The sequence below is a fragment of the Clostridium sp. Marseille-Q2269 genome (assembly GCF_943736985.1).
GTDB lineage: Bacteria > Bacillota > Clostridia > Clostridiales > Clostridiaceae > Clostridium_F.
Genome location: NZ_CALSFS010000003.1, coordinates 1 through 57,671, shown reverse-complemented (window position 1 = coordinate 57,671; position 57,671 = coordinate 1). Strand labels below are relative to the sequence as shown.

58 protein-coding genes and 2 tRNA genes are annotated in these 57,671 nt (G+C 27.9%); 32 read left to right on the top strand and 28 right to left on the bottom strand.

Annotated elements, in window-relative coordinates; all coding sequences use genetic code 11:
* Positions 1-18 precede the first annotated feature (18 nt).
* Positions 19-834, bottom strand: coding sequence for a pur operon repressor (gene purR / locus NGI68_RS06300; RefSeq protein ID WP_251860650.1), 816 nt, complete (start codon positions 832-834; stop codon positions 19-21).
* Positions 835-1,033: 199 nt separating this feature from the next.
* Here purR and murC point away from each other — a divergent pair, with 199 nt between their 5' ends.
* The 6 genes from murC to NGI68_RS06270 all read left to right on the top strand — a co-directional run bounded on the left by murC (position 1,034) and on the right by NGI68_RS06270 (position 5,634).
* The gene (murC, locus tag NGI68_RS06295; RefSeq protein ID WP_251860649.1) at positions 1,034-2,410 is read left to right on the top strand and encodes a UDP-N-acetylmuramate--L-alanine ligase; all 1,377 of its coding nucleotides are present in this window, start codon (positions 1,034-1,036) and stop codon (positions 2,408-2,410) included.
* Between the two features lie 64 nt (positions 2,411-2,474).
* Positions 2,475-2,783 (top strand): hypothetical protein, encoded by a 309-nt coding sequence (locus NGI68_RS06290; protein WP_251860648.1) that lies wholly within the window; start codon positions 2,475-2,477, stop codon positions 2,781-2,783.
* Between the two features lie 75 nt (positions 2,784-2,858).
* Positions 2,859-2,934, top strand: a tRNA-Pro gene (locus tag NGI68_RS06285).
* A gap of 97 nt (positions 2,935-3,031) precedes the next feature.
* Positions 3,032-4,381, top strand: a complete 1,350-nt coding sequence (locus NGI68_RS06280; protein WP_251860647.1) for a [Fe-Fe] hydrogenase large subunit C-terminal domain-containing protein — start codon at positions 3,032-3,034, stop codon at positions 4,379-4,381.
* Positions 4,382-4,456: 75 nt separating this feature from the next.
* On the top strand, positions 4,457-5,101 hold the full coding sequence (locus NGI68_RS06275; protein ID WP_251860646.1) for an HAD family hydrolase: 645 nt from the start codon (positions 4,457-4,459) through the stop codon (positions 5,099-5,101).
* A 134-nt stretch (positions 5,102-5,235) separates the two neighbouring features.
* Positions 5,236-5,634 (top strand): GW dipeptide domain-containing protein, encoded by a 399-nt coding sequence (locus tag NGI68_RS06270; protein WP_251860645.1) that lies wholly within the window; start codon positions 5,236-5,238, stop codon positions 5,632-5,634.
* Positions 5,635-5,690: 56 nt separating this feature from the next.
* On the opposite strand, the gene NGI68_RS06265 is transcribed toward NGI68_RS06270, so the two are convergent.
* The 3 genes from NGI68_RS06265 to NGI68_RS06255 all read right to left on the bottom strand — a co-directional run bounded on the left by NGI68_RS06265 (position 5,691) and on the right by NGI68_RS06255 (position 8,587).
* Positions 5,691-6,410 carry a 2-phosphosulfolactate phosphatase family protein gene (locus NGI68_RS06265; RefSeq protein ID WP_251860644.1) on the bottom strand — a complete coding sequence of 240 codons (720 nt, stop codon included), beginning with the start codon at positions 6,408-6,410 and terminating at the stop codon, positions 5,691-5,693.
* Positions 6,411-6,457: 47 nt separating this feature from the next.
* A complete protein-coding gene (gene mnmL, locus NGI68_RS06260; RefSeq protein ID WP_251860643.1) occupies positions 6,458-7,390 on the bottom strand; it encodes a tRNA modification radical SAM protein MnmL/YtqA in 933 nt (310 codons plus the stop codon).
* A 66-nt stretch (positions 7,391-7,456) separates the two neighbouring features.
* A complete protein-coding gene (locus tag NGI68_RS06255) occupies positions 7,457-8,587 on the bottom strand; it encodes a head-tail adaptor protein (RefSeq protein ID WP_251860642.1) in 1,131 nt (376 codons plus the stop codon).
* A 139-nt stretch (positions 8,588-8,726) separates the two neighbouring features.
* On the opposite strand from NGI68_RS06255, the gene NGI68_RS06250 reads away from it, so the two are divergent.
* Together NGI68_RS06250 and NGI68_RS06245 are read left to right on the top strand one after the other, a co-directional pair.
* Complete coding sequence (locus NGI68_RS06250) at positions 8,727-9,773, top strand: YkvI family membrane protein (protein WP_251860641.1); 1,047 nt, start codon at positions 8,727-8,729, stop codon at positions 9,771-9,773.
* 32 nt (positions 9,774-9,805) lie between these two features.
* On the top strand, positions 9,806-10,702 hold the full coding sequence (locus tag NGI68_RS06245; protein ID WP_251860640.1) for a radical SAM protein: 897 nt from the start codon (positions 9,806-9,808) through the stop codon (positions 10,700-10,702).
* Between the two features lie 243 nt (positions 10,703-10,945).
* Here the strand turns inward: NGI68_RS06245 and NGI68_RS06240 are convergent, their stop codons facing one another.
* The 5 genes from NGI68_RS06240 to murI form a co-directional block, all read right to left on the bottom strand.
* Positions 10,946-12,742 (bottom strand): heme NO-binding domain-containing protein, encoded by a 1,797-nt coding sequence (locus NGI68_RS06240; protein ID WP_251860639.1) that lies wholly within the window; start codon positions 12,740-12,742, stop codon positions 10,946-10,948.
* A gap of 256 nt (positions 12,743-12,998) precedes the next feature.
* Positions 12,999-13,661 (bottom strand): XRE family transcriptional regulator, encoded by a 663-nt coding sequence (locus NGI68_RS06235; protein WP_251860638.1) that lies wholly within the window; start codon positions 13,659-13,661, stop codon positions 12,999-13,001.
* Between the two features lie 13 nt (positions 13,662-13,674).
* Positions 13,675-14,049 carry a DUF3783 domain-containing protein gene (locus tag NGI68_RS06230; RefSeq protein ID WP_251860637.1) on the bottom strand — a complete coding sequence of 125 codons (375 nt, stop codon included), beginning with the start codon at positions 14,047-14,049 and terminating at the stop codon, positions 13,675-13,677.
* Between the two features lie 16 nt (positions 14,050-14,065).
* Entirely contained in the window at positions 14,066-14,584 is a 519-nt protein-coding gene (locus tag NGI68_RS06225; RefSeq protein ID WP_251860636.1) for a peptidylprolyl isomerase, read from the bottom strand.
* Positions 14,585-14,729: 145 nt separating this feature from the next.
* Positions 14,730-15,503 (bottom strand): glutamate racemase, encoded by a 774-nt coding sequence (gene murI, locus NGI68_RS06220; RefSeq protein WP_251860635.1) that lies wholly within the window; start codon positions 15,501-15,503, stop codon positions 14,730-14,732.
* 192 nt (positions 15,504-15,695) lie between these two features.
* Between murI and NGI68_RS06215 the strand changes: the two genes are divergently transcribed.
* Positions 15,696-17,594, top strand: a complete 1,899-nt coding sequence (locus NGI68_RS06215) for a type I glutamate--ammonia ligase (protein WP_251860634.1) — start codon at positions 15,696-15,698, stop codon at positions 17,592-17,594.
* 42 nt (positions 17,595-17,636) lie between these two features.
* Here NGI68_RS06215 and NGI68_RS06210 read toward each other — a convergent pair whose 3' ends face one another.
* Complete coding sequence (locus NGI68_RS06210; protein WP_251860633.1) at positions 17,637-18,185, bottom strand: 2'-5' RNA ligase family protein; 549 nt, start codon at positions 18,183-18,185, stop codon at positions 17,637-17,639.
* 410 nt (positions 18,186-18,595) lie between these two features.
* Between NGI68_RS06210 and murA the strand changes: the two genes are divergently transcribed.
* The 17 genes from murA (at position 18,596) to NGI68_RS06125 (ending at position 36,860) form a co-directional block, all read left to right on the top strand.
* Positions 18,596-19,849: a UDP-N-acetylglucosamine 1-carboxyvinyltransferase gene (murA, locus tag NGI68_RS06205; RefSeq protein WP_251860632.1), complete on the top strand. Its 1,254-nt coding sequence runs from the start codon at positions 18,596-18,598 to the stop codon at positions 19,847-19,849.
* Positions 19,850-19,871: 22 nt separating this feature from the next.
* Positions 19,872-20,657 carry an MBL fold metallo-hydrolase gene (locus NGI68_RS06200; RefSeq protein ID WP_251860631.1) on the top strand — a complete coding sequence of 262 codons (786 nt, stop codon included), beginning with the start codon at positions 19,872-19,874 and terminating at the stop codon, positions 20,655-20,657.
* Between the two features lie 16 nt (positions 20,658-20,673).
* Entirely contained in the window at positions 20,674-21,246 is a 573-nt protein-coding gene (locus tag NGI68_RS06195) for a GerMN domain-containing protein (protein ID WP_251860630.1), read from the top strand.
* A gap of 14 nt (positions 21,247-21,260) precedes the next feature.
* Positions 21,261-21,764, top strand: a complete 504-nt coding sequence (locus tag NGI68_RS06190) for an SEC-C metal-binding domain-containing protein (protein ID WP_286010088.1) — start codon at positions 21,261-21,263, stop codon at positions 21,762-21,764.
* 238 nt (positions 21,765-22,002) lie between these two features.
* The gene (gene rlmH / locus NGI68_RS06185) at positions 22,003-22,482 is read left to right on the top strand and encodes a 23S rRNA (pseudouridine(1915)-N(3))-methyltransferase RlmH (RefSeq protein WP_251860629.1); all 480 of its coding nucleotides are present in this window, start codon (positions 22,003-22,005) and stop codon (positions 22,480-22,482) included.
* A gap of 461 nt (positions 22,483-22,943) precedes the next feature.
* Positions 22,944-24,278 carry a type I glutamate--ammonia ligase gene (glnA, locus tag NGI68_RS06180; protein ID WP_251860628.1) on the top strand — a complete coding sequence of 445 codons (1,335 nt, stop codon included), beginning with the start codon at positions 22,944-22,946 and terminating at the stop codon, positions 24,276-24,278.
* Between the two features lie 25 nt (positions 24,279-24,303).
* Positions 24,304-25,515 carry an ammonium transporter gene (locus NGI68_RS06175; protein WP_251860627.1) on the top strand — a complete coding sequence of 404 codons (1,212 nt, stop codon included), beginning with the start codon at positions 24,304-24,306 and terminating at the stop codon, positions 25,513-25,515.
* A 12-nt stretch (positions 25,516-25,527) separates the two neighbouring features.
* Positions 25,528-25,881 carry a P-II family nitrogen regulator gene (locus NGI68_RS06170; RefSeq protein WP_286010092.1) on the top strand — a complete coding sequence of 118 codons (354 nt, stop codon included), beginning with the start codon at positions 25,528-25,530 and terminating at the stop codon, positions 25,879-25,881.
* 55 nt (positions 25,882-25,936) lie between these two features.
* Positions 25,937-26,506, top strand: coding sequence for an ANTAR domain-containing response regulator (locus NGI68_RS06165; RefSeq protein WP_251860626.1), 570 nt, complete (start codon positions 25,937-25,939; stop codon positions 26,504-26,506).
* A gap of 620 nt (positions 26,507-27,126) precedes the next feature.
* Positions 27,127-28,623, top strand: a complete 1,497-nt coding sequence (locus NGI68_RS06160; RefSeq protein ID WP_251860625.1) for a YjjI family glycine radical enzyme — start codon at positions 27,127-27,129, stop codon at positions 28,621-28,623.
* Positions 28,616-29,452, top strand: coding sequence for a YjjW family glycine radical enzyme activase (locus tag NGI68_RS06155; RefSeq protein ID WP_251860828.1), 837 nt, complete (start codon positions 28,616-28,618; stop codon positions 29,450-29,452). Before NGI68_RS06160 ends, NGI68_RS06155 begins: the two co-directional genes overlap by 8 nt.
* A 350-nt stretch (positions 29,453-29,802) precedes the next feature.
* Positions 29,803-30,054, top strand: a complete 252-nt coding sequence (locus NGI68_RS06150) for a TM1266 family iron-only hydrogenase system putative regulator (protein WP_251860624.1) — start codon at positions 29,803-29,805, stop codon at positions 30,052-30,054.
* Between the two features lie 2 nt (positions 30,055-30,056).
* On the top strand, positions 30,057-31,115 hold the full coding sequence (gene hydE / locus NGI68_RS06145; protein ID WP_251860623.1) for a [FeFe] hydrogenase H-cluster radical SAM maturase HydE: 1,059 nt from the start codon (positions 30,057-30,059) through the stop codon (positions 31,113-31,115).
* Positions 31,116-32,492, top strand: coding sequence for a [FeFe] hydrogenase H-cluster radical SAM maturase HydG (gene hydG / locus NGI68_RS06140; protein WP_251860622.1), 1,377 nt, complete (start codon positions 31,116-31,118; stop codon positions 32,490-32,492).
* An 8-nt stretch (positions 32,493-32,500) separates the two neighbouring features.
* On the top strand, positions 32,501-33,694 hold the full coding sequence (gene hydF, locus NGI68_RS06135; protein WP_251860621.1) for a [FeFe] hydrogenase H-cluster maturation GTPase HydF: 1,194 nt from the start codon (positions 32,501-32,503) through the stop codon (positions 33,692-33,694).
* 247 nt (positions 33,695-33,941) lie between these two features.
* The gene (locus NGI68_RS06130) at positions 33,942-35,315 is read left to right on the top strand and encodes a sodium:solute symporter family protein (RefSeq protein ID WP_251860620.1); all 1,374 of its coding nucleotides are present in this window, start codon (positions 33,942-33,944) and stop codon (positions 35,313-35,315) included.
* A gap of 300 nt (positions 35,316-35,615) precedes the next feature.
* A complete protein-coding gene (locus NGI68_RS06125; protein WP_251860619.1) occupies positions 35,616-36,860 on the top strand; it encodes a glycosyltransferase family 4 protein in 1,245 nt (414 codons plus the stop codon).
* A 169-nt stretch (positions 36,861-37,029) separates the two neighbouring features.
* Here the strand turns inward: NGI68_RS06125 and NGI68_RS06120 are convergent, their stop codons facing one another.
* The gene (locus NGI68_RS06120; RefSeq protein WP_251860618.1) at positions 37,030-37,707 is read right to left on the bottom strand and encodes a PHP-associated domain-containing protein; all 678 of its coding nucleotides are present in this window, start codon (positions 37,705-37,707) and stop codon (positions 37,030-37,032) included.
* A 297-nt stretch (positions 37,708-38,004) separates the two neighbouring features.
* On the opposite strand from NGI68_RS06120, the gene NGI68_RS06115 reads away from it, so the two are divergent.
* The 4 genes from NGI68_RS06115 to NGI68_RS06100 all read left to right on the top strand — a co-directional run bounded on the left by NGI68_RS06115 (position 38,005) and on the right by NGI68_RS06100 (position 41,399).
* Positions 38,005-38,490, top strand: coding sequence for a dUTP diphosphatase (locus NGI68_RS06115; RefSeq protein ID WP_251860617.1), 486 nt, complete (start codon positions 38,005-38,007; stop codon positions 38,488-38,490).
* Positions 38,491-38,596: 106 nt separating this feature from the next.
* A complete protein-coding gene (locus NGI68_RS06110) occupies positions 38,597-39,028 on the top strand; it encodes a DMT family transporter (RefSeq protein ID WP_251860616.1) in 432 nt (143 codons plus the stop codon).
* A 180-nt stretch (positions 39,029-39,208) separates the two neighbouring features.
* Positions 39,209-40,114 (top strand): selenium metabolism-associated LysR family transcriptional regulator, encoded by a 906-nt coding sequence (locus NGI68_RS06105; protein WP_251860615.1) that lies wholly within the window; start codon positions 39,209-39,211, stop codon positions 40,112-40,114.
* Between the two features lie 88 nt (positions 40,115-40,202).
* A complete protein-coding gene (locus NGI68_RS06100; protein WP_251860614.1) occupies positions 40,203-41,399 on the top strand; it encodes a S8 family serine peptidase in 1,197 nt (398 codons plus the stop codon).
* Positions 41,400-41,431: 32 nt separating this feature from the next.
* Here NGI68_RS06100 and NGI68_RS06095 read toward each other — a convergent pair whose 3' ends face one another.
* The 16 genes from NGI68_RS06095 to NGI68_RS06020 all read right to left on the bottom strand — a co-directional run bounded on the left by NGI68_RS06095 (position 41,432) and on the right by NGI68_RS06020 (position 55,352).
* Positions 41,432-42,313 carry a LysR family transcriptional regulator gene (locus NGI68_RS06095; protein ID WP_251860613.1) on the bottom strand — a complete coding sequence of 294 codons (882 nt, stop codon included), beginning with the start codon at positions 42,311-42,313 and terminating at the stop codon, positions 41,432-41,434.
* A gap of 29 nt (positions 42,314-42,342) precedes the next feature.
* The gene (locus NGI68_RS06090) at positions 42,343-43,290 is read right to left on the bottom strand and encodes a phosphoglycerate dehydrogenase (protein WP_251860612.1); all 948 of its coding nucleotides are present in this window, start codon (positions 43,288-43,290) and stop codon (positions 42,343-42,345) included.
* A gap of 109 nt (positions 43,291-43,399) precedes the next feature.
* A complete protein-coding gene (locus NGI68_RS06085) occupies positions 43,400-44,239 on the bottom strand; it encodes an acetyl-CoA carboxylase carboxyltransferase subunit alpha (RefSeq protein WP_251860611.1) in 840 nt (279 codons plus the stop codon).
* A 46-nt stretch (positions 44,240-44,285) separates the two neighbouring features.
* Positions 44,286-45,155: an acetyl-CoA carboxylase, carboxyltransferase subunit beta gene (accD, locus tag NGI68_RS06080; RefSeq protein ID WP_251860610.1), complete on the bottom strand. Its 870-nt coding sequence runs from the start codon at positions 45,153-45,155 to the stop codon at positions 44,286-44,288.
* 19 nt (positions 45,156-45,174) lie between these two features.
* Positions 45,175-46,521 (bottom strand): acetyl-CoA carboxylase biotin carboxylase subunit, encoded by a 1,347-nt coding sequence (locus tag NGI68_RS06075; RefSeq protein ID WP_251860827.1) that lies wholly within the window; start codon positions 46,519-46,521, stop codon positions 45,175-45,177.
* A gap of 31 nt (positions 46,522-46,552) precedes the next feature.
* Positions 46,553-46,987, bottom strand: coding sequence for a 3-hydroxyacyl-ACP dehydratase FabZ (fabZ, locus tag NGI68_RS06070; RefSeq protein ID WP_251860609.1), 435 nt, complete (start codon positions 46,985-46,987; stop codon positions 46,553-46,555).
* A gap of 19 nt (positions 46,988-47,006) precedes the next feature.
* Positions 47,007-47,483, bottom strand: coding sequence for an acetyl-CoA carboxylase biotin carboxyl carrier protein (gene accB, locus NGI68_RS06065; RefSeq protein ID WP_251860608.1), 477 nt, complete (start codon positions 47,481-47,483; stop codon positions 47,007-47,009).
* Between the two features lie 2 nt (positions 47,484-47,485).
* Complete coding sequence (gene fabF / locus NGI68_RS06060) at positions 47,486-48,724, bottom strand: beta-ketoacyl-ACP synthase II (protein ID WP_251860607.1); 1,239 nt, start codon at positions 48,722-48,724, stop codon at positions 47,486-47,488.
* A gap of 18 nt (positions 48,725-48,742) precedes the next feature.
* On the bottom strand, positions 48,743-49,489 hold the full coding sequence (fabG, locus tag NGI68_RS06055; protein ID WP_251860606.1) for a 3-oxoacyl-[acyl-carrier-protein] reductase: 747 nt from the start codon (positions 49,487-49,489) through the stop codon (positions 48,743-48,745).
* A 17-nt stretch (positions 49,490-49,506) separates the two neighbouring features.
* Positions 49,507-50,451: an ACP S-malonyltransferase gene (gene fabD, locus NGI68_RS06050; protein WP_251860605.1), complete on the bottom strand. Its 945-nt coding sequence runs from the start codon at positions 50,449-50,451 to the stop codon at positions 49,507-49,509.
* 20 nt (positions 50,452-50,471) lie between these two features.
* Positions 50,472-51,398: an enoyl-[acyl-carrier-protein] reductase FabK gene (gene fabK, locus NGI68_RS06045; RefSeq protein ID WP_251860604.1), complete on the bottom strand. Its 927-nt coding sequence runs from the start codon at positions 51,396-51,398 to the stop codon at positions 50,472-50,474.
* Between the two features lie 121 nt (positions 51,399-51,519).
* Positions 51,520-51,744 carry an acyl carrier protein gene (gene acpP / locus NGI68_RS06040; RefSeq protein ID WP_251860603.1) on the bottom strand — a complete coding sequence of 75 codons (225 nt, stop codon included), beginning with the start codon at positions 51,742-51,744 and terminating at the stop codon, positions 51,520-51,522.
* A gap of 42 nt (positions 51,745-51,786) precedes the next feature.
* Positions 51,787-52,767, bottom strand: a complete 981-nt coding sequence (locus tag NGI68_RS06035; RefSeq protein ID WP_251860602.1) for a beta-ketoacyl-ACP synthase III — start codon at positions 52,765-52,767, stop codon at positions 51,787-51,789.
* Positions 52,767-53,240 (bottom strand): MarR family winged helix-turn-helix transcriptional regulator, encoded by a 474-nt coding sequence (locus NGI68_RS06030; RefSeq protein ID WP_251860601.1) that lies wholly within the window; start codon positions 53,238-53,240, stop codon positions 52,767-52,769. Before NGI68_RS06030 ends, NGI68_RS06035 begins: the two co-directional genes overlap by 1 nt.
* Positions 53,241-53,259: 19 nt before the next feature.
* Entirely contained in the window at positions 53,260-54,318 is a 1,059-nt protein-coding gene (locus NGI68_RS06025; protein WP_251860600.1) for an NAD(P)H-dependent flavin oxidoreductase, read from the bottom strand.
* A 98-nt stretch (positions 54,319-54,416) separates the two neighbouring features.
* Positions 54,417-55,352: a M23 family metallopeptidase gene (locus tag NGI68_RS06020; protein ID WP_251860599.1), complete on the bottom strand. Its 936-nt coding sequence runs from the start codon at positions 55,350-55,352 to the stop codon at positions 54,417-54,419.
* A gap of 179 nt (positions 55,353-55,531) precedes the next feature.
* Here NGI68_RS06020 and NGI68_RS06015 point away from each other — a divergent pair, with 179 nt between their 5' ends.
* Both NGI68_RS06015 and NGI68_RS06010 read left to right on the top strand, forming a co-directional pair.
* A complete protein-coding gene (locus NGI68_RS06015; protein WP_251860598.1) occupies positions 55,532-56,518 on the top strand; it encodes a DnaD domain protein in 987 nt (328 codons plus the stop codon).
* Positions 56,511-57,488 (top strand): ATP-binding protein, encoded by a 978-nt coding sequence (locus NGI68_RS06010; protein WP_251860597.1) that lies wholly within the window; start codon positions 56,511-56,513, stop codon positions 57,486-57,488. Before NGI68_RS06015 ends, NGI68_RS06010 begins: the two co-directional genes overlap by 8 nt.
* Positions 57,489-57,579: 91 nt before the next feature.
* Here NGI68_RS06010 and NGI68_RS06005 read toward each other — a convergent pair.
* Positions 57,580-57,655: transfer RNA gene (locus NGI68_RS06005), tRNA-Thr, on the bottom strand.
* Positions 57,656-57,671: the final 16 nt, after the last annotated feature.

The window sequence follows — 57,671 nt, the reverse complement described above, 5'->3', positions numbered from 1 at the left end:
AATTTTTTGAAAATTATATTATCTGAATAAATCAGATGGCCTAACTACTATATTCCCATTATCATCAAACCCATTAAAATCTATTATAGAAAAATAATCATTCACTAATTTTTTTGTTATATCTGCATTATCTATCAATACTCCAATTCCCAATAATTCACTTTCAAACTCTTTAAGTAAATTAATTATTCCAAGAGCTGTTCCTCCAGCTTTCATAAAGTCATCAATAAAAATGCATTTACTATTCTTTTTAATTGCATTTTTTGACACGTACATATTTTGTACTCTTCCACTAGAACCTGAAACATAATTTATACTTAAAGTTGATCCTTCTGTAAGCTTATTTTCACGGCGTACAACTATTAGTTTAACCCCTAGTAAATTAGCAACTTCATAGGCTAATGGTATCCCTTTCGTTTCAACAGTAACAACATGATCTACATGTTCACCTGAAAAAAAGGATGAGAGTATATTAGCTGCTTGTTTTATTATTTGAGGATTGCACATTATATCTGTAACATATAAAAAGTTTCCTGGTATTATTCTATCCTTTTTGCTTAGATTTATACATAGATTTTCAGCAAATTGTTTACTTTTATCTTCTGATATACCATTTATAAATTTTACTCCTCCAGCTGCCCCTGATATGGTTTCCACTTTTCCCATACTCATTTTATTTAATATATCTTTTACTACAAATAAATCTTCACTTATGGTAGATTTTGCCGCATTGAAAATTTCAGTAAAATTATTTAAATTTATAATTTTATTTGGATTTTCTATTAATATTTTCATAATAATAGCTATTCGTTGATTTCTTGTAAATTTATCCATATTATCACCTATCTAAAATGTTATTTCACGAATTATTTTTAATTTATTAATCTTATTATTCTCATTTTAAGATAAATATGTAACAATATCAACAGCTTAAATTAAAATTTAAAACAAAACATTCTACTTTGATGTGTTTTTTTGTTTTGTTTTTGTATATAATTATCTAATATAACTAATATTTGAGGAGTTGATTATGGTGTCATTTGATTTTATAAAAGATAAAGATAAACATATACACTTTATAGGTATAGGCGGAATAAGCATGAGCGGATTAGCAGAAATACTTCTATATCATAATTTTACTGTATCCGGTTCAGATATGAATTCCTCTCCTATGACAGAAAAATTAAAAAAACTAGGGGCTAATATATATATTGGTCATAATAAAGAAAATATTAAGGATTCTGATTTAGTAGTATATACTGCTGCTATTAGTTTTGATAATCCAGAAATAATAGCAGCTAAAGAGAAAAATATCAAATTAATAGACAGAGCAGACTTTTTAGGAGATTTAATGAAAGGTCATAAATATAATGTTGCTATATCTGGAACTCATGGTAAAACAACTACAACTTCTATATTATCTCATATAGCATTAAAAGCAGATGTTGATCCAACTATTTTGGTTGGTGGAAATTTAGATATAATAAATGGTAATGTCAGAGTAGGGAAAAGTGAGTTTTTTATAACAGAAGCTTGTGAATATAAATCTTCATTTCTTAAGTTTTTTCCTTACATTGGAGTTATTTTAAATATAGATGCAGATCATCTAGACTATTATAAAGATATAGATGATATAAAAAATGCTTTTTCACAATTTGTTAAATTAATTCCTAAAAATGGGTACTTAGTAGCTTATAATGAGGATAAAAATATACAAGATATTATAAATAATGCTAATTGTAATGTTATAACTTATGGTATAAATTCAGGAGATATACAAGCCCATAATATAGAATACGATGATAAAGCTTGTGGAAGCTTCGATGTAGTTAAAAATAATGTAAAATTATTTTCAATAAAATTAAATGTTCCTGGAGAACACAATATTTTAAATTCTTTAGCTAGTATATGCATTGGATTAGTTTCTAATATTAACAATAAAGATATAATGGAAGGCATTGAAAGCTTCTTTGGAACTCATAGAAGATTTGAATTAAAAGGATGTAAAAATAATATCACTGTAATAGATGATTATGCTCATCATCCTACAGAAATAGCTGCTACATTAAATGCAGCAAAAAAATATCCTCATAATAAAATATTCTGTATTTTCCAACCTCATACTTATTCTAGAACATTAAATTTATTTGATGATTTTACTAAATGCTTTGATAATGCGGATGAAGTTATCTTAGCTGATATTTATGCTGCCAGAGAAAAAGATACTGGAGTCATAAATTCTAACATGCTAGGAGATAAATTAAGAGATAGAGGTTTAAAATGCACTAATTTTCATGATTTTGAAGATATAAAAAATTATATTATAGAAAATGCTAAACCTGGGGATTTAGTATTAACTGTTGGCGCCGGAGATATATACAAAGTAGGAGAAATGTATATTAATTTATAAACATATGCTTAAAACACCTCTCTTTTGGAAATACTATTTTTAAAATCCATGGGAGGTGTTTTTTATGAAGAATTTTTTAATATCTTCTATCGTAAATTTAATATTAATACTAATTGCTTATTTCTTATTTAGAAGTATTATAAGTGGACCTACTCGTCATAAAATATATGAAAAAATTTTCAGCTCTTTTGCTAAATTTATAATATACACTTTTGTTTTTACCGTAGCAATAACTGGAATAACAGCATTAATAGTTTATAAAACACGTTTTGTAATATATTTAAATATAATAGCTCCTGCCTTAGTTTCTATTTTAATAGGATTTTTAATTTCAACTGTACCAACTAAAGGTATGGAGGAAAATAGATATTAATCTATAATATATTTTATCTGTGCTTACTTGATTTATTTTAATTTATACTATATAATTTATATGTTGGAAATTTTTCGGGGTGTGGCGCAGATGGGAGCGCGCGTGGTTTGGGACCATGAGGTCGCAGGTTCGAGCCCTGTCACCCCGACCAAGAACTACTTTAAAAGTAGTTCTTTTTTTTATATTTTTTATAAATAAGGATATCATAAAGAAATAAAAGTATATCTTATTTTTAGGAGTGTGATTATATGAAAAAAGAGCATAGTGAATTATTTAAATCCATAATAAATTCCTATGTTAATGAAACATTAGAATCAGATATAGAGCATATTCTTTTAAAATATAATTATAATAAAGAAAATTTATGTAATATAATTTCTTCTCTATGTGGGGTAGAAGTAGACTCTGGTTCTGATAACTTTATAGAAAGTTTGAATAGTGCAATAAAATCTTATTCTTCACAGCATAAAATAGTAAATAAAATTAAAAATTGCTCCATGGATTGCAATGAAGAAGGGGGCAAAACCCTCTGTCAGGACGCTTGCCCCTTTGATGCTATACTAATAAATAAAAAAACTAATTGTACCTACATAGATACTGAAAAATGCACAGATTGTGGTTTTTGCGTAGAAGCCTGCCCTACTGGAAGCATATTAGACAAAGTAGAGTTTATACCTTTAGTGAATGTTTTAAAAAGTAACAAACCTGTAGTAGCTGCAGTTGCTCCTGCTATAATTGGTCAATTTGGTGAAAATGTTTCAATAAATCAATTAAGAAGTGCATTTAAGAAATTAGGCTTTTCTGACATGATAGAAGTAGCATTCTTTGCTGATATGTTGACATTAAAAGAGGCCATAGAGTTTGATCATCTTGTTAAAAATAAAGAAGATTTAATGATAACCTCTTGTTGTTGTCCTATGTGGGTAGCTATGGTAAAAAGAGTTTATGGCGATCTTGTAAAGTATGTATCTCCTTCAATTTCTCCTATGATTGCAGCTGGAAGAGTATTAAAAACTCTTAATCCTGATTGTAAAGTTGTATTTGTTGGTCCCTGTATAGCTAAAAAAGCTGAAGCTAAAGAAAAAGATTTACAAGGAGATATCGATTTTGTACTTACATTTTCAGAACTTAAGGATATATTTGATTCTTTAAAAATAAATGTATGGGATATGCCTGAAGATTTCTCATCTGAATATGCTTCACGAGGTGGAAGATTATATGCAAGAACTGGTGGCGTTTCAATAGCAGTTGAAGACGTAATAAAAAGACTCTTCCCTGAAAAAGCTAAGTTTTTAAAGGCTATTCAAGGCAATGGTGTTATAGAATGTAAAAAATTGCTTTCTAGTGCACAGGAAGGTAAAGTAGATGCAAATTTTATTGAAGGAATGGGTTGTATAGGTGGCTGTGTTGGTGGTCCTAAAGCAATAATCCCTAAGGAAATTGGTAAAGAAAAAGTAGATGATTTTGCCAATAAGTCTTCCATAAAAGTATCTATAGATAGTTCTTGCATGGATAATATATTAAAGAAACTAAATATAGATTATATAGAAGATTTTAAAAATCCTGAGAAAATAAAAATATTTGAAAGAAAATTTTAAAATATAAATACAAATTTTATTTTATATAACCACCCTGTTATAATTTTATTATTAATATTATAATGGGGTGATTTTTTGAAAAATATAGCCGGAGCAATTTTTGATCTAGATGGAACATTAATAGACTCTATGACAATATGGGACAAAATTGATTATGATTTTTTAAATAAAAGAAACTTAAAAGTTCCTTCAAGCTTAAAAAGTGAAATAGAAACTCTTACATTTGAAGAAGGTGCTAATTATTTCAAGAAAAATTTCAACCTAAAAGAGTCTGTGAAAGAAATTTTAGATGAATGGAATAATATGGCCGTAAATGAATACTCCCACAATATCAAATTAAAAAAAAATGTACGAGATTTTCTTATAAATCTCAAAAGTAAAAGTATAAAATTATCTATTGCTACAAGTAATACTCCTAAACTAACTAGATTAGTATTAAAAAATAATAAAATACTCCATTTATTTGATTCTATAACTACCATTAATGAAGTAAATAGAAATAAAACTTTTCCTGACATTTACCTTTTATGTGCAAAAAAATTGAACCTTAGTCCTGAAAAATGTGCTGTTTTTGAGGATATACTTCCCGCTATTAAAAGCGCCAAAGCTGCTAAAATGAAGACTGTGGGAGTATATGATCATTCATCTAAAGATCAAGAACAAAAAATAAAACAACTAGCAGATTACTATATATATGATTATAATGAATTGAAGCTATAGCTACACTATTAATATAATAACTCGTTTTTTAATTCCAACCTTAATGAGAGTTCTATATTAATTAATATATTCCTAACAATTTTTATACCATATTGAATATACTATAGTATAAAAATTAATAGGAGGATAATCCATTGATAGTTTTTTTATTATTTATACTAGTATTAGGTGCTTCCTCGTACTTTATCTACACTTTTTCTAATAAAATTAATCTTCAACAAAAACAAATAGTTTTATTAAAAAGACAAATAGACAAACTTAAAAATAAGGATAAATCTGACTTTAAAAATATTTATATAAAGTTCATAAATTCTAGTGTAGAAAATGGAACCATAGTCAAAAATTCTTATATTTATTTATACCCTAACAACAGCTCTCCTTATATTTATAAATTATATAACGAAGATACTGTAACTATACATTGCTGTGCAGAAAGTTCTAATGATACTTGGTATGAAGTATCATGTTTCTCTAAAGGTATGACAAATACAAGAGGATGGATAAAAAAAGATTCTATCCATATAAATTTATAAGATTAATCCTAGATTTCACTATGTTTGTATGAAATCTAGGATTAATCTAATCATACTTAAATATTTGATTTTATAATAGCTCCATTTTTATATTGTGGAACAACATTTATTATATCCTTTTGAAAACAATATTCTAGATCCTTTTCTAAATTTAAAGATTTTAATCTATGAAAATGATTTGCTTTTCCCACAAAGCTATTTATATCTTTATTATTTATGTAAATATAATGGGCTGTCTTTGCTATATCGGATAATTCTAAATCTTTCCTTATATTATATAAACAATCTATTAAATAACCACCACATATAAAATCATCCATAGAAAACTGTCCATATGTTCCAGAATTCACTATAATCAAATCCTCATTTAATTTATCTATTACATCCGCTGTAGCTTTAGAATTTATTAATGCAGAAATTAGTATATTCTTTGCATTAAAACTATTATTAATAGCCCTTGTTCCATTAGTAGTACTTAGTATAACAATTTTTTTGTCTACCTTTTCTTTTGTATATTCTAAGGGAGAGTTAGAAAAATTAAATCCATCTATTTTTACAGCATTTCTTTCTCCTCCTAAAATAATATCTTCTTTACTATTTTTAGCTATATCTCTAGCCTCTTCTACAGTTAAAACAGGCACTACTTTGTTACAGCCATTATTTATTGCAGTAACAATTACAGATGTAGCCCTTAGTATATCTATAACTGCTACAGTTTTATTAAGTAATTTCTTCTCATCAATATGATCTGCTGAAATTACTATATCAATCTTCATAAAATCCCCCCATGATATAATATTGGTTCTATAAATTTACATAAGTTTTATTTATTATTAAAATTTAACCCTTGATATAAATTATCATCTTTCATTTTTTTATCTATAGCATTTAAAATTTCCCATTTTTTAAGGCTCCATATAGGCCCTATTAAAAGACTTCTAGGTGCATCTCCTGTAAGCCTATGCACAACCATACTAGGTGGTAGTAAAGTTATAGATTTGCATATTAATTCTACATATTCATCCATACTCAAAAATTGTAGCTTACCGCTGTTATATAAACTAACTAAAGGAGTATCTTTCAAAAGATGTAATAAATGAAACTTAACTCCTTGTATATCTGTTTTAGATATATATTTAACAGTTTCTATCATATCTTCTTTAGTTTCTCCAGGTAGTCCAAATATAGTATGTACAACCACATCTATATTTCTATCTCTTAAATCTTTTACTGCCCTTTCAAAGATATTCAAATTATAACCTCTGTTTATAATTTTAGCTGTTTCATCATTTATAGTTTGAAGTCCTAATTCTACCCATATATATTTTTTCTTACTTAATTCTTCTATAAGATTTAAAACATCTTCATCTAAGCAGTCTGGTCTTGTGGCTATAGCTAAAGCTACTACACCTTCTTCTCTTATGGCCTCTTCATATTTTTGTCTTAAAATATTTATAGGTGCATACGTATTAGTATAAGCTTGAAAATAGGCAATATATTTATCACTATTCCATTTTTCTTTCATTATTTTTTTTACATCTTCAAATTGCTTATGTATTTTAAAATGTCTATCTCCTGCAAAGTCTCCTGATCCTCTCTCACTACAATATATACATCCTCCTGTACTTATTTTACCATCCCTGTTAGGACAAGAAAATCCAGCATCTAATGATATTTTAAAGACTTTACAGGCAAATTTATTTCTTAAAAAATAGTTTAAACTGTGATATTGCTTATCATACCATTTTGTCTCCATAATAAATTCCTCCAAAAAAAGTATCTGTGAATATTATATGCCACAGATACTTTTTTTTCAAAATAACTACATTTTTTTTACATTAAAATCTTTTAAGTCTAATTTCCATTTACCTATAAATTCAGATAAATTTTTATTATTATTGTCTTTACCAGCTACATTAAATATTATAGAATCCGTATCAAAAGAAGATACTGTTACATTTACTTTGTTCAAAGGAAATTTATCTTCCATCTTAAAAGGTATTATTTCAGAGCTATCCGCTCTATACATTCTTATATTCTTAGTTTTATCACTGGTTTCATATTGAACTGCTATAAATTTTTCATCAGGAGAAAATACCATGAAATCTACTTTACTTTCTTTTAATAAATCCAATGAAGATATTTCTTTCCCTATTGGTTTTTCCACAGCATCTTCTACCATATCTGCACCTTGTTCTCCACCGCCACCTTCAGAAGATCCGCCACCACTATCTCCACCGCCTTGTTCATTGCCATCTTCTTGGCCTCCCTGAACAGCTTTTGCTTCGTCTATTGTTATTATTCCAATATAAGAGTCCTTATCATAGGTTGTTATTGTTATAAAATTTTCACTATACGAGAATGTCATAGGTCCTATATGTTTTTTTGGCACCACTAATTTTTCTATATTAGCTTTATCATCTTTTGAATATATATAATCTGGAATAGTTGAAGGATTTATTACTAATTGAGTTTTAACATTATTTTTATTTCTATATCTTATCTTATTTCTCTTGGTAAATGCTTCTTTATCCATGTTTATATTTATTTCATCTATTTTATATTCATTTTCTTCTTTTGAAACTTTTATCTTATACTCTTCCACACAAGTATATGGTTTCTTAACATTTACACTTACTACTTTGGTTATAAACAGTGCTGACTTACCAACTTCATTTACCTCATCAGTAGTATATCCTTTTATTTTAACGTCACTATTTTCTTTTTTTATTGCATCTTTCTTTAATTTTTTAGAATATAATTTTTGAGCTCCCTCCATATTTTCTTCAATCAGACAATTCATATAGGAATCCAATAAATTTGTTGCTATCTTTATGTCAAAATCATTAACTACTTTATCATCTTCTTTATCTTTTTTACATCCTAATAATGAAATAGTAATAGTAAAAATTAAAAACATTATTATTTTTTTTGTAAAATTTCTGTAGTACAATATTTTCTTCCCTCCCTTATTTAATTCACCATTTATTTTTATTTTCTCCCTAAAAAGAAAATTTAATTAAAAATCATTATTTTTATTTTTTTATATATATTTATATAAGGAGATTATATTAATTAAATTAGGAGGATGTATGGTTAAAAATAAATTTTCTTTAATTTTTCAAATGGGTGCGGTTTTTATTGGGACCATTGTTGGAGCGGGTCTTGCATCCGGACAAGAGATGACACAATTTTTTACTACATACGGATATAAAAGCTTTATAGGTCTAACTATATGTTTCTTTATATACATTATTATGGGATCTATAATAATTGATATTAGTATTAAACATAATTTAACTTCCTATAATAGTTTGATTTCTTTAGTAAGTCCTGGTTTTTTAGGTAAAGCTATTGATTTATTTACTGGATTATTTCTTATAAGTAGTTCTGCAATAATTTTAGCTGGAAGTGGCTCTTTATTAAATCAATATTTTGGTATTTCTAAATGGGTGGGTATCTGTATGATGATTGTATCTTCTCTTTTTGTATTGCTAAGAAATACAAAAGGTCTTATTGAAATAAATTCTTTTATTGTTCCTTCTTTAATGATAGTTATTATAACTGTATTTATATTATATTTAGCTTTTTCAAAAAATGTTAGTATAGCTCAAATAAAATCAGTACCTCATTATAGGAAACATTGGTTAGTATCTACACTAATCTACAGTGGATTTAATATATTATGTTGCAGTGGTGTATTAGTACCTCTTAGCACAGAAATAAAAGATAAAACAATATTAAAATCTGGCTTAGTTATTGGTTCTTTAGGGCTTACAGTTTTATCTTTTATAATAAATCTATTACTTTTACTTAATATCCCTTATATTTTTAAATATGAAATACCTCTTTTATATATAGCTAATAGGTTTGGGGTTATAATACAAATAATGCTTTTATGTATAATTTGGCTTGAAATGTTTTCTACTGAAGTGTCTAATATTTTTAGCGTAGGTAAAACCATGGAACAGTCTTTAGGAATACCTTATAATAAATCAATTTTTATAGTTATTCTTTTAGCTATACCTATATCTCAGCTAGGCTTTGTTAATCTAATAAGTGTATTATATCCTAGTTTTGCTGTTGTAAGCTTTATTTTTATGATCCAATGTATTATATTTTATATTAAAGAAAAATAATATAATGCCAAAGAGAAATACGAGGTGTAAAAATGAATACATTGGAAAATTGTACAGTATGTCCTAGAAATTGCGGCATAAATAGAATACAAGGTAATTTAGGCTTTTGCAATGCTAATTCTGAAATAAAAGTTGCAAGAGCATCCCTCCATCATTGGGAGGAACCTTGTATATCAGGAGTTAATGGTTCAGGAACCGTATTTTTTTCAAACTGTAATTTAAAATGTGTTTTCTGCCAAAACTACGAGATAAGTCATTTAGGGAAAGGTAAAGAAATATCTATATATGATTTATCTAATATTTTTATAAATCTTCAAAATAAAAAAGCTCATAATATAAACTTAGTTACTCCTACCCACTATGTTCCTCAAATTATAGAGGCTATAAAAATTTCTAGAGGTAATGGATTAACTATTCCTATATTATATAATTCTAATGGATACGAAAATGTTGAAACTATAAAATCTTTGAATGGTTATATTGATGTATTTTTACCAGATTTAAAATATTTTGATGATAAATATGCACGAAAATATTCTAATTGTAATAATTATTTTAATACTGCCTGTGAATCTATAAAACAAATGTTTAATCAAGTTGGAGAGCCAAAGTTTAATAATAATGGAATTATTGAAAAGGGAGTTATAATAAGGCATCTTATGCTACCTGGACTCCTATTTGATACCAAAAAAATAATAGATTTTATATTTAAACAGTTCAAACATAAAGTTTATATAAGTATAATGAATCAATATACCCCTATGAAAAATATATGTGAATTTAAGGAAATAAACAAAAATATAAATCCTAACCATTATGATGCCATAATTAATTATTGTTTAGAACTAGGTATAAAAAATGCTTTCATACAAGAAAAATCATCTTCATCTAAGGAATTTATACCTGATTTCGATCTAACAGGAATATAATTTATAAAGATTCACTTGCAATCTTTCTTATAATATTTTTATATTAACTTGTTATGCTAGTTAAATTGAGCCTACAAAATCATATTTTGCACATTAAACCAACGCTAAAGATACTTCAACTAGCACAACAGATTAGGTTAAAAGTAAATTATTATAAAAGATATGAAATAACAATACTGTTTTAATCTCATATCTTTTATAATAAATATTTTAAAGTAAAAGTTTTATGTAAAACTCTTTTTACTATATTTTATATCTACTTAAATCTGATTTAAACATTTCTGTTATTTGTTTAAACTCATGAATATTGCTAACCAATTTTTTAATCTCATTAGTATAACTTGAAACATTGGCACTAACTTCTTCTGATGAAGCAGAATTTTCCTCTGCTATAGCTGCTAAAGATTCTATATTATCATATATACTTGATATAGAATCTGCTTCTTTATTAAGTTCCTTTATGGTCTTAATCATTGCAGAAGCTACAGTACCTATAGATGTTGTTGCACCATAACTAATATCTCTAACATCCTCTAGTCTATCTGTTTCTTTCTCTAATATACCATATTGAGATTCTATTCTAATAACTAAATTTTTTATATCCCCTGCAAATTCTATAAGATTATTATTAATTTCTTTAACGGCCTCTTTAGATTGTTCTGCTAGTTTTCTAACCTCTTCTGCTACTACAGCAAATCCTTTACCTTGCTCCCCTGCTCTTGCAGCTTCAATAGATGCATTTAGTGCTAATAAATTAGTTTGTTCTGATATACCTGATACAATAGATACTATATTAGTTATATCCTTAGCCTTAGTTTCCAGTTCTAATCCTTTATCCTTAACCTGTTGGAATTTTTCAAGAGAATCTAAAATATTTTTACTAGTATCATTAACATTATTATAACTATCATTTACTTTTTCTAAAGCCTTTTCTAGTTCTAATTTATTACTATTTTCACTACTAACTATATTTTTTAAATTTTCTATGTTACTATTTAAAACTGTTACCACGTGCTCAGTGTTCTCAGCTTGATGTACAGCACAACTAGCTACTTGTTCAACTACTCCTGATATTTCTGTAGATGTATGACTCATAGCTTCTGATATAACATTTATATTATCCACAAAAGTGTTCATCTCATCTGTAACACCTTTAAATTCTACAAAATCCGCTTTAATTATATTTTTATGTTGCTTTAATTCTCCATATAGTTCTTCTAAAAAGTCACCAGTTTTGATATCTCCATCTTCTACGTAACTATTTTTATTTATTTTCTTTATTTCATCAAATATCAAATATTTAGGTACCAGTAATATTTCTGTTGATATGTATGCTGCAATAGAAGATATAAAAGATAACCCTAAAGATTTAATTAAATTATTAAATCCCAAAAATGCAAAAGATGATAAAATACTTATTATAAATGTAAATAAAGCAACTTTTCCACCTATATTTTTTATAAATCCTAAAGACAATATCTTATTAAATCTAAAGGTTTTATTATAATATATATCCTTTTCAAATTTAAGCTTCAACTTTAGAAAATCATCTTTTCTTTCTATTTCATCCACTTTAATATTCTCTTTAAAGTGTTCTGCACTTCCCTTTAAAAGTCCTAAAAAATAATCAAACATTCCCCTTTTGGAATTATAACTAAATATAGCTTCTCTCTCTGAGATAGGTTCTATAGTTAAAAGAGGTGGCTTAGCTCCTGGGAATTTTTTAGTCATAACTACATGTACATCAAACATAGATTTCAAAAATGAATATAAATTTTCATGTTGAAAAAATGCTGGGTAATCATTATTAAAAGTCTTTAAGTTATCCTCTCCTATTTGTCTCCATAAAGTTTTTACATCTTTATTAACATTAATTGCTATTTTATTTATCATATCCTTAACTTTTGTATCTTCAACATTATCCATTGGGGAAAATATTTTGCCTTCCCAACCTACAGCATTCATCGCTTGTCCAACCGCATCTTCTCCGTAGAGCTTCTTACAGGTCTTCACCCAGGTTGCTACTACTGTGCCCTTCATAAAAATTCCTCCTTGCACCTTATATGTTCTATTTAACAATAATAATTATCTAATTTCTTTTAATATATAAATTATATAATGTATGCAAATTATTTACAAAGTTTTATATTTAAAATTTATCCCTAAAACACACAAATTTTACTTATTATAATCAAAAATAAGCACTATCAATATATTAAATCCAAACAAACTTTGATAGTGCTTTATTTATATTTAACCTATAAGTTTACTTTTAATAATAACTAATATATTTATTTTAAAGAGTTACCTCCACTTTCAATAATCTAGCTATTATTTTTATGTCTTTTAATCTAACAGCTTCAGTTCTCACAGATATTCCATTATTTATTAATAATATTTTATCTCCATCTAATCTTTTTAGTTGTCTTACAGCTCTTTTATTATTATGTTCTATAAGAAATATATGATTATTTTCCATTTCATGATACATATATCCAAAGGCTATATCACCCTTATTTATTCTAAAGCCAGACATATCATCTTCCTCTATTTTTAAAAATAAAACTTTATCTTGATGTATTCCCTCAACTTTATTTCCCACAATAGGAAGTTGTCTTTTATCTATAATTTTATCTAAATTATAATTATAAACTGGAACATCTTTTATTATGGAACTAAAAGCATTATCCCAAACATCTTTTATTTTATTATTCTTATTTACAGGTGTTTCTACTTTTGGCTCTAAAGATACTTCCTCTTCAAAAGAAATTCCTATATCATTTATACCTTTTCCTAATACTTTGGATATTCTATTCATTAATCCTTCATTTATTATCTTTCTTCCTGCTTCTACCTCATTTATAAAATTTTCAGCTACTCCTAATTTCTTAGCCAATTGCTTTTGAGTCAACCCTTTTTTTAACCTAGCTTCTTTTATTCTATCAGATACTCTGCTCACCTTTTCATCACCTTTATCTATTTTGTTTTTTATACCATTCTCTTTCCTCTATTAAATGTTCTACTAAATATTTAAATTCCCAATTTATAGAAGTTTCTGTCACTACTGCCATTATAGGAGCTGGTTTTAAAATTTCCTTTAATTTTTTTATAGATAGTTCTAATTCATTATCAGAAAAGTTGTTAAATATAATTACTTTTTCTTCTGGCATATCACTTTCTTCTACTTCTAAATCCATGCCTTTTATTATATCTCCTAGTTTCATTTTATACATATTCTTGTTTACAAATTTATAACTAGGTAAGTTATTTGCAGTACACATATCTTTTAATAAATTTAATTCTTCTTCTTTTAACCCATAAACAAGCATCAATTTATTATTAATCATAATAAGCAGCCTCCTTTTAGCTTAATTTTTCTGGCTCATGGAACTCTTCTCCAAAAGTATCTACTATTACATTCTTCATAACTTGATCTTCAACAGGTTTATCTCTAAAATCTCTATCTACACTTACAATTTCCTTTGCAACATCTAATCCTTCTATAACTTTTCCAAAGGCTGCATATTGATTATCTAAATGTGGTGCATCTGCAACCATTAGAAAAAATTGGCTTCCTGCAGAGTTAGGTTCCATTGTCCTAGCCATTGATATAACACCTTCTGTATGTTTTAGTTCGTTGTTAAATCCATTAGATTTAAACTCACCCTTTATTGAATATCCTGGACCTCCCATTCCATTCCCATTAGGACAACCTCCCTGAATCATAAATCCTGGAATTACTCTATGGAATATAATCCCATTATAAAAACCTTTATTCACCAATGATATAAAATTCTTAACTGTATTTGGTGCTATTTCTGGGTATAATTCTATTTTAATTTCTTTTCCATTGCTCATTTCTATAGATACTATAGGATTCATTTCTATTTCCCCTTTCAAAACAATAATTGTGTTCCATATATTTCATATTAGCATAAATTATATCATATTTTAACATCTTTATTATACTCTGTTTTATATGTATATTAAAAATTATAATTATGAAAATAAATTATTCTTAAATGTCCTATTTCATATTAAAAAGCTTATAACTTAGATCTATTATATCCTTATCATCTCTTGAATTAAGCATAATAACTTTTCCTGTTCTTCTTTCTTCTCTTAACATATTACTATTTTCTAATTGTCTTTTTAGTTCCCTAGATGTTCCAAAACTTCCATCTATTATAAAAGCTTTATTTTCTGTAACTTCTTGTAAGGTTTCTTTTATAAAAGGATAATGAGTACATCCTAAAACAATAGATGCTATTTTGTCATTATCATATTCTGAAAATTTATCTTTTAAATAATTATAAACTCCCTCTCCAGAAACTATTCCTTGTTCTATAAACTCTACTAACCCAGGACAAGGTAATGGCTCTATATCCTCTGTTTCCCTATACAAATCCATTAAATTAGCAAATTTCTTTTCAGCTAAAGTCATTGGAGTTGCCATTATTATTATTTTTCCATCTTTTTTTAGTTCTACTGCAGGTTTCAATGCAGGTTCAATGCCTATAACGGGAATATTGTAAGCTTCTCTTAAATCATTTATAGTTACACTAGTAGCTGTATTGCAAGCTACAACTAAGGCTTTTATTCCTTTTTTCATTAAAAAATCTATGGCATTAAAGGTTAATTTCTTAACGTCTTCTACCGTCTTAACTCCATAGGGTGCATTTTTTGAATCTCCATAATACACAAAATCCTCTTTTGGTAATAATTTAAAAGCTTCTCTTAATACACTTATTCCACCCACTCCAGAATCAAAAAAACCTATAGGATTATCATTTATACTCAACTTTATCACCTCATTATATAAATATCATTTTTTAATATAATATATATTATCGACAATATATATTATATAAATGTATGCATAAAATTTCTATTGACATATAAAAATATTAATTATAATATATATTTCATATATTATATACAAAAAATTATACGATGTTAAATTAATTGTATTAAAAAATTTGGGAGGTAAGTTATGTTAGATGATTTAGTTTATGTTATTCCTAAAGAAATGCATTCTGAAGAGCAACTGAAAAAGTTTTTGATTTCCCATCCGGAGATAAAATTCGTATCTTTAGTTTGCATCGACCTGTCAGGTAATGATACTGACGAAAAAATACCGATAAAATTGTTTTTAGAGGACATGACCAAATTTATGCAAGGCTCTGTTCAAACTGACGGATCTTCTGTTGTCCTTCCAGGCATAGCAACTCTTAATAATGCTAAAGTTGACATGATTGTAGATATGGATGTTAACTGGTTTGTAGACTATAACTACGAATTTCTAGACTCTACCACTGAAAAGCCAATCGGCACTCTTAGAATCCCTTGTTTCCTTTACCATGAAAATAAACCTGTCGATTCCAGACATATATTGAAAGAATCAATAAAATATTTTAAATCAACTTTATTAGGTCTAATAAAAGGCCATCCTGAATCTATATCTTCTTTTGGTATAAAATATGAAGATATAGACGATGTGAACGTAACTTGTGCTACAGAGTTAGAGTTTTGGGTAAAAACACCAAATGATAATGCAGAAGTAGATGAACTATCTACATCTCAAGTTCTTCATGAGCAATATTGGAATAGAACTAAAGGAAGTGTTAGAACTGCTTTAGAAGAATCTTTATTAATTATGGAATCTCATGGATTGGAACCTGAAATGGGACATAAAGAAGTTGGTGGAGTAAAGGCTAAATTAGCTAGTTCAGGTGGATATACTCACATAATGGAGCAACTAGAAGTTGACTGGAAATACTCAACAGCACTTCAAGCAGCAGATAATGAATTATTAGTAAAAGGTATTATAAAAGAAACATTTAGAAACAATAAGTTAGATGTTACATTTTTAGCAAAACCTATAGATGAAATTGCAGGAAGTGGAAAACATGTTCATCTAGGTGTTGCACTTAAATTAAAAAATGGAAAGATAGTGAACCTTTTCTCTACAAATAAAAATCACTATTTAAGCTCTTTTGGTTATGCATCTATAATGGGTATCCTTAAAAATTACGAAGTTATAAATCCTTTTGTTTCATCAACTAATGATTCATTAAGAAGATTAAAACCAGGATTTGAAGCTCCTGTATGTATTGTAACTTCTTTAGGTCATACTGTAGAGGTACCATCAAGAAATAGAACAGTTTTATTAGGCGTTATAAGAGATACTGAAAATCCTTTAGCAACAAGATTTGAATTAAGATCACCAAATCCTCGTTGTAATACTTATTTAACAGTAGCTTCTTTATGCATGGCTATGATTGATGGAATAAAATATGCTACAGAAAATAGTAAAGATGAAGATTACCTTTTAAAAGAACTTTCAAAATCTACTGATGAAGATTTTAGTTATCTTGAAAAAGGAAGAAAATATAGAAGTGAAGAAGATGTATTTGAAGACTATACAGAAGAAGAAAGAAGCAAAATCTTTGGTACTGCCCCTGCTACTGTATATGAAAATATCTGTTCTTTAGATAAATATACAAATAAGTTAGGCATATTAAAAGCTGGTGATGTATTTAATTCTAAAATCATTAACAGCTATAAATTAGCAGTTATTGAAAGATGGCTAGTTGAAATAACAAACAGAATAATTCCAAATTATATAGAAGAAATAAGAAGTTTCACTCAATTACATGAAGTAAATAAGGCTTCTGATCTAGATATTCATAATTGGTCAAAAATTAATGACCTTAGACAATGTCTAATGAAAGATACTTATTCTGAAAAATCTTTGTTTGGTCAAATAAGAGCAGCTAAGGAAAATGAAGATTATGAAACTATTTCTAATTTACAATTAGAAATAGATAATAAAATGAAATTGCTTAGAAAACTTTATTCTGATTACAAAAAAAATCTTTTAGATATATAAAATAAAAGCACATCTAAGATTAGATGTGCTTTTATTTAAATATTAAAATTCTCTTAATGAAAAAGATTTTATCACCATTTCTTTTTTATTATTTATAGGCTTCCAGATTTCTATCCTATCAATTTTGGCCATCTCATGCATGCCTATTCCTTTTAAATTGCTACAAGCAGATACATATTCTTTAGCCGACCACTCTCTAGATGCAAAATTAGTATTAGCCAATGACACATGTAAATCCCAATTTTCTATATTATCTCTCACTTTAAATCCATGTAACTTTAAAGTATCATTTATTATTCTAGCTAATCTCATTATATATCCTTTATTTTCTATTTTTAAATTAACGGACTTATAAGGTGGATCAAAACAGATAGCTCCATTTATTTCTACCTTAAATTTTTTATAAGGCTTTATTATTTTTTCTACTATTTCTTCTAATTTATTAACATTAGGATCATCTACTACTTCAAGAGTTATATGTAACATAGGTAAATTTCTATATATTTTATACTTTTTAGATATATCCCTTTGTATTTTTTCTATCTTATAATAATCCTGTTTATCAAACAACGCTACTAAATAATACTTCATGATTAATTTTAATCCCCCGTATATGTATTTTATAGTATTATAACATAATCTATTATATTTTAAAATATTAAGGAATTATACTAGTACTCTGGGAATTCATATATATGATATAATTATAATTTATGAAACAATGTTAATTATTTTATATACAGAATATATTTTAAAATTAAGGTTATAATTTAATAAAAATTACATTATTATATATATATTATTAAAAATTATACTCCTTTCAATTTTTTTCCATTTTTTAAAGATATTTTTCTTAAAATAACCATTAACATTTTAAAATTTGGTGTTAAAATAATAAATAGTTATGATATAATATATTTTGTTACATAAGTTTATTACATAAGTTTGAAATTATCGATTAGTTTAAATATATAAATTGTAGAGTAAGGATGGATGTGGGGATGAGTAAATTAAAAATAACAGGAGGTAACCCCCTCTTTGGAAAAGTTGAAATAAGTGGAGCAAAAAATGCAGCAGTAGCTATATTACCAGCTACTATTATGGCTAGCAAAGGAGTTTGCACCATAGAAAATACTCCAAATATAGAAGACGTACATTGTATTGAAAGAATTTTAAACGGATTAGGTTGCAAAATAAAAAGGCAAAGTAATTCTGTATTAGAAATAGATAGCACTAATATAACAAGCACAAATGCCAATACAGAAGATGTAAGAAAAATGAGAGCTTCTTATTATCTTATCGGAGCTTTGTTAGGAAGGTTTAGACGTGCTAGAGTAGAATTACCTGGCGGATGTCCTATAGGAGTTAGACCTATCGACCAACATATTAAAGGTTTTGAAGCTTTAGGGGCTCATGTTGAAATAGAACATGGTGCTGTAATCGTAGAGGCAGATAAATTAATAGGTACTAATATATTTTTTGATGTTGTAAGCGTAGGAGCTACTATAAATGTAATGCTAGCTGCTACACTTGCTGAAGGTAATACTGTTCTAGAAAATGTAGCAAAAGAACCCCACGTAGTAGATGTAGCTAACTTTTTAAATAGTATGGGAGCTAACATTAAAGGGGCTGGTACAGATATTATAAGAGTTACCGGGGTTAAAGAATTAAAAGGTTGTACTTACAGTGTAATACCTGATCAAATTGAAGCAGGAACATACATGATAGCAACAGCTGCATGTGGTGGAGAAGTTACAATAAATAATGTAATACCTAAACACTTAGAATCTATAACAGCAAAGCTTATAGAAATGGGAATAGATGTTGTAGAAGACGGTGACTCTGTTACAGTTAAATCTAACGGTAAGTTCAAAGGAGCAAATATTAAAACTCAGCCTTATCCAGGATTCCCAACAGATGTACAACAGCCAATGAGCACACTTCTTACTATTGCTAAAGGAAGAAGTATTGTAAATGAAAGCATTTGGGAAAGTAGATTTAAACATGTAGATGAATTAAAGAAAATGGGAGCAAGTATTAAAGTAGAAGGTAGAACAGCTATTATAGATGGAATACCTAAGCTTACAGGCGCCGTAGTAAAAGCCACAGACTTAAGAGCCGGAGCTGCCATGGTAATCGCTGGATTATTAGCTGAAGGTGATACAGAAATCCTTGGTGTGGAGCATATAGATAGAGGATATCCAAATATTGAAAATAAATTTACATCTTTAGGTGCAACTATAGTTAGACTATAGTTAAATTAGGACTAATTTTAATATGATTTTTTGTTCTCTTTATAGTGGTAGTAGCGGTAACTCCATATTTATATCCTCTGAAAAATCAAAAATATTAATAGATGCTGGACTTTCTGGTAAACACATAGAATCAGCTTTAGATCGTATAAAGGAATCTCCATCGTCTATAGATGGAATATTTGTTACTCATGAGCATATAGATCACATAAAGGGTGTAGGTGTTCTATCACGGAAATACGATATACCTATATATGCTAATGATAAAACTTGGCATGCTATGGGAAAAAATATTGGTAAAATAAAAGAACATAATATAAATATCTTAGATAAAAGGGCAATAGTTTTAGATGATATGGAAATAAGCCCTTTTCCTATATCTCATGATGCTGCCTGTCCTTCTGGGTACACTATATGTTCTAAAAATAAGAAGGCAAGTATAGCTACAGATTTAGGTATATTTTCAAAGGATATTCAAAACATCTTAGACGATTGTGATGTGATTTTACTTGAAAGCAATCATGACACTGAAATGCTTAAATTTGGGCCATATCCTTATACTTTAAAAAGACGAATTTTAAGTAATATAGGACATTTATCTAACGAAGATTGTGGTAAAGCTATAATAAATATTACTAATAATAAATATAAAAAGATAATATTAGGGCATCTTAGCAAAACTAACAATTTTCCTGAGCTTGCTTATCAAACGGTTTTAAATGCATTGAACTCTTCAGATATTCGAGTAGGTAAAGAACTTTCTTTATCCGTTGCTAAGAGGGATACTCCAAGTAATTATATAGAATTTTAGGGTAAGGTGATTAAATTTGAAAAAATCTATTAAATTAGCTTTTTGCTCATCTTTAATAGTCTCTTCTATCCTTTTTATATCTTGTGAGAAAAAAGATAGCATAAGCATAAACAATAAAGATAAAATAAAAAACATAACACTACACAACGAAAAAGACAATTTAGTAGATTTAGACTTATACTTTGATTCTACTAATAGTAAAGATAACCCAGAGATAACCAAGGAAGAAAGAATTATTAAAAAAGATGAGTTAATCGGACAATTTATAATGAGCGAACTAATAAAAGGTCCTACAGTAAACAATGCATTAAAGCCAATATTTCCTAAAGAAACAAGACTATTAAGTTTTTCTATCAAAAACAATATAGCTTATGTTAATTTAAGTAAGGAAGCTTATTATTCTATGCCTAAAGACAAGGAAGAAGCTTACTTAAGAAGTATCATTTGGTCTTTGACAGAGATACCTTCAATAAAAAAGGTTAAATTATCCATTGAAAACAACGATATCTCTTCTATAAGTAAAAATTTCAAATTTACTGAGCCTATAGGTAGAGATGATATGATAAAATTAAATAATAAGAATAAATAAAAGGAGAATGTACAATGAGTTTATATAAACAATGGACAGATATGGTTGTAGATTATGTTAAAACTAAAGGAGAAGCTGCATTTTGGAAAGAATATGGTTCAATAGAGAAACATGTTTATACACAAATATTAGGCGAACATGATGACACTATAACTGGCATAGTAAAAGATTTAGCCGAAAAATTCGATACTCCAGTGATATTCTTTATGGGATTTTTAGATGGAATAAATGACAGCTTAACAGATGCTTTAGATTTGGACAAGATAGAGGAAAGTTCTAGCATTTCTCTTAAAATAGATTTTGAAAAACTATACTTTAATATGTTAGAAGCTAAAGCAGATTATCTATATAATCTTCCTCAATGGGAAGCTATACTTTCAAAAGAAAAAAGAAAAGAAATACATAAAGAATGGTTTTCTTCAAAAACTATCGTTAAAACTAATAAAGTTGGAAGAAATGAATCTTGCCCTTGCGGAAGTGGTAAAAAATACAAAAATTGTTGCGGGAAAAATGCTTAAAATAACAAATTTTTAATAAAATCTTCTAGAAGATCTATATACTAAATATATATTTAATAAAAATGGATATAAAATTACAAGGTTTATCATTAAATAAAATTTTTTAATGATAAGCCTTTTGGAGTTTTTTAAATTCCACTAATATATTAAAAATATCTTCAATAACTCTAAATTAATGTTATATCAGCTATAAAAATCAACTGTATATTTCATACACTTAACACCTTAGGAGGGAAAAATGAATATATCTATAATCTCAGTAGGAAAAATAAAAGAAAAATTTTTAAAAGCTGCCATTGACGAATATTCTAAAAGACTAAGTAAATACTGTAAACTTAATATAATAGAAGTTCCAGATGAGAAAACTCCAGATAATGCCTCTTCTAAAGAAGAGAATATAATAAAAGAAAAAGAAGGCAATTTAATATTAAAACACATAAAAGATACTAGCTTTGTTATAGCTTTAGACCTAAAGGGCAAATCTATAACTTCAGAAGATCTCTCACAACTTATAGGTAATTGCGGATTAACAGGCAATAGTACTATTAGCTTTGTTATAGGAGGCTCCTTAGGACTGTCTCAGCAAGTTTTATCCAGAGCTGATTATAAACTATCCTTTTCAAAGATGACCTTTCCCCATCAACTTTTTAGAGTAATGCTTCTAGAACAAATTTATAGATCCTTCAGAATACTCTCAGGTGAACCTTACCATAAATAACGTAGACTTTTTTGTAATGATATAATTAAGCTATTTAAAGGAATATGAAAAGGTAAAATCCTTACAAACACCAGCATTGTATGATTTTTCAATAGGAATATTAACTGATAACATCATTTCATTTTTCTAATGCACCATAGATGGACTACTTGTTGAATCATTTTATTACTCAAAGAATAGATATACATAGAAAGTTTAATTCTATCTGATCTTTATTTTGGCAATAAATAAAAGTATAAAAAGAGCTGAAGGCAAACAATTTTTGTTCACAATTTATTAATATTTATCCTTAATAAAATACTTGCAAAAATTAATTCAGTCAAGTATAATTTTTAACATATTAAAATTTCATATTTTGAATAGGCAATGGCGTCTACAAATTTAGAAGCAAATTCTTCTATTTTGTTGACGCCTTTTATTTTACTTAATATTAAAATATAGTAGTTAAAAGGAGAGAATTTATGAGTAACAATTACGGTAAAGAAGAACTTTTAAAAAAAGCTAAGGATGAGGAAGTTGAATTCATTCATTTGCAATTTACAGACATAATGGGAGTTATGAAAAATGTATCTATTACTATTGAACAACTAGAAAAAGCTCTAAATAATGAAATCATGTTTGATGGTTCATCTATTGATGGCTTCGTAAGAATTGAAGAATCAGATATGTATTTAAGACCTGATTTATCAACCTTTATGGTTTTGCCATGGACTAATTATTCCAAAGAAGCAAGATTAATATGTGACGTATATAAATCAGATGGAACTCCATTTGAAGGTTGCCCTAGAAATACTTTAAAGAAAGTATTAGAGGAAGCAAAAAGTATGGGCTATACAATGAATGTAGGTCCTGAATGCGAATTCTTTTTATTTCAAACAGATGAAAAGGGAATGCCTTGTTTAGAAACTCATGATGATGCAGGATATTTTGACCTTGCACCAATAGATTTAGGTGGAAATGCAAGAAAAGATATGACTACAGTATTAAAACAAATGGGTTTCAAAATAGAAGCATCCCATCATGAAGTAGCACCAGGCCAGCATGAAATTGACTTCGAATATGCAGATGCATTATCAACAGCTGATAATATTATGACTTTTAAAATGGTTGTAAGAATTATTGCTCAAAGACATGGACTACATGCTACTTTTATGCCAAAACCTAAGTTTGGAATCAATGGTTCAGGTATGCATATTAATATGTCATTATCAAACGTAGATGGAGAAAATGCTTTTTATGACAAAAATAATTATATGGAACTTTCACAAGAAGCACTTTACTTTTTAGGAGGAGTTGTTAATCATGCTAAAGGATTTGTAGCTTTGACAAATCCTACAGTAAACTCATATAAAAGATTAGTTCCAGGATATGAAGCTCCAGTTCTTATAGCTTGGTCTGCAAGCAATAGAAGTCCATTAATCAGAATACCAGCTAAAAGAGGAAGATCTACAAGAGTAGAACTTAGAAATCCTGATCCATCAGCAAATCCATATTTAGCTTTGGCTGCAGTTTTAAAAGCAGGATTAGATGGTATAAAAAATAAAATTAATCCTCCAAAACCAGTTACAAGTAATGTATATAAATTAGATGAGATGGAAATAAAAGAAATGAGCATAAAGAGCTTACCTGCAAATATATATGAAGCAGTTGATGAATTATCTAAAGACGAAGTAATAAAAGAAGCTCTTGGAGAACATGTATATAAAAAGTTTACCGACGCTGCATTATTTGAATGGAATGAATATCAAAAGCATGTTTCTGAGTGGGAAATCGAAAGATATTTAAGAAAATTTTAATTAAGAAAATAAGGGGGGCTTTAAAATGGGGATAAATTTTGTAATAAATTCAATGTGGGTTCTAATTGCTGCAATTCTTGTATTTTTAATGCATGCAGGATTTGCTCTGGTTGAAGTAGGCTTTACTCAATCCAAAAACGCTGTAAATATAATAATGAAAAATTTTGTCACGGTCTCCATTGGAGTAATAGGATTTTTCTTTGTTGGTTATGGGATTATGTACGGAAAAGATTTATCCAGTATATTAGGGGTAAATGGATTTATGCTATTAAATGCTCCTAAAGAAATTAATGGAATTTCATTTGAAGTATTTTTCTTCTTCCAAGCAATTTTTGCTGCTACTTGTGCAACAATTGTTTCAGGAGCTATGGCAGAAAGAACAAAATTCTCTTCATATATAGTTTTCTGTATGGTTTCAACAATAATAATATATCCACTTATTGGTCACTGGATTTGGGGCGGCGGATTTTTAAGTAAGTTAGGATTTAAAGATTTTGCTGGAGGTACTGCAGTTCACACAGTTGGAGGAGTTGCAGCATTAGTAGGTGCTAAGCTTGTTGGGGCAAGAAAAGGAAAATATAAAAATGGTAAGATAAAAGTTTTTCCAGGACACAATATTCCACTTGGAGCTTTAGGCACATTAATTCTTTGGTTTGGATGGTTTGGATTTAACCCTGGAAGTACATTGGATATAACGTCACCACTTACAGCCCATGCTGCAGTAACAACCTTACTAGGTGGAGCAATGGCATCCATGTCTAGCTTGATTTTTACTTACATAAGATATAAAAAGCCTGATCCTGGATTAACCTTAAATGGTACTTTAGCTGGATTAGTAGGTGTAACAGCTGGAGCATCACTGATTTCTTATTTTGGAGCCTTAATAATTGGATTTGTAGCAGGAATCATAATGGTTTTATCTATTGAATTTGTTGAAAAGAAATTAAAAATAGATGATCCTGTAGGAGCTATTTCAATGCATGGCGCATGTGGAGCTTTAGGAAGTGTTGCTGTTGGCCTGTTTGCTACAGATGGAGGATTATTTTATAACGGAGGATTTTCTCTTTTAAGTATTCAACTAGTAGGGGTTTCAATCTGTATACTTGCAGCTATGTTTCTTTCATATATAACCTTTGCTATAATAAAAAGAACTATTGGACTTAGGGTTGGACAGGATGAAGAAGAATCAGGACTAGATACCTGTGAACATGGTATAGTGGCATATATGGATATCTAAGGAGGAAGGTTTATTATGGATAAAATGACCAAAATAGATATAATAACAAGGGAAAGCAAATTTGAAGAATTAAAAGAAGCTTTAAACAAAATAGGAATTACGGGCATGACAGTAACACAAGTGTTAGGATGTGGAACTCAAAAGGGAGCTACTGAGTTTTATAGAGGAATTTCCTATGAAATTACCCTATTGCCAAAAATAAAGATAGAAATTGTAGTCTGTAGTGTTCCCGTTGATTTGGTAATTAACACAGCAAAGAGAGTCCTTAGCACTGGAGATATTGGTGACGGAAAAATATTTGTATATGATGTAGAAAAAGTTATTAGAATTAGAACAAGTGAAGAGGACAGAGCGGCTCTTCTTTAAAAAATTTATACTAAAAATTACTTTAAAGTAATGAAAATGTAATTTGGAGTGGCTTATGAATAATATTAAAATATTAATTTCAGATAGTAATGAACAATCTAGAAAAGTAATACATGCTATTCTTGCTAGAAAAGGATATAAAATCTATCAATCTTCTGATGGAGCAGGTACAATAAGAATCTGTAGAAGTATTTTCCCTGATTTGGTGATAATAGATACTAACTTATTAGGAATTAATCCTTATGAAACTGCAAGAATAATAGAAGATAATAAGCTTTCAAATGTTATTTTTGTTACAAGCAGTCCTTCTAGAGAATTTTACGAAAACCTAAAAAATATGAATATTTTTACTTACATAACTAAACCTATAAGTCCTGAACAATTGTATAGTATAGTAGAATTTTCTATTGCTAACATTAATAAAATTAATTTTTTAGAGAAAAAAATAGAAAAACTTGAAAATACTTTAGATGGCAGAAAAAAAGTGGATAAAGCAAAAGGTATATTAATGAAAAAATATAACATTACAGAGGATGAAGCTTATAAATTATTAAGGAAAAGCAGTATGAATGAATGCATTGCTATAGAAAAAATAGCTGAGAAAGTCATTAAACAAATGGGGTGAAAATGGGGTGAAAAAATACGGGTTTTTAATAGCCCGTATTTTTTATATTGTAAATCCAATATGAATATGTCTATCTTGATAAAAACTCCAAAAATCTACTAAACATGTGATAAAAATATATTATTGCTACATTTGAAGATTAATGATATTTTCTATTTTTAAAATAAGTTCTTACCATATTTCATAGTGTACTATATCCTCTAGTTTTTTTCTTGGCCTAGCTTTAGGTGATTCATCTCCTATCTTAGTCAATATTGTTTTACTTATAGCAATATTGTAGAATATAGCTATTACTATTCCAAGTACTTTTTTATAAATATATCAAATTGAATACATTAATGATGATTAATTCAATATTTATAATGATATAGTAATAAAGATATAATTCTTTATTATACTGATATCCAAATCACCACCTATAAAATCTATCAAAAAAATACTAACTATACTTATAAAAAAAACTAAAATATATAATTAATAATGAAAATACATTTTAAATTAACTATAATCATACTTTTTAAAATTTTATATAATTTGTAAAAAGTAAACATTTGCATAATTTGATTATTGAATATAAAATTAAATTAATATATTAAAATTTTTGTTAGGAGATGGAAGTTTTGAGTAACATTTTAGATATAATAAAAAATAAGACTTTAACCTATGAACAAAAGGTTTTATCTCTTGCTCGTGAATCTGAAAATTCACTAAACGTGTTAAATCTTCCTTCAGATATTCAAGAATTAAGGGATGATGGAACTATATGTGATTTAAATGAAGGTAATGCACCTTATAGACCTAGATATATTTGTCCTGATTACGAGAAATTTATGAAACAGGGTAGTGAATTTCTTAAGTTAGATCCTCCAAAGGATATTTGGGAAGCTACAAATAATTTACTTGTTTTATATAAACACGTTCCTTCTATAACTTCTATGCCTGTGTATATAGGAAATATTGATACTCTTTTAGATCCTTTTGTACAAGATGAAAAAGAAGCTTACAAAGCAATTAAATTATTTTTACTTCATATAGATAGAACTATAACAGATTCCTTCTGTCATAGTAATATAGGCCCTAAGGAAACTAAAGCGGGAAAGCTTATATTAAAAGCGCAAAGAGAGTTACAAACTGCTATACCAAATATAACCTTAAAATATGGAAAAGAAACTTCAAAAGAATTTGCTATAGATTCTATAAAGACAGCTTTAGTTACGGCTAAACCTAGTTTTGCAAATCATGAAATATTTTCAAAGGATTTTCCTTTTCATGACTATTGTATAGCTAGTTGCTATAATGGCCTCTATATAGGGGGTGGTAGCTTTACTCTTGTAAGACTTAATCTTTATAATGCTGCTAAAAAAGCTAACTCTGTAGAAGATTTCTTGAATAATATATTACCGGATGTTATGGAAAAAATGAATAGATATATAGATAAAAGAATAAATTTTATAGTAGAAGAAAGTAATTTCTTTGAAAGTAGCTTTTTAGTACGTGAAAACTTAATATATAAAGATAGATTTACAGCTATGTTTGGTATGTTTGGATTAGCTGAATGCGTTAATCATTTATTAAAAGCTAATGAATTGAAAGATAAATTTGGTCATAATGAAATGGCTAATGAATTAGGAATGAAAATAATAGAAGAAATGTACAATATAGTGAATAGTAAAATAAACAAATATTGTTCTATTACAGATGGTCACTTTTTACTACATGCTCAAGTAGGTATAGAAACAGATAACGGAACAAGTCCTGGTTGTAGAATTCCTATTGGTGAAGAACCGGATTTACCTACTCACCTACTTCAAAGTGCTAAATTTCATAAATATTTTCCATCTGGTATAGGTGATATATTCCCATTTGAATCTACCTCAAAGAAAAATCCTGAATCTATATTAGATATAATAAATGGAGCTTTTAATTCAGGAATGAGATATTTTTCTCTTTACTCATCTGATAGTGATGTAATTAGAATAACAGGTTATCTTGTTAAATTATCTGATATAAAAAAATTGGATGAAGGCAAGCAAGTTCTTCAAGACACAGTAGCTTTAGGATTAGGGGCAGTTAAAAATTCTAGAATTCTACAAAGAAAGGTAAGAGATGATGCTTAAAGGATTAGTCAATAAAATAATTCCTTTTAGCTCTGTAGATGGTCCTGGAAACAGGACCTCTATATTTTTTCAAGGGTGTAATTTTGATTGCAAGTATTGCCATAACCCTGAAACTATCAATACTTGTAAAGGGTGCGGCACTTGTGCTTTTGTTTGTCCTCATAATGCTGTAGAATTTTTAGGTAATTCTATAAAATGGCACGAAAGTAAATGCAAAAATTGTGGTTTATGCTTAGAAAAATGCAAAAATCACTGTGGACCAAGAAATAAACATATGAGCGTAGGAGAAATTATAAAAGAAATATTAAAAAATAAACCTTTTATATCTGGTATAACTGTATCTGGTGGAGAATGTACCCTTCAAAAAGATTTTTTAATAGATCTATTTGAAAAAATTAAACTTTTAGATCTAACTATTTTTGTTGATACTAATGGCTCTTTAGATTTTTCTAAAAATCCTAAACTTACGCAACTAATGGATATGGCCATGCTAGATATAAAATCCTTTGATAATGAAGAACACAAAATGCTTACTAAAAGAAATAACCATATGGTTCTTAAAAATGCTAAATATTTAGCTAGTATAAACAAATTATATGAAATAAGAACTGTTATAGTTCCAGATATTCTAGATAATGAAAAAAATGTATTTGAAATAAGTAAACTTATATCTTTCTTAAATCCTAATATAAGATATAAGCTTATAAAATATAGACCTATGGGAGTAAGAAAAGAAAAAATTAAATCAAAAACTCCCACAAATGAATATATGGAAAATCTAAAAAATATAGCATTAAAAAATGGTTGTAAAGATATAATAATATTATAAATTACCTATTTATAAATTCATTGACAAACCTTCTTTCCTGAAGTAGAATTAAGTCAAATAAAGTAGAATTAAGTCAATTTTAGTTCAAATAATTAGAGAAGTATCTTTAATTATTTGTTCTATAACATATACATTTCCTAACAATACAGATTGATCTAAATTGAAAGGAACGTTATATATTAAATATAGGTATGATATACCTTTTATTTGGATGTTTAACTTTCCCTTTGGGAAAGTTTTTTATTTTGTAATAAATTAACTCCAAGTAAAATCTTATAACTAATATTTATATTTATTAATGGCTGTCTTTTTAATAATTATAAATTACCATGTATAAAAGGAGGTATCTTATGAAAAAAATTGCTGTTATTAGCGCTATATTAGAAGAGCCCAAAAGTTGCCAACAAAAATTTAACGAAATAATATCTAATTTTAAAGGTATTATAAGAGGAAGAATGGGTATCCCCTTTGAAGAAGAAGGTGTATCTGTAATATCTATTACTGTAACTGGTACTCTAGATCAAATTAATAGTCTTACAGGTAAATTAGGAAACATAGAAAATGTATATGTAAAAACATCTATATCAAAGAAAGAGATATAAATATGGAAAATAAGTTAAAAAACATTATTGATGAATTATATAAAAAAAATAGCGCTTCACCTGAAAAACTTATTTATTTACTCAACAATATTGATAAAGACAGCAAGAAATATCTCACATCCAAAGCCCATGAAACTACATTAAAGTACTATGGCAATAAAGTGTACTTAAGAGGACTAATAGAATTTACAAACTACTGTAAAAATAATTGTCTGTATTGTGGTATATCATATAAAAATAATAATGCTGAAAGATATAGATTATCTAAAGAAGATATACTTAGTTGCTGTCAAAAAGGATATTATTTAGACTATAGAACTTTTGTACTTCAAGGTGGCGAAGATCCCTACTATACAGATGATAAAATTGTTGACATTATAAAATCCATAAAAAGTTTATTTCCGGATTGTGCTGTAACATTATCTATTGGTGAAAAAAGTTACCATACCTACAAAAAATTTTATGATGCAGGAGCTGATAGATATCTTTTAAGACATGAAACTGCTTGTAAAAATTTATACCAGAAGCTTCACCCCGATATGAACTTTGAAAATAGACAACAATGCTTAATTAATTTAAAAGAAATAGGTTATCAAGTTGGTGCTGGATTTATGGTAGGACTTCCAGGCCAAACTAATGAAGATTATGTAAAAGATTTGGTGTTTCTAAAAGATTTAAAACCTCATATGGTTGGTATAGGCCCCTTTATTCCTCATAAAGATACTGTTCTTAAAAATGAAGCTGCTGGAACTTTAGAAAATACAACTACATTATTATCTATTATAAGATTAATTTTACCTGAAGCTTTATTACCAGCAACTACAGCTCTAGGAACAATAAGTCCCCTTGGGCGTGAGGAAGGATTAAAGGCCGGTGCCAATGTAGTTATGCCAAATTTATCCCCTAGCAATGTTAGAAATAAATATATGTTATATGACAATAAAATTTGTACCGGTGATGAAGCTGCGGAATGTAGAAAATGTATAGAAAATAGAATTAATAATGCTGGTTTTTCTCTAGATTTAACTAGAGGAGACAATATTTTATGGAGGCGAATATAAATGTTTATAAATCATGATTATATAGAAAATTTACTAAAAGAAGCTGAAAATGCTACAAATGAAGATGTGGAAAAGGTTTTAGATAAAGCCTGTAGTAAGGAGAAGTTAACTCATAAAGACATAGCTGTACTTCTCCAAATAAAAGATGAAAAATTATTATCTAGAATGTTTAAAATAGCTGGAGATATAAAGAAATCTATATATGGTAATAGAATTGTTTTATTTGCACCTTTATATATTAGTGACTATTGTGTTAATAATTGCGTATACTGCGGTTACAAAAGTTGTAATGGATTTAATAGAAGAAAACTAACTCAAGAAGAGATTAAAACTGAAGTTAGAATTCTTGAAAAAATGGGTCATAAAAGATTAGCTCTAGAAGCTGGGGAAGATCCTGTAAACTGCCCTATAGATTACGTATTAGAAAGCATAAAAACTATATATGATACCCAAAATGAAAATGGAAATATTAGAAGAATCAATGTTAATATTGCAGCTACCACTGTTGAAAATTATAAAAAGTTAAAAGATGCTAAAATAGGAACTTATATATTATTCCAAGAAACTTATCATAAACCTACTTATGAAAAAATGCATCCTAAGTGTACAAAAGGAGATTACGAATATCATTTAACTTCATTTCATAGAGCTATGGAAGGCGGTATAAATGATGTAGGTGCTGGAGTTCTTTTTGGATTATATAATTATAAATTTGAAGTCTTATCCCTAATGATTCACAATGAAGAGTTAGAAAAACAATTTGGTGTAGGATTCCATACTATATCTGTACCTAGATTGAAAAAAGCTGAAGGAATGGATATTGAAAAATTTCCTTATTTAGTTGATGATGAATCATTTAAACAAATAGTAACTATATTAAGAATAGCTGTGCCATTTACTGGTATAATATTATCCACTAGAGAAAGTGCAGAAATGAGAAAAGAAGTTATTGAATATGGTGTTTCTCAAGTAAGCGCTGGTTCTTGTGCCGGAGTTGGTGGGTATAAAGCAGGAGAAGAAGGTAAAAATACTAACCAATTTATAATTGAAGACCATAGAAGTCACTTACAGGTGTTAAAAGAATTAATTGATGATGGCCATATTCCAAGTTATTGCACAGGTTGTTATAGAAAAGGCAGAACTGGTGATAGATTTATGAGCCTTGCTAAGTCTGGAAATATTCAATATGTATGTCAACCTAACGCCATAATGACTTTAATGGAATTTTTACTAGACTATGGTGATGATGAATTAAAAGAAAAAGGAGAAAAATTAATAAAAGAAGAAATAAATAAAATTCAAAGAGAAGATATTAAAAATACAGTTATTGAAAATATACAAAAAATAAAAAATGGGGAAAGAGACCTGTTTTTTTAGGAGGATTTATGAATACTACACCTAATGCTAATAGAATTCATATAACTCTTGTTGGTAAAACTAATTCTGGGAAATCTTCTTTAATGAATGCAGTAATAGGTCAAGATATATCTATTGTATCTCCTATAGAGGGAACTACAACTGACCCTGTAAGTAAAGCTATGGAACTTATACCTTTAGGTCCAGTTTTATTTATAGATACTGCTGGATTAGAAGATAACTCAGAACTGGGGAAAGCAAGGGTTGAGAAAACCTTAAATACTTTCTTAAAAACAGATTTTGCTATATATGTTATGTCAGCTGAGGATATTGATATAGAACTTTATAAAAACACTACAGATAAATTTAAGAAACAAAATATCTCTTATATAACAGTTGTAACTAAAATAGACACTGTGGATAAAAATAAACTATATGAAATAGAAAAATTAATAAAAGACTGTGTATTTGTTTCATCAAATGACGTTAATAGCATACTTAATTTAAAAGATATTTTAATACAAAAATTAAATGAAGTTAAAGAAGATGATACTATTATAGGGAAATTACTTCCTTATAACAGTAAAGTAGTTATGGTAGTTCCTATAGATTCTGAGGCACCAAAGGGTAGATTAATATTACCACAAGTTCAATTAATACGAGATTGTTTAGACCATGGTATAAAAAGTTATGTGGTAAGAGATACGGAATTAGAATCTGCATTAAATGATATAAAAAACATAGATTTAGTTGTAACAGATTCTCAAGCCTTTAAAAAAGTATCTAAAATTGTTCCTGCTAATATAAAGCTCACAAGTTTTTCAATTTTATTTGCTAATTATAAAAGTGACTTAAAAACTTTTGTGGAAGGAACTAAAGCTATAGAAACTTTAGATGAGAATTCTAAAATACTTATATCAGAAAGTTGTACACATAATTATTCTCATGAAGACATAGGTAGAATTAAAATACCCAACATGATTAATTCACATGTGGATAAAAAATTACATTATGAATTTAAAATGGGGGGAGATTTTCCACAGAATGTGGATAAGTATGATTTAGTAATTCATTGTGGTGCTTGTATGGTAAATAAAAGAACTATGGATTCTAAACTTAAGCTATGTAAAGAAAAGAATATACCTATAACTAATTATGGTATACTTATCTCCTATTTAACAGGTATATTGTATAGGAGCATAGAAATATTTAATATTAAATAAAGCTTTTAGATTAAAGTTTTAATAAATAACGACAATGAAAATGAGAAATATTTAAATAGAGTATTTCTCCTTTTCATTTTAAATTTATAGCCATATGTGTTTCTAAAATGTACTCTTTAAATAAGTTTTAATTATAAATATATATCAATACTTAAATAATGAATTAAATTATCATATCTGAAATAAAACCACAATTGTGTTTTATTGGTATAATAATATTAATAGACATTTTAAAGGGGATGAGATCTTGCTTATAATAAGCATAATTGCAACATTAATTTTAACTGGAGTTGCTGGATATATTGGGAAGTTAAAAGTAAAAACAGCAAAGGATTTCATAAATGCAAACAATAAATTAGGTATATTAGGAGTAACTAGTATGCTTATGGGATCTATAATAGGTGGTGCTTCCACTGTAGGTACTGCACAGATGGCATACAAACATGGTATTTCTGCTATATGGTTCATACTAGGCTTATGTATTGCTAGTATTTTGTTAGGACTTATATATTCTAACCAAGTGGGTAAGGATAATATAACTACATTACCTGGTATTATAGGAAATACTTATGGAATAAAGGCAAGAACTGGATCTAGTTTATTGCTTTCCTTAGGAATGTTCATCCATATAAATGGCCAGGTATTAGCCTGTACTCCTCTTTTTACGTCTATATTTAATATAGATGTAAAAATAACTTCTATAATAGTAATCTTTTTATTAGTGTTTTATATAATTTTTGGAGGTTTTTGGGGAAGTACTATGGTAGGAGCTGTTAAAACCATACTTTTATATGGTACAAGTATAATATGCGGAATTATATTAATATTTTTATTAAATGGAACTACAGAAGTTTTTAACCACTTTCCTAAAAATCCTTGGTTTAATATATTTAGTGACGGTGTTTTTGAAGATTTAGCCTTAGGATTTTCTACAATACTGGGCATATTGTCTACCCAAACTTACTTTCAATCTATTATGGCAGGAAAAAATTCTAGGACTTCTAAGATAAGCTCTTTGTGGGTAGCTTTTTTAATATTTCCAGTTGGTATTGTGTGTACATTTATAGGGATGTACATGAAAATTCACTTTCCAAATATAAATCCTAATGAAGCTTTTCCTTTATTTTTAATTAATTATCTTCACCCTATTTTGGCAGGTATATCTATAGCCACTGTTCTTATATCTTCAATAGCTACTGGAGCAGGATTAGCCTTAGGCATAGCCACTATGATGGTAAAAGATATTATACCAACTATATCAAAGAAAAAACTAGAAGACAAAAAAGAAATTTTATATTTAAGAATATGTATTCTAATAATAGGTATTTTTACTCTAATAATAGTTATAAATAATACCAACTCTATGATATTAGATTGGGGTTTCTTATCTATGATATTTAGAGCTACACCTATTTTTATACCAACGGTATGTGCATTATTTTTTAAAGATAAAATTAACATTAAGGCAGGTTTTTATTGTGTATTAGCAGGTCCTTTATCTAGTATTTTATGGATAGTTATTGGATTTAATGGAATAACCTCCATATATATAGGTATTGTTATGAATATACTAGCTATGTACGTTGCTAGTAAAAGATTTAATTCTACAGAAAAAATATAAAATTTATTTTATTTTGTATTAAAAAACCTCTTTTGATTAAAGATATTATTATATTAACTAAAGGAGGTTCAAAATGGCTAAAAAAGGAATGAAAAGACCCTCTCAAGATGAAAATAACAAAGGGCAGATTAAAAAAAGGAAAAATAATCCACCTTCTGTACCAGAAGTAAAATAATTTTTTTAGAGTATAAAGTGTTAATCTTTATACTCTTTATTTTATTAAATATTAATGGTAATATGTTGTAGAATATACATGTATTTTGACATATTTAAATTAATAATAATTCTAGGAGGGTTTCAATGAAAAAAATACTAAATATATTGGCTCAAAGGCCTGATAAAACCGGCAGTGGTATGTATCTTCAAGCTCTTATTAAAGAAGCTGATAAAAAAGGTTATACCCAGGCTGTAATAGCTGGTATATCTTCAAAACATAAAGAAGTAAGTTTTTCTTCAAAAAATCCTATTTCATTTTTTCCTATAATATTTGAAACCTCAAAATTACCTTTTCCTATTGTTGGAATGAGTGATGTTATGCCTTATGATAGTACCCCATATAAAGATCTGTCTATAGACATGCTAGAAAATTGGAAAGCTCATTTCTCTTTGGCTATAAGAACTGCTATTGAAAATTTTAATCCAGACATAATAATATGCCATCATCTATGGATTTTAACGGCTTTAGTTAAAGAGTTATATCCCTATAAAAAAATTATAACTTTTTGTCATGGAACAGATTTAAGACAACTACAATTCTTTAAACATAGCACTAAATTTGTTTCAAAAGAAATATTAAATTATGTAATAAGTAATTGTAAACATTTAGATACTATAATAGTATCTCATAGCGATGAAAAACAACAAGTTATACAATCATATAAAATAAATAAAGATAAAATACATATTGCTGGTACTGGTTTTAACCCAGATACTTTTTATATGGATAAAACTAAAAATAATTCCCATGCAATTAAAATAGTTTATGCCGGTAAATTGAGCTATTCTAAAGGGGTTCCTTTTTTAATTAATTCAATTAAACTAATTAAAAAATATGTAAAGAATATAGAACTTTATTTGGCCGGTTCTGGAGCTGGAGATGAAACCATAAACATAATGAATTTATGTAAAAATAATTCCTCAAATTTTTCTATTAATGTTTTAGGCTCTCTTTGTCAAAAAAATTTATCTGATTTATTTAGACAATGTGACATATTAGTGCTGCCTTCTCTATACGAAGGATTGCCCTTAGTATTAATAGAAGCAATGGCCTGTGGACTTAAAATAGTTTGCACAGATCTTCCTGGTATAAAAGAATGGATGGGAGAAACAATCAATAATAGTGGTATTATAAAATATGTTCCTATTCCAAAGCTAAATACTATAGACACCATATCTCCAGAATCAATACCTAACTTTGAATGTAGTATTGCTTTAGCTATAGAAGAACAAATTAAAAATAATCTAATAATGGACTCTAAACTAGAAAAATCTATAAAGATGAAATCCTGGTCAAATGCTTTTTCAAATATAGAAAAGTTATTTTAACATATAAAATTAATATAAAACAGATAATACTTCACCTTTTATGTCTATATATAATATAAAAACAAGCTATCTCTAAATAAATAGATTTATTTTATATATATTCTACTTCAAATCTATTTATTGTAAAGATAGCTTTTTATTTATATTATAGAATTAATTTTATAATATATTACATTATTTTATAAATTTTACTGTCTAAATTGTTAATTACCTTATTGTATATATCTATATACTTATATTTTCCATTATCATACATAGCAGGGCAAACATTATTATCTTTTATTGCCTGTATTAGATCTCTTTCATTTCTTATTCCGTTTGGAAATACAGTAGCATACTTACCCACATTTTCTATAACATGAGCATCACTAGAACCTATACATGGAAGATTTAGCTCAGTAGCTAGAGAATATGCTAATAAATTTTGATGAGGCTCTGTACTACCATTAAAAGCTTCAACTCCACACAAGCCTAATGCCTTTGCTTCTCTTATATAATTACCCATCCCTCTATTATTATTTCTATAAGGATGTGCACTAATAGCTACTCCATCATTATCATACACTATTTTAAATAAATCTTTAGCATGCATTTTTTCTTTAGGTAAATCTTTTAGTCCAAATGCTAATATATCTCCTTCATATGTAAGTATTTCAGCACCAACAAGTATCAAAAATCCAGTAGATTTTGAATAAGCATGTGCTTCCTCCATAATCTCATTACTTTCATGGTCTGTAATACAGACTCCATCTAACCCTATTTGTTTTGCTCTCTTTACTATCTGTTCTAAAGATATTTCACTATCTAATGAATATTTACTTTCATGTATATGAGTATCTATTATCATAAAATCCTCCCAAAATATAATGTAGCACTATTATATGAATAATATCATTTTTTTCTTATTATATGTTGATTTATTAAATAAAATTATAATCATGCCCTATACTATAAATATTCATTATTATTTATTACAACATAATTAATCTATAAAATTAAAAATATTTAGTAATTTTACAAAAAAAAAAATTATGTAACCGATTCCACCTTCTTTTAAATTTCAATGATTTTAGATAGAATATATATATGACTTTTTTATGTTTTTTAATACTTTTAAAAAATTAGGGAAAGGCGGCCTTTTTATATGAATTTAAAAAAGTTATTTGAACTTCAAAAAAATCTAGATGAACATATAACAAAAAATCATTCTCTAGAAGGTAAGTCCCTTTTAAGTGAAAAGATACTAGCTTTACAGGTAGAACTAGCTGAATTAGCTAATGAAACTAAATGTTTTAAATATTGGAGTGTCAAATTACCTTCAAATAGATCTACTATACTTGAGGAATATGTAGATTGTCTTCATTTTATTTTAACTTTAGGTTTAGAGCAAAACTTTGATGATTTAACTCTACAGAGGAAAAATCTAGATTATAATTTAACTGAGCAATTTTTAAATCTTTATATAGATATAAATGATTTTATGATCTGTTCCTCTAAGGATCACTATATTACTTTATTCGAAGATTTTCTATATTTAGGAATCAATTTAGGCTTCTCCCAAAAAGATATAGAAGAAGCTTATGTGGAAAAAAATAATACAAATCACGACAGACAAAATAATGGATATTAAAAGCTTTAAATGGATAATAAGTAAAATGTAACTTATTATCCAATTTTTTTATATAATAATACCTTCCCTTATAGGAAAACCTACTAAAGCAAAGGAGGTTTTATATATGATGGGAATAATATACTCAATAATATCTGGTCTAGCTATGACTTTGCAAGGAGTTTTTAATACTCGTCTAGGAGATAAAATAGGTATGTGGGAAACAAATACCTTTGTTCAAGGAACTGGATTTATAATAACTATTATAATCTGGATGTTATTGGGAGATGGTAATTTTAAAAATATAAAAAATGCAAATAAATTATATTTATTAGGTGGAGCCTTGGGTGTCATTATAATTTATACTGTAATGAAAGGAATTGGATCTTTAGGTCCTACTTGTGCTATAGGTATAATATTAGTATCTCAACTTACCTCTGCAGGCATAATAGATGCTTTTGGTTTTTTTAATTCAGAAATTGTAAAATTTACTCCTCATAAAATTATAGGAGTTATAGTGATGCTAGCTGGTATAATTATATTTAAATGTAAAGGTTAAAATATTGTACACTATAAGAAATCTTTATCATTGTTATAACTTATATAAATAATACCTTTAGTATAGCTTACTAATATTAAATAAAATAAATAATCTATAGGAATGTTTTATTTGCTTTTACTTTAATATTACAAATTGTTATAATAAATATAACGTTATATCAATTTGGGAGGTAACTAAATGGATTTTAAACAAATAGAAGCTTTTATAAGTGTAGCTAAATATAAAAGTTTCTCTAAGGCAGCTAATTCTGTATTTTTATCACAGCCTGCTATAAGTTCTCATATAGCTACTTTAGAAAAAGAGCTTAGTGTACAACTTTTCGATAGAACTTCTAAAGAAGTTTTATTAACTCCTGCTGGTAATTCCTTCTTAAAATATGCATTAGAAATTCTAAATGCTCGTGATAAAGCAGTATGTTGCTTATCTAATTTTAATAATAATGTGTGTGGCAAATTAACTTTAACAGCTAGTAGTACTCCTTGTAATACAATAATACCAAGTCTAGTTAAAGGTTTTGAAAATAAATTTCCAGAAGTATCTTTTAATATACTGGAACAAAGTTCTGGAGAAGTAATAGAAAATTTATTAAACTTTAACTCAGAAATTGGTATTATTGGAGATCTAATAGGTGATGATAAAATAAAAACATATAAACTAGTAGAAGATAATTTAGTTTTAATATCTAATCCTAGCCTAAATATTCCTGATGAAATAACTACAGAAGATATACTAAAATATAAATTTGTACTTAGGAAAAAATCTTCAGCAACACGAAAAACTTTTGAAATCGGTTTGAAAAAATCTGGTATTGATCCATCTAACCTAGAAATCTGTTGTGAAGTAAATAATCTAGATACAATTTTTCAATTTGTAAAAACAGGTGTTGGAGTATCTGTAATTTCTGAAAAGGTTTATAATGGGTATCTAGGATTAAACTCTATCAAAAAAAGCAAAATAACAGATCTAACTTTGAAAAGAAGCCTCTACTTAGCAATATGTTCTAAAAGAACTCTCACTCCTACTGCTAAAGCCTTCTTTGATTTTTGCTTAGATTATTTTTATATACATAAAAGTAGTAAATAATTTTTACAGAAATATAATTTAAATATAGTAACAATATCATAGTGTCACTACTATAATATATATGTGATCATTTTAATTAGGAGTTTTTATGTTTTCTTTTAAAAGTAAGATAGAAGAAATTTTAAAAATAGCTATTAAAAATAAATATTATAAAAATTATAGAGTTCTTATTATTTGTACAAACCTTCAAAAAGATATTGAAAAAAAAGTTAAATTACACAAAGGCAAAGTAATAAGATCTATAATTTCATGTAATTGTATTTCTGCTCAGGTATCTCCTAAGGCTATTGAACGACTTTTGGAGTATCCTCAAGTATTATATATATGTTTAGATCCCTATGCTTATATATGTGCAAACAGTGTATCTGCATCTAATAATGTAACTATATCACAAAGATATTCTCTTACAGGACAAAACATTGGAATAGGAATTATAGATACAGGTGTATATCCTCATACTGATTTAATTAATCCTACCAATAGAATAAAGAAATTTTTAGACTTAATAAATGAATATACCTATCCTTATGATGATAATGGCCATGGCACATTTATATCTGGTATTATATCTGGTAATGGCTCTTTATCAGATGGCCTTTATAAAGGTATTTCCCCTAAAAGTCATTTATGCGTAGTTAAAGCTTTTGATAAACTAGGAAAAGGTTTTATATCTGACATACTATTTGGAATTGAAAATTTAATTAATATGAAAGAAGAATTTAATGTTAAAATTATTTGTCTTCCATTTGAGATTCCTTATATTAATCATAAAATATTAGACCTATTTTCTAAAATTTTTAAAATAGCTTTAAATAATAACATAGTAATTGTTGTACCTGCAGGTCACAACGGAAATAATGAAGGTTCTATAAAAGGAATTGCAACTTTAAAATCTTGTATAACTGTAGGAGGAATAGATACTACATCCTTTGAAAAAAAACCATACATCTACTCCTCTTCTGGTCCTTTTTCAAATATAGAAAAACCTGATTTAGCTGCAGCATCTGTGAATATATGTTCATTAAATTCTAATATCAATTACATCTCTGAAAAAATGGGTAGAAAAATATACCCTAAGCCTCTGGAAGAAGCCTATACTAATTTTACTGGAACTTCTTGTGCTGCTGCATATATAAGTGGGGTTTGTAGCTTATTATTTGAAAACAATAGTGAACTTAAATTTGAAGATATATTATCTTTAATGAAAGTATCTTGTACTCTCTTACCTTTTTCTAAATGGGTTCAAGGAGCTGGGCTTCTAGATATGAATAAACTTTTACCTTAAAAATATATAAAAAAGAGCATGAAGCTCTTTTTTTATATATTTTTAAAGGCAAACTTTATAAAAGTTTTTAATAAAATGGATAAAAACTTATCTTTATGATATATAAGAATAAGTTTTCTTTTTATTTCAAATTCTTTTAGCTTTGTCCACGATAATATGCCATTACTTATTTCATTTTTAATACATCTTTTAGATATACATGATATACCTAATCCAGCTTCTACAGCTTTCTTAATAGCTTCCGTATTCCCTAATTCAAAAGCTATATTATAATTTACATTATTGGCTGTCATATAACTTTCAAAGACTTCTCTTGTACCACTTCCCTTTTCCCTCATTATTATTTTTTCTTTATTTATTTCATTTATACTTATGTTACTTTTATTACTCCAAGGATGCTCTGGACTAGTTATAAAAACTAACTCATCATTACAAAAGTCTTCTTTTATAATTTCTTCATTATACACAGGACCCTCTACAAAAGCAAAATCAATACTATTATCTAATATCATATCACTTATCAGTTTAGTATTTTCTATAGCTATACATGTATCTATACCCTTATATTCCTTTGTAAACTTACCTATTATATCTGGCAAAATATATATACCTATAGTAGTACTAGCTCCTATTTTAAGCTTTCCTGTTTTTAGACTGTCCATATCCTTAAGACTTCTTATAGCATCATCATACATATTTAAAATTCTTCTTACATAATTTAAAAAAATTTCTCCCTCATTTGTTAAATATAATCTTCTGTTTATTCTATCAAATAATTTTACTCCTAGTTCATTTTCTAACTCTAATATAGTTTGACTAACTGCTGGTTGACTGATATATAATTTTTCTGCTACCTCTGTCATATTAAGTTTTTCTGCTACTTCATAAAATATTGAAAGTTTTCTTTTATTCATAAAATCACCTTAGTTTATACCTTTAAATTTTAATAACCCCTATTCATATTAACAACATTATTCAATTGTAGTTGTTCTTTATAATTTTTTAAATTTTTATATATTACATCAAATCTTCTAATATGTCTTTTTTCTGAAATCCAAGAATTATGGGGAGTTATTATAACATTATCTAATAACCATATAGGATTTTCTTTATCTAAAGGCTCTTTTTCAAATACATCTAATGCTGCTCCATTTATTTTTCCTGATTTTAAAATTTCTATAAGTTTCTTTTCATCCACAATAGTTCCTCTTGATATATTTATAAATAATGCTCCCTCTTTCATACTATTTAATATATTTTTATCTACTAAATTTTCTGTTTCCTTTGTATAAGGTATGCTTACAACTAAAACATCACACTCCGAAACCATTTCTTTCATACTATCTTTAGGATAACATTTGTTAAAATACTCCACATCTCTTCCCTTGGTATTAACCCCTAATATATTAACCTCAAATGCTGAAAATCTCTTAGCTGCTTCCTTGGCAATATTTCCAGTGCCTATAAAACCTACAGTTTTACCATATAATTCTAATAAACTGTTATCTACTTTCCAAACATTCTTCTGTTGTTTTTCATAAAATTTCTTACTGTTTTTTAAAAGTTCTAATGTCTTTAGCACAATCCATTCTGCTATTGGTATAGAATATCCCCCACTGTTATTAGTGACTATAATATTATTATTTAAAACAACTTCTTTAGGCACTTGATCTACACCTGTACTGGAAAGCTGTATCCATTTTAAATTTTTCATAAGAGATATATCTAAAGTACTAAAAGGATTGTAACAAACTAAAACTTCTGTATCTTCTAAGTGATTTTCATATTGCATTTTCTTTTCATTTATTATAGTTATATCATAACCTAAATCCTCTATTTTTTTCATATTTTCTCTACCATAATCATAAGTAAATAATGCCTTTATATTCATTAGTATGCCTACCTTCTTTCTAATTTAATAATTTAGAGTTAACTCTGATTTTATCATTAATATATTGAAGATTCAATTAACTTAATATTTTAAAAAAAGTATTTAGTGATTATTCACTAAATACTCCCATATTTCTAAATTTGTTATATCTTTTTTCTAAAATCTTATTCATAGAATCTTCTTTTAATACATTTATTTCATCTATAATATTTTTTCTTATAGTTTCTGCCATTTTATTTAAGTTTTTATGTGCTCCCCCTGCTGGTTCCTTTATAATTTTATCTATTATACTAAATTCTTTTAAATCCTCTGCTGTAATTTTCATAACTTCTGCTGCTTCTTTTGCTTTAGATGCATCTTTCCATAATATACTAGCAAAACCTTCTGGTGATAGTATAGAATATATGGAGTTTTCTAACATAATAACCCTATCTGCCACACCTAAAGCCAATGCTCCACCACTTCCGCCTTCTCCTATGAATATGGATAAAGTTATAGTCTTTAGTCTAGCCATTTCTAATAGATTTCTTGCTATTGCTTCTCCTTGTCCTCTCTCTTCTGCATCTATACCACAAAATGCTCCAGGTGTATCTATAAAACACACAATTGGCCTTTTAAATTTTTCTGCTTGTTTCATTATTCTTAAAGCTTTTCTATACCCTTCAGGCTTAGGCATACCAAAATTTCTTTTTATATTATCTTTTGTATTTTTACCCTTTTGTTGCGCAACTATTGTTACACTTCTATTATTTAATAATCCTATACCACATACTATAGATTCATCATCTCTAAAGGATCTATCTCCGTGTAATTCTATAAAATCATCAAATATTATATTTATATAATCTAAAGCTGTAGGTCTTTCTTTTAATCTAGCCAATGTTACCCTTTGCCAAGGATTTTTAGAAGCATATTTTTTTACATTATGAATCAAGTTTTTATCTTCCATATTTATATCTCCAATCTAAATTAAAAGCTAATATTGATATATAATCTTAAAAAGAACTCTGATGCATATTAATAAGTTTGGATAAAACCTTTCTTAAATCAGATCTTGGAACTATTTTATCAATAAAACCATGTTCTAATAAGAATTCTGATTTTTGAAAATCATCCGGCAACTTTTCATTTATGGTTTGTTCTATTACTCTCTTACCTGCAAATCCTATCAAAGCATCAGGCTCAGCAAGTATTATATCACCAAGCATAGCAAAACTAGCTGTAACCCCTCCTGTTGTTGGATCTGTCAACACACATATATATAATAATCCTTCTTCATCTAATTTTGCTAATGCAGAACTAATTTTAGCCATCTGCATTAAAGAAAATATGCCTTCTTGCATTCTGGCTCCACCAGATACAGTAAATATTATAACTGGTAATCTTAATTCTATAGCTCTTTCTATGGCTCTAGTTATCTTTTCTCCTACAACAGAACCCATGCTTCCCATCATGAACCTACCATCCATTATACATACTACAGCTTCCATACCAGCTATTTTACCTTTTCCTGTAGTTACAGCTTCATTTAAATCTGTTTTTTCTTTCATATTTTGTATTTTACTATCATAGCCTTCAAATTCTAAAGGATTCTCTGTTTTAATTTGTAAATCCCATTCTTTAAAAGTATCTTGATCAAATAAATATTTTATTCTCTCTTTAGCACCTATTCTAAAATGATTTCCACATAAATTACAAACCATATAATTCTTGTCTAAATCATTTTGATATAGTATTTCTCCACATTTATTACATTTAACCCACATTCCATCTGGAATAGTAGGAGTATTTTCTCTTTTATGTTCTTGTGTATTCTTTGGTTTTACCGTTATATATTGAGTTTTTCTAAATAAATTTTTTAACATATACGTCCCCCTGACTATACTAATTATCAGTTAGCATTTTTTCTATATATTTTGTAGTGTATTCTCCATTTATAAAGTTTTCATCCTCTAATATAAGAAATTGAAAATCTATATTAGTATTTACACCTTCTATAATAAATTCTCCTAATGCTCTTTTCATAATTTGTATAGTTTCTTCTCTATCTCTTCCATAAGCTATAAGCTTACCTATCATAGAGTCATAGTATGGAGGTATTGTATATCCTGAATATACTGAACTATCTAATCTTACACCTAAACCTCCTGGGGTGTATAAATTCTCTATCTTTCCTGGGCAAGGTCTGAATCCATTTTTATAATCTTCTGCATTTATTCTACATTCTATAGCATGACCCTTTATTTTTATATCTTTCTGTTTTACCTTTAATTTTTTTCCATAAGCTATCTTTATTTGTTCTTTTAAAATATCTATTCCTGTTACCATTTCTGTTATTGGATGTTCCACTTGTATTCTTGTATTCATTTCCATAAAATAAAAACTACCATCTTCATCTAATAAAAATTCTATAGTTCCTGCATTCTTATATCCTACAGCCTTTGCTGCTCTTACTGCAACTTCCCCCATTTCCTTTCTTAATTCTTCAGTCATTCTTGGAGATGGAGCCTCTTCTAAAACCTTTTGATTTCTTCTTTGAAGTGAGCAATCTCTTTCACCTAAATGAACTATATTGCCATAGTTATCTCCTAATATCTGAAATTCTATATGTCTTGGATTTGTTATGAATTTTTCCACATACATACTATCATCACCAAAGGCACCTTTTGCTTCAGACTTAGCAGTATTAAATGCTTTTACCATATTGTCTTTTGAATGAACTATTCTTATTCCACGACCACCACCGCCGGCTGAAGCTTTAACTACTACAGGATATCCTATTTTTTCTGCTATATCTAAGGCTTCCTCTTCATTATGTATTACTCCATCGGAACCTGGTACAACAGGTACTCCTGCCTTTATCATTATCTCTCTAGCGTTGGATTTATTCCCCATTTTATCTATAGTATCACTATCTGGTCCTATAAAAACTATATTACACTCTTTACACATATTGGCAAATTTACTATTCTCAGATAGGAACCCAAAACCAGGATGGATAGCCTGTGATCCTGTTAATACAGTAGCACTTATTATATTATACATATTTAAATAACTATCCTTTGAAGATGGAGGTCCTATGCAAACTGCCTCATCTGCTAATTGAACATGAAGTGCATCTTTATCCGCTTCTGAATATATAGCTACGGTCTCTATTCCCATTTCTCTACAGGCTCTAATTGTTCTAACAGCAATCTCACCTCTATTAGCCACAAGTATTTTTTTAAACACTGCTATCTTCTCCCTCTCTATTTTCATAAATTTAGTTTCCTATTACAAATAATAATTCTGCTTCTGCTGCCACCTTACCATCTACAGTTGCTACAGCTTTACCTACTCCTGCAACACCTTTTATTTTAGTAAGCTCTATACTAAGTTTCAAAACATCTCCAGGTATTACTTTTTTTCTAAACTTAGCCTTATTTATTCCTCCAAAATAAGCTATTTTACCTTTAAATTCTTCTTTGCTTAAAATAGCCACAGCTCCAACCTGTGCTAGGGCCTCTATAATTAAAACTCCAGGCATTACTGGTTCTTCAGGAAAATGTCCATTGAAAAAATATTCATTAGCTGTAACATTTTTATATCCAACTGCACTTTTTCCTTCTTCTAATTCAGTTATTTTATCTACTAATAAAAATGGGTATCTATGTGGAATAATCTTTTTTATTTCATTTATGTCTAAGAATTTTTCCATGAAAACTTCTCCTTTATTATTATAGTGGCTTTATCTTAAATAAAGCTTCTCCGTATTGAACCATATCTCCATCCTGTGGTAATACAGCTACTACTTCTCCATCTACTTCAGATTCTATTTCATTCATAACTTTCATAGCTTCAACTATACAAACTATATCTCCCTTTTTAACCTTATCTCCTACTTTTACATAAGATTCTTTTCCTGCTCCTGGTGATCCATAAAAAGTTCCTACTATAGGGGATACTATTTCTATAATATTCTCTTCAGTAAATACTTCTATCTTTTTCTCATCTTTGGGTAAATCTAATTTTTTTTCTTCTATTATAACAACTTTATCTTCTTTTTCACATTCTTCAGGCGAAATTTCTTGTTTATAAATTTTTTTACTTTCCTTTTGCATTCTTATAAATATACCATTATATTCTATATCCATAGAATATAGATTAGAATCACTCATAGCTTTTATTAAACTTTCAATCCCTTTAAAGTCCATTTCTATTCACCCCATTTTTTTAATAATATTACTGCATTATGTCCTCCAAAACCTAAAGAATTAGACATAGCATAGTTTATTGTTTTATTTCTTCCACCAGAGGTTACGTAGTCTAAATCGCATTCTTCATCTTTAAACTTGTATCCTACTGTAGCTGGTATATATCCTTCTTCCAAAGATTTTGCACATATTATAGCTTCAACCGCTCCAGCTGCCCCTAATAAATGTCCTATCATAGATTTTGTAGAACTTACGGGTATATTGCATGAATAATCTTCAAATACTCTTTTAATAGCTTCTGTTTCAAATTTATCATTATATTGAGTACTAGTTCCATGAGCATTTATATAAGATACTTCCTCTTTATTTATACCTGCTTCTTTTATAGCAAGTTCCATTGCCCTTGCAGCGCCTTCTCCACCTGGTGCTGGAGATGTCATATGATAAGCATCGCAAGTAGCTCCATATCCAACAACTTCTCCATAAATTTTAGCTCCTCTATCTAGTGCATGGTCTAATGATTCTAATATTAATATTCCTGAACCCTCACCCATAACAAATCCATCTCTTTCTTTATCAAAAGGTATAGATGCTCTGTTAGGATCTGTACTTTTGCTCAAAGCTGTAAGAGTTGTAAATCCAGCTATAGCTATAGGAGTAATTGATGCTTCTGTACCCCCAGCAATCATTATATCAGCTTCTCCATGTTTTATAACTCTAAAAGCTTCTCCTACACAGTTAGTTCCTGTGGCACAAGCTGTAACTACTGTATTACATATAGCCTTAGCACCAAATCTAATAGCTATATTTCCAGCTGCCATATTACTTATTATTGTTGGTATAAATAATGGACTTACTCTATTAGGCCCTTTTTCTAATAATTTTTGTTCTTCTTTTTCTATAGTAGATAATCCACCAATACCAGATCCTACTATGACACCGAATCTTTCTTTGTTTATTTTATCTAGATCTAACTTACTACTATCAACAGCTTGCTGTGCTGCTGCTATAGCAAATTGACAGAATCTATCTAATCTTCTTGCTTCCTTTTTATCCATATATTTTTCTGGAGCAAAATCTTTAACCTCTGCTGCTAACTTAACTTTATAATCCTCTGTATTAAAAGATGTTATATTATCTATTCCTACTTTTTCTTCTTTTATGCTATTCCAAAATTCTTCAAGGCTATTTCCTATAGGTGTAATAGCACCCATTCCAGTTATAACTACTCTTTTATTCATATTATTCACCTCTTTTTACTAAATAATCATTCCACCATCTACATGTAATACTTGCCCTGTTATATATGAAGCTTTATCTGAAGCTAAAAATCCTACTGCTTCTGCCACATCTTCTGGCGTTCCTAATGTTTTAAGTGGAAGTACATCTTCTATAGATTTTTTTACTTTTTCTGATAATGCATCTGTCATATCTGTTTTTATATAGCCTGGGGCCACTGCATTTACAGTTATTCCTCTACTGCCAAGTTCTTTAGCTAATGTTTTGGTTATACCTATTACACCCGCTTTAGCTGCTGCATAATTACATTGTCCTGCATTTCCAGCAACTCCAACTACAGATGAAATATTTATTATTTTTCCAGATCTTTGTTTAAGCATAATAGGGGCTATATGTTTGCTACAATTGTATACACCTTTTAAATTAACACTAATTACTTTATCAAAATCTTCTTCCGTCATTCTTAATATTAAAGCATCTTTTGTTATTCCTGCATTGTTTATAAGTACATCTATACTACCAAATTTCTCTTTTGCTTCATCAGCTATTTTTTTACAATCTTCAAAAGAACTTACATCCCCTTGGACAACTAAAGTTTGTACTTCATATTCTTTAATTTCTTCTATTAGAGTATCTATTTCATCAGCACTTTTTCTATAATTTAGTACTAAATTAGCACCCATAGATGCTAATTTTTTAGCTATTGCTCTTCCTATACCTCTACTAGCTCCTGTTACTATTGCAGTTTTACCCTGTAAACATTTCATATTATTACCTAACTCTCCTAACTATTTATTGTTTTTAATGTTTCTATTGTTTTATTAAGTGAATCCATATCTTCTACATTTAATATATTTACTTTTCTATTTATTTTCTTAACAAAACCTGATAAAACTTTTGAAGGACCTATTTCTATAAAAGTATCTACTCCAAAATCTATCATTGTTTTTATAGAATCTTCCCAAAGTACAGTACTCATAACCTGCTTTTTAAGTAAATCTTTTATTTTATTTGTATCTGTTACAAAATCTCCTGTAACATTTGTTATAAATGGAACTTCTATAGATTTAAGTTCTACCTTCTGTAACTCTTCATACAATTTTTCTCCAGCTTCCTTTAACATAATGCTATGAAATGGCCCACTAACACTAAGTTTTACACACTTTAGTGCTCTTTTTTCTTTTGCTATGTCACAAGCCTTTTCTACTGCTGTTATTTCCCCGGAAATAACAATCTGTCCTGGGCAATTAATATTTGCTATTTGAACTATTCCTATATCTTTTACACTTTCACAAATTTCCTTAACAACTTCTCTTTTAAGTCCTATTATAGCTGCCATAGTACCAACACCATTAGGTACAGCATTTTCCATATATTGTCCTCTTTTTCTTACCAAATAAACTGCCTTTTCAAAATCTATAACCTTACTGCAAACCAAAGCTGAATACTCGCCTAAACTTAAACCTGCTGTAATATGTGGTTTTATACCATGCTTTTCTAAAGCTACCATTGCAGCCATGCTAAGAGTTAATATTGCGGGTTGAGTATTCTCTGTCTTATCTATTTCTTCCTTTGGACCTTCAAAACATATTTTAGTTAATGGTATTTGTAATACTTGTTCTGCTATATTAAATATTTCTCTACATTCAGGAATAGTTTCGTATAGCTCTTTACCCATACCTACATATTGAGCTCCTTGACCTGAGAATATGAAAGCTATTTTTGACATAATATCCTCCAAAATAAATATTATTTGTAACCTAAAAGTTTATAGGCTTCATTAAACATTTCATTTATAATTTCATCACAAGTTTGTTCTTTATTTATAAGTCCTGCAATTTGACCTGCCATAACAGAGCCATTATCAACATCTCCATCTTTTGCAGCCTTGCTTAATGCTCCCCTGCCTAGTTCTTCAAGCTTTTCTACTGGTGCACCTTCTTTTTCTAGTATTTGAAATTTTCTTGATAACTTATTTCTTATAATTCTAACTGGATGACCTGTTGCCCTACCTGTAACTTGTGTATCTATTTCTTTAGCTTTTATAACCTTATCTTTATAATTTTGATGCACAGTACATTCTTTTGCTACTAAAAATCTAGTACCTACTTGAACAGCATCTGCTCCTAACATAAAACTAGCTGCTATACCTCTTCCGTCTCCGATTCCTCCTGCTGCTATAACAGGTATATTTACAGCATCTACTATCTGTGGTATTAAAGCCATTGTTGTTAGTTCACCTACATGTCCACCAGATTCGCAACCTTCTGCTATTATAGCATCTACTCCAGCCTTTTCCATTCTCTTAGCCAAAGCTATAGATGGAACTACAGGTATAACTGTTATGCCATGTTCTTTCCATTTCTTTATATACTTACCTGGATTACCAGCTCCTGTAGTAACCACTTTTACTCCTTCGTCACAAACCATTTGAGCTATTTCATCAGCTGTCTCTGCTAAAAGCATTATATTTACACCAAAAGGCTTATCTGTTAATTCTTTTGCCTTTCTTATTTCCTGTCTAACCCATTCAACTGGTGCATTTCCTGTTATTATTCCAAGGCCTCCTGCATTAGAAACTGCTGCGGCTAATGAGCTATCAGCAATCCACGCCATTCCACCTTGAATAATAGGATATTTTATTCCAACCATACGAGAAAATATGGATTCTTTCATAGTTTTAAATCCTCCCTAGAAATTTTAAATCTGTAGTTTATTACTAAATATTTATGTTATATATCTAAATGGCTTTTTAATTTTATGGACCATCATAGATGGTCCTCTTTTTTATTCTTTTTTATTTTTCTATTTTACTTTCAACATATTTTACTGCTTCTTCTACAGTTCTTATTTTTTCTGCTTCTTCTACTTGTATATCGAAGGCTTCTTCTATTTCTATTATTATCTGAAATAAATCAAGAGAATCTACTCCTAAATCTTCAAATGATGTTTCTAATTTAACTTCACCCTCATCTAAATCTAATTGTTCTACTATAATTTCTTTAACTTTTTCAAATACCATAATTATTGTTCCTCCTAAATTTATATTTATTTTATTTTTAAATTAGACACTCCATGAAATGGCCACTCCACCAAATGTTAAGCCACCACCAAATCCTACTAAAATAATTTTATCTTCCTTATTTAGTAAGCCTTTTTTATTAGCCTCATCTAAAGCTATAGGTATACTAGCTGCAGATGTGTTGCCATATTTATCTAAATTCATATAAAACTTATCTCTACTTGTATTAAGTTTTTTAGCAGTATACTCTATTATTCTAGAATTAGCTTGATGGGATATAATATACTTAATTTCACTTAAATCCCATTTAGTCTTTTCTTGTATATTACAAATAGTTTCACTCATTGCCCCTACTGCAAATCTAAATATTTCCTTACCATTCATCTTTATAAATTTATTATTTATAAATTCATTATCTTTACTAAGAATATTATTTACTTCTAAAGCTCCACAAGTAAGATGTTCGCCTTTTAATCCATTTGATCCAGAATGAAAGTCTAATATTCCTTCTTCTTTAGTTTTACTTAATACAGCGGCACCTGCTCCATCTCCAAATAGTACACAAGTATTTCTATCTTCCCAGTCAACTATTTTAGATAAATTTTCGGCCCCTATTACTAAAGCTTTACTTCTAGAACTACTTTTTAACATAGAGCAAGCAATTTCAAGACCATATATAAAGCCTGAACAAGCTGCTGATATATCAAAGCATAAGGCATTTATAGCTCCTATCTCTTTTTGAACACTGCAAGCCGTAGATGGCATAAAATTATCTGGAGTTAATGTAGCAACTATTATTAAATCTAAATCTTCAACATTTATATTGGCATTTTTTATAGATTCCTTTGCAGATTCTGTGGCCATATAAATAGTAGTTTCTCCTTTAGAGATTCTTCTCTCGGATATACCCGTTCTACTTTTTATCCATTCATCACTGGTATCTACTATAGTTGATAAAAAATCATTAGTAATAATATTATTAGGTACATAACTTCCAGTTCCAATAATGCTAATATTACTCATTATTTTTCTCCCTTATTAATATATTTTTTCAAAGCATATTTTTCCTTGAAAAAATTATTTAGTTTATCCAAGGATTTTATAAGTACTGTTTCCTCTTCTTTTGTTAATCCTTCTATGGTAGCCCTAATCATATCACTATGAAATTTATCATGAATTCTATATGCCAGTTTACCTTTTTTAGTTAATTTAATTTGAACAATTCTTCTATCTTCTTCACATCTTTTTCTTGTTACATACTCTTTTTTAGCAAGATTATTTGCTGCAGTAGTTAAAGTTCCTACAGTTATTCCTAAATCCATAGCTACCTGTGACATACTTTTAGATTCATACATACCGATTGCCTCAATGGTGTGTATCTCTGTAACAGATATATCTTTAAATAAACCAGATTGTAATGCTTGCTGTTCAATGGTTAATATATCATTAAATGTATCTACTAAAAGTGAATTTAAAACATTTATTGATTTACTCAAAAAATCACCACTTCTCTTCTTATATATTTTCTGTCAACTCTCTTATTAAATCTTTTACGGTAGTAATTTTATCTATTTTATATCCATTACTTCCTGTAAATATTAATCCCTCTTCTAAATTTCCTTTTACTGATTCTATCAATGCTTTAGATATACAATAAGGAGTTTCTTTAGGGTTACAACTTTTTAAGCAATTAAAGCAAAACTCTGGATTTATTCTTCCATTACATACTTTATCTACAAAACTATTTTTCATAGCTCTTCCTGGCAATCCTACAGGGCTTTTAATTATTTTTATATCTTCTTTTTTACAATCAACAAAAGCTTTTTTAAAATTAATGTGTGCATCACACTCTTCTGTGGCTATAAATCTTGTGGCCATTTGCACACCACTAGCTCCCAAATCTATAAAATTTTTTATATCATCTTTATCATATATTCCTCCTGCTGCTACTACAGGTATATCAATACTAAATTCATTCTCATAAATTTTTACTTCCTCTAAAACATCCTTTAAAATATCTTCTAAATTAACCTTTTCACCACTTAAGTCATCATACTTAAATCCAAGATGACCACCTGCTAATGGTCCTTCTACAATTATTAGATCAGGTAATTTGTCATATTTTTTTATCCATTGTTTTATTATTATAGTTGCAGCTTTTCTTGAAGAAACTATAGGGGCTATTTTAATATGGCTATCTTTTGTGTACTTTGGTAATTTTAATGGTAATCCAGCTCCAGAAATTATTATATCTATTTTTTCTTCTAAACAAATATTAACTAATTCTTCATAATTATTCATAGCCACCATTATATTTACACCAAGAATTCCATCAGGAGATAATTCTCTTGCTTTTCTTATTTCCATTCTTAATGCTCTCATATTAGCTTCTTTAGTATTTGTTCTAAAGTCCCATTCTCTATATCCTATTTGAGCCGCAGATATTACTCCTATAGCTCCGTTATTTGCTACTGCAGCTGCTAAATTGTATCCTGATACACCTACACCCATACCACCTTGAATTATGGGTATATTAGAAATTAAATTTCCTATCTTTAAAGGTTCAAACCCCATTTATTCTTCTCCTCACTTTTTTGATAGTCAAATATTTTGATAGTCAAAGTATATAATAAAAAAATATCACTGTCAATCTTAGCGATATTTTTTCATTATTATTTTACATATATTGCTGGATTACAGGGTTCATTATTTTTTCTTACTTCAAAGTGTAGATGAGGACCTGTACTTCTTCCTGTACTACCTACTTCCCCTATCTTTTCTCCTTTTTTAACATATTTATCAATTTCAACATTTAACTTGCTACAATGTGCATATATAGTAGTAAGTTCAGAATTATGTTTTATCTTTATAACCTTCCCATATCCTTCTTGCCATCCAGAGTATATAACTTTACCATCTAAGCTGGAATAAATAGCGGTACCACTAGCAGCTCCTATATCTATTCCTTTATGGAATCTACCCCATCTTTTACCAAATTTAGATGTTATACATCCATTGGCTGGCATTTTTAAGATCATTGTTTCACCTGAAACGCCTCTTGAAAGCCTTTTACTATTCATAAAATTCTTTAAATTTTGGGACTGAGATATATTTTTTATAAGATCATCTGGAGTATTTACATCTTGAACTTTTAACATTTCCTCTTTTATTTTTATATCATCTATAATATTTATGGAATATTTTTTAATTATTAATTTATTTAAATCTTGCAATTCTTTTTTAGTTAATAAAGTTCCTATAAATTCATCTCCTAATTTTATTTTAAAAGCTTTTACTTTTATATTTGAGTTTTCTAATATAGATTTTTTTATAAAATCATTACTTGTAAATATATCTCCATTTACTCTTATATTCTTAAAATCTATATTATTGTTTATGTTTAATTTAAATCTTTCTTTTGTATTATTTTTTACTTCCTTATATATTTTATTAAAATCTTGTTTATTTTTTACATAGGCTACAGGCTTATTATTTATTACTACCTCATAGGCGTTAGGTCTAGTATGAATATAACCATAGGCCATTATGAAAAAGGTAACCCCTATAGAAAATAGTAAAATAAATCTCTTCCATATACTCTTACTCAAAATATCACCCTTTTTAATTTTTATAAAATATAGACTTTAGTATTCCCTAATTATTATGTTTTATAACTATAAATATTATTTCCATAATTAGCTTGGAATACACCTATCATTGTAATAATATTTATAGTTTGATATAATTAATTAATGTGAATAATAATCAAAAGGTAGGTGATACACCTTTGAGTACTTTTGTATTTAAGAATAGCAATTGGAACTATACTCCTGTAAGTAACATTTTCATAGATAAATTTATGCCGAAAGCCCGAGGAGAATTCGTAAAAGTATATCTTCTAGGGCTAAAATATTGTATGTCAGGGGAAATAGGTGTAAGCTCTGAGATAATAGCTAGTACATTACATTTATTACAAACTGACGTAATGAATGCTTGGAACTTCTGGAACGATGAAGGGGTAATAAAAATACAACCTATAGATAATATGGGCAATTATAATATAGAATTTTTAACTTTAGAAGATAGTCCAATCTCTCAAGATAACATAAATTTGCTAGAAGAATTAAATAATAACTCTGTAAAAGATATGCTTCAAGATATAGAAAAACTTTTGTCTAGACCTTTATCCTCTAAAGAAATGACTGTATATATAGAATGGATAAAAGATTATAATTTTTCTCCTGAAATAATATTATTATTAATTCAATATTGTGTCTCTAAAGGAAAAACTGACTGGCGATACATAGAAAAAATAGCTTTAGGCTGGTTTGATGCTAAAATACAAACTATAGATGATGCCCAAATGTATATAAAAAAACATGAAGATAAATGGGTTAAAATAAGAAAAATACTAAATTATTTAGGAGCAAAAGATGGAGAAATAATGAAACCTCAAGAAGAAATTCTAGACAAATGGATCAATATATATAGCTTCCCTTTAGATGTGATCTTTAAAGCCTGTGATATCTGCTTTCAAAGAATAAATAAAGGTGACTTTAGATATATTGATGGAATATTAAATAGTTGGCATAAAGAGGGTTTAAAAACATTAGATGATGTTACATTAAAAGATAACAGTAAAAAAACATACAAAAAAGATAATAAAACCTATAGTCCTCCTGTTAAAAAAGATAAATTTAATGATTTCGAACAAAGAAATTATGATTTTAAAGAATTAGAAAAAAAATTATTAGGATGGGATAACAATGATTAAGGGTTATAAATCAGAAATCCTAAAAGAATATGAAAAGATTAGAGAAGAAGAATCCTTAGCTTTAAAAAATAGAAGAAAAGAAATAGAAAAAAGATTACCTGAAGTAATAAAAATCGAAGAAGAAATAGCTAAACTTTCTATAGAAATGTCTATAAATATATTAAAAAATCCTGATAAATCAGAACAATATATTCATATTATAAAAAATAAAATAACAGATTTAAGAATAAAGAAATCTGAACTTCTAGTTAGTAACGATTATGACATGAATTTTTTAGAAATTAATTATCACTGTAATAAATGTAAAGATACAGGTTATGTTAATAATAAAAAATGTTCCTGTTATAAGCAAAAACTAATAAAATTATATTATAAAGATTCAGATTTAAAACATATACTTAATACAAATAATTTTAGCAATTTTAATTTTGAATATTTCACCAATGAAAAAACGGATTTTCATTCTGATACACCAAAAAAAAATATAGAAAAAATATTAAATAAAATGTGGCATTTTATAGAAACCTTTAATAGTACAGATGAGAACTTTATGTTTATTGGTACCCCTGGTACAGGGAAAACATTCCTATCTAATTGTGTTGCTAAGGAATTATTAGATAGAGGCCATTTTGTGGTTTACCGTACTGCTGATGAACTAATACAAAATTTAAAAACTATTAGATTTACTAATAATAAACACTTAGAAGATATTCTTATAAATTGTGATTTACTTATAATAGATGATTTAGGTACAGAATCTATAAACGAATTTTCAAAAGTAGAATTATTCAACTTCATAAACAAAAAACTACTCATAAGGAAAAAAATGATAGTATCATCAAACTACAGCATAGAGATGATTCTAAAAAATTACTCTGAGAGAATATCTTCCAGACTTCTTGGTAGCTTTACATTATGTAAATTTTATTGTGATGATATCAGAATTCAAAAAAATATACAAAACAAATAAAGTAGCTAGATTTCTAGCTACTTTATTTTATATGTATAATAAATAATAAAAACTATATACAATCACCTTTGAAAGCATATAGTTCTTTGACTGGAGCTGGCAATAGGAATCGAACCTACAACCTGCTGATTACAAGTCAGCTGCTCTGCCAATTGAGCCATGCCAGCATATAGCATGTATATT

Coding starts and splice junctions, on each gene's coding strand:
- hydE (WP_251860623.1), top strand. CDS start 30,057: ATGGAAAATAAGTTAAAAAACATTATTGATGAATTATATAAAAAAAAT.
- NGI68_RS06240 (WP_251860639.1), bottom strand. CDS start 12,742: ATGAAGGGCACAGTAGTAGCAACCTGGGTGAAGACCTGTAAGAAGCTC.
- NGI68_RS06115 (WP_251860617.1), top strand. CDS start 38,005: ATGAATTTAAAAAAGTTATTTGAACTTCAAAAAAATCTAGATGAACAT.
- mnmL (WP_251860643.1), bottom strand. CDS start 7,390: ATGGAGACAAAATGGTATGATAAGCAATATCACAGTTTAAACTATTTT.
- NGI68_RS06265 (WP_251860644.1), bottom strand. CDS start 6,410: ATGAAGATTGATATAGTAATTTCAGCAGATCATATTGATGAGAAGAAA.
- NGI68_RS06105 (WP_251860615.1), top strand. CDS start 39,209: ATGGATTTTAAACAAATAGAAGCTTTTATAAGTGTAGCTAAATATAAA.
- NGI68_RS06150 (WP_251860624.1), top strand. CDS start 29,803: ATGAAAAAAATTGCTGTTATTAGCGCTATATTAGAAGAGCCCAAAAGT.
- NGI68_RS06200 (WP_251860631.1), top strand. CDS start 19,872: ATGATTTTTTGTTCTCTTTATAGTGGTAGTAGCGGTAACTCCATATTT.
- fabD (WP_251860605.1), bottom strand. CDS start 50,451: ATGTCAAAAATAGCTTTCATATTCTCAGGTCAAGGAGCTCAATATGTA.
- NGI68_RS06100 (WP_251860614.1), top strand. CDS start 40,203: ATGTTTTCTTTTAAAAGTAAGATAGAAGAAATTTTAAAAATAGCTATT.
- NGI68_RS06245 (WP_251860640.1), top strand. CDS start 9,806: ATGAATACATTGGAAAATTGTACAGTATGTCCTAGAAATTGCGGCATA.
- NGI68_RS06225 (WP_251860636.1), bottom strand. CDS start 14,584: ATGAATCCTATAGTATCTATAGAAATGAGCAATGGAAAAGAAATTAAA.
- NGI68_RS06280 (WP_251860647.1), top strand. CDS start 3,032: ATGAAAAAAGAGCATAGTGAATTATTTAAATCCATAATAAATTCCTAT.
- NGI68_RS06165 (WP_251860626.1), top strand. CDS start 25,937: ATGAATAATATTAAAATATTAATTTCAGATAGTAATGAACAATCTAGA.
- NGI68_RS06010 (WP_251860597.1), top strand. CDS start 56,511: ATGATTAAGGGTTATAAATCAGAAATCCTAAAAGAATATGAAAAGATT.
- NGI68_RS06210 (WP_251860633.1), bottom strand. CDS start 18,185: ATGAAGTATTATTTAGTAGCGTTGTTTGATAAACAGGATTATTATAAG.
- acpP (WP_251860603.1), bottom strand. CDS start 51,744: ATGGTATTTGAAAAAGTTAAAGAAATTATAGTAGAACAATTAGATTTA.
- NGI68_RS06085 (WP_251860611.1), bottom strand. CDS start 44,239: ATGGAAGATAAAAACTTGATTCATAATGTAAAAAAATATGCTTCTAAA.
- fabK (WP_251860604.1), bottom strand. CDS start 51,398: ATGAAAGAATCCATATTTTCTCGTATGGTTGGAATAAAATATCCTATT.
- NGI68_RS06120 (WP_251860618.1), bottom strand. CDS start 37,707: ATGATAATAGATACTCATATACATGAAAGTAAATATTCATTAGATAGT.
- NGI68_RS06190 (WP_286010088.1), top strand. CDS start 21,261: ATGAGTTTATATAAACAATGGACAGATATGGTTGTAGATTATGTTAAA.
- fabZ (WP_251860609.1), bottom strand. CDS start 46,987: ATGGAAAAATTCTTAGACATAAATGAAATAAAAAAGATTATTCCACAT.
- NGI68_RS06035 (WP_251860602.1), bottom strand. CDS start 52,767: ATGAGTAATATTAGCATTATTGGAACTGGAAGTTATGTACCTAATAAT.
- NGI68_RS06125 (WP_251860619.1), top strand. CDS start 35,616: ATGAAAAAAATACTAAATATATTGGCTCAAAGGCCTGATAAAACCGGC.
- NGI68_RS06095 (WP_251860613.1), bottom strand. CDS start 42,313: ATGAATAAAAGAAAACTTTCAATATTTTATGAAGTAGCAGAAAAACTT.
- NGI68_RS06025 (WP_251860600.1), bottom strand. CDS start 54,318: ATGGGGTTTGAACCTTTAAAGATAGGAAATTTAATTTCTAATATACCC.
- NGI68_RS06155 (WP_251860828.1), top strand. CDS start 28,616: ATGCTTAAAGGATTAGTCAATAAAATAATTCCTTTTAGCTCTGTAGAT.
- accB (WP_251860608.1), bottom strand. CDS start 47,483: ATGGACTTTAAAGGGATTGAAAGTTTAATAAAAGCTATGAGTGATTCT.
- NGI68_RS06175 (WP_251860627.1), top strand. CDS start 24,304: ATGGGGATAAATTTTGTAATAAATTCAATGTGGGTTCTAATTGCTGCA.
- NGI68_RS06290 (WP_251860648.1), top strand. CDS start 2,475: ATGAAGAATTTTTTAATATCTTCTATCGTAAATTTAATATTAATACTA.
- NGI68_RS06110 (WP_251860616.1), top strand. CDS start 38,597: ATGATGGGAATAATATACTCAATAATATCTGGTCTAGCTATGACTTTG.
- murA (WP_251860632.1), top strand. CDS start 18,596: ATGAGTAAATTAAAAATAACAGGAGGTAACCCCCTCTTTGGAAAAGTT.
- accD (WP_251860610.1), bottom strand. CDS start 45,155: ATGTTAAAAAATTTATTTAGAAAAACTCAATATATAACGGTAAAACCA.
- hydG (WP_251860622.1), top strand. CDS start 31,116: ATGTTTATAAATCATGATTATATAGAAAATTTACTAAAAGAAGCTGAA.
- glnA (WP_251860628.1), top strand. CDS start 22,944: ATGAGTAACAATTACGGTAAAGAAGAACTTTTAAAAAAAGCTAAGGAT.
- NGI68_RS06230 (WP_251860637.1), bottom strand. CDS start 14,049: ATGATTAATAATAAATTGATGCTTGTTTATGGGTTAAAAGAAGAAGAA.
- fabF (WP_251860607.1), bottom strand. CDS start 48,724: ATGAATAAAAGAGTAGTTATAACTGGAATGGGTGCTATTACACCTATA.
- NGI68_RS06090 (WP_251860612.1), bottom strand. CDS start 43,290: ATGAATATAAAGGCATTATTTACTTATGATTATGGTAGAGAAAATATG.
- hydF (WP_251860621.1), top strand. CDS start 32,501: ATGAATACTACACCTAATGCTAATAGAATTCATATAACTCTTGTTGGT.
- rlmH (WP_251860629.1), top strand. CDS start 22,003: ATGAATATATCTATAATCTCAGTAGGAAAAATAAAAGAAAAATTTTTA.
- fabG (WP_251860606.1), bottom strand. CDS start 49,489: ATGAAATGTTTACAGGGTAAAACTGCAATAGTAACAGGAGCTAGTAGA.
- NGI68_RS06215 (WP_251860634.1), top strand. CDS start 15,696: ATGTTAGATGATTTAGTTTATGTTATTCCTAAAGAAATGCATTCTGAA.
- purR (WP_251860650.1), bottom strand. CDS start 834: ATGGATAAATTTACAAGAAATCAACGAATAGCTATTATTATGAAAATA.
- NGI68_RS06250 (WP_251860641.1), top strand. CDS start 8,727: ATGGTTAAAAATAAATTTTCTTTAATTTTTCAAATGGGTGCGGTTTTT.